Source organism: Micromonospora sp. LHW51205 (assembly GCF_003315815.1).
GTDB lineage: Bacteria > Actinomycetota > Actinomycetes > Mycobacteriales > Micromonosporaceae > Micromonospora > Micromonospora chalcea.
This window is the reverse complement of sequence record NZ_QMEZ01000002.1, coordinates 228991-285810: the sequence shown is the minus strand read 5'-3', so window position 1 is coordinate 285810 and position 56820 is coordinate 228991. Positions and strand designations below refer to the sequence as shown.

At 73.0% G+C, this 56820-nt stretch carries 55 protein-coding genes (2 of these 55 cut by a window edge); 37 read left to right on the top strand and 18 right to left on the bottom strand.

Features of this window, described 5'->3' with window-relative positions; genetic code table 11:
- The 7 genes from DQE82_RS09220 to DQE82_RS09190 form a co-directional block, all read left to right on the top strand.
- On the top strand, positions 1 to 164 hold the 3' end of the coding sequence (locus tag DQE82_RS09220; RefSeq protein WP_113972483.1) for a 2-phospho-L-lactate transferase CofD family protein. The gene continues 844 nt to the left of window position 1, outside the view; only the last 164 of its 1008 coding nucleotides appear in the window; its start codon lies beyond the left edge, outside the window; its stop codon occupies positions 162 to 164.
- Positions 165 to 218: 54 nt separating this feature from the next.
- Positions 219 to 1199: a DNA-binding protein WhiA gene (whiA, locus tag DQE82_RS09215; protein ID WP_030503240.1), complete on the top strand. Its 981-nt coding sequence runs from the start codon at positions 219 to 221 to the stop codon at positions 1197 to 1199.
- Between the two features lie 263 nt (positions 1200 to 1462).
- A complete protein-coding gene (gap, locus tag DQE82_RS09210) occupies positions 1463 to 2467 on the top strand; it encodes a type I glyceraldehyde-3-phosphate dehydrogenase (RefSeq protein WP_073831419.1) in 1005 nt (334 codons plus the stop codon).
- Complete coding sequence (pgk, locus tag DQE82_RS09205; RefSeq protein ID WP_113972482.1) at positions 2464 to 3663, top strand: phosphoglycerate kinase; 1200 nt, start codon at positions 2464 to 2466, stop codon at positions 3661 to 3663. Before gap ends, pgk begins: the two co-directional genes overlap by 4 nt.
- Entirely contained in the window at positions 3664 to 4455 is a 792-nt protein-coding gene (gene tpiA / locus DQE82_RS09200) for a triose-phosphate isomerase (RefSeq protein WP_043329625.1), read from the top strand.
- Positions 4456 to 4550: 95 nt separating this feature from the next.
- The gene (gene secG, locus DQE82_RS09195) at positions 4551 to 4811 is read left to right on the top strand and encodes a preprotein translocase subunit SecG (protein ID WP_043329626.1); all 261 of its coding nucleotides are present in this window, start codon (positions 4551 to 4553) and stop codon (positions 4809 to 4811) included.
- 130 nt (positions 4812 to 4941) lie between these two features.
- Positions 4942 to 5286, top strand: a complete 345-nt coding sequence (locus DQE82_RS09190; protein WP_018788218.1) for an RNA polymerase-binding protein RbpA — start codon at positions 4942 to 4944, stop codon at positions 5284 to 5286.
- A 65-nt stretch (positions 5287 to 5351) separates the two neighbouring features.
- On the opposite strand, the gene pgl is transcribed toward DQE82_RS09190, so the two are convergent.
- The 6 genes from pgl to tkt all read right to left on the bottom strand — a co-directional run bounded on the left by pgl (position 5352) and on the right by tkt (position 13786).
- On the bottom strand, positions 5352 to 6122 hold the full coding sequence (gene pgl / locus DQE82_RS09185; protein WP_113972481.1) for a 6-phosphogluconolactonase: 771 nt from the start codon (positions 6120 to 6122) through the stop codon (positions 5352 to 5354).
- Between the two features lie 69 nt (positions 6123 to 6191).
- Complete coding sequence (locus DQE82_RS09180) at positions 6192 to 7208, bottom strand: glucose-6-phosphate dehydrogenase assembly protein OpcA (RefSeq protein ID WP_043329629.1); 1017 nt, start codon at positions 7206 to 7208, stop codon at positions 6192 to 6194.
- Between the two features lie 31 nt (positions 7209 to 7239).
- On the bottom strand, positions 7240 to 8754 hold the full coding sequence (zwf, locus tag DQE82_RS09175) for a glucose-6-phosphate dehydrogenase (RefSeq protein ID WP_043329630.1): 1515 nt from the start codon (positions 8752 to 8754) through the stop codon (positions 7240 to 7242).
- Positions 8755 to 8804: 50 nt separating this feature from the next.
- Positions 8805 to 10373 (bottom strand): glucose-6-phosphate isomerase, encoded by a 1569-nt coding sequence (locus DQE82_RS09170; RefSeq protein WP_113972480.1) that lies wholly within the window; start codon positions 10371 to 10373, stop codon positions 8805 to 8807.
- Positions 10374 to 10452: 79 nt separating this feature from the next.
- Positions 10453 to 11631 (bottom strand): transaldolase, encoded by a 1179-nt coding sequence (tal, locus tag DQE82_RS09165; protein ID WP_043331133.1) that lies wholly within the window; start codon positions 11629 to 11631, stop codon positions 10453 to 10455.
- Positions 11632 to 11647: 16 nt separating this feature from the next.
- The gene (gene tkt / locus DQE82_RS09160) at positions 11648 to 13786 is read right to left on the bottom strand and encodes a transketolase (RefSeq protein WP_043329631.1); all 2139 of its coding nucleotides are present in this window, start codon (positions 13784 to 13786) and stop codon (positions 11648 to 11650) included.
- Between the two features lie 264 nt (positions 13787 to 14050).
- Here tkt and DQE82_RS09155 point away from each other — a divergent pair, with 264 nt between their 5' ends.
- The 3 genes from DQE82_RS09155 (at position 14051) to DQE82_RS09145 (ending at position 16489) form a co-directional block, all read left to right on the top strand.
- A complete protein-coding gene (locus DQE82_RS09155; RefSeq protein ID WP_043329632.1) occupies positions 14051 to 15010 on the top strand; it encodes a heme o synthase in 960 nt (319 codons plus the stop codon).
- A gap of 219 nt (positions 15011 to 15229) precedes the next feature.
- Positions 15230 to 15562, top strand: coding sequence for a hypothetical protein (locus DQE82_RS09150; protein WP_013287454.1), 333 nt, complete (start codon positions 15230 to 15232; stop codon positions 15560 to 15562).
- A 9-nt stretch (positions 15563 to 15571) separates the two neighbouring features.
- Positions 15572 to 16489, top strand: a complete 918-nt coding sequence (locus DQE82_RS09145; protein WP_069089090.1) for a RimK family alpha-L-glutamate ligase — start codon at positions 15572 to 15574, stop codon at positions 16487 to 16489.
- Positions 16490 to 17073: 584 nt separating this feature from the next.
- On the opposite strand, the gene DQE82_RS09140 is transcribed toward DQE82_RS09145, so the two are convergent.
- Both DQE82_RS09140 and DQE82_RS09135 read right to left on the bottom strand, forming a co-directional pair.
- Complete coding sequence (locus DQE82_RS09140) at positions 17074 to 18741, bottom strand: right-handed parallel beta-helix repeat-containing protein (RefSeq protein ID WP_069089091.1); 1668 nt, start codon at positions 18739 to 18741, stop codon at positions 17074 to 17076.
- Between the two features lie 72 nt (positions 18742 to 18813).
- Positions 18814 to 19776, bottom strand: coding sequence for a heme A synthase (locus tag DQE82_RS09135; RefSeq protein WP_176722841.1), 963 nt, complete (start codon positions 19774 to 19776; stop codon positions 18814 to 18816).
- 208 nt (positions 19777 to 19984) lie between these two features.
- On the opposite strand from DQE82_RS09135, the gene DQE82_RS09130 reads away from it, so the two are divergent.
- The 12 genes from DQE82_RS09130 to DQE82_RS09075 all read left to right on the top strand — a co-directional run bounded on the left by DQE82_RS09130 (position 19985) and on the right by DQE82_RS09075 (position 33685).
- Positions 19985 to 20650 carry a metalloregulator ArsR/SmtB family transcription factor gene (locus tag DQE82_RS09130; RefSeq protein ID WP_223201463.1) on the top strand — a complete coding sequence of 222 codons (666 nt, stop codon included), beginning with the start codon at positions 19985 to 19987 and terminating at the stop codon, positions 20648 to 20650.
- A complete protein-coding gene (gene sufB / locus DQE82_RS09125) occupies positions 20647 to 22077 on the top strand; it encodes a Fe-S cluster assembly protein SufB (protein ID WP_013287447.1) in 1431 nt (476 codons plus the stop codon). The genes DQE82_RS09130 and sufB overlap by 4 nt, the downstream gene beginning before the upstream one ends.
- 56 nt (positions 22078 to 22133) lie before the next feature.
- Complete coding sequence (gene sufD, locus DQE82_RS09120) at positions 22134 to 23276, top strand: Fe-S cluster assembly protein SufD (RefSeq protein ID WP_069089093.1); 1143 nt, start codon at positions 22134 to 22136, stop codon at positions 23274 to 23276.
- The gene (locus DQE82_RS09115) at positions 23276 to 23620 is read left to right on the top strand and encodes a non-heme iron oxygenase ferredoxin subunit (protein WP_064445305.1); all 345 of its coding nucleotides are present in this window, start codon (positions 23276 to 23278) and stop codon (positions 23618 to 23620) included. Before sufD ends, DQE82_RS09115 begins: the two co-directional genes overlap by 1 nt.
- On the top strand, positions 23620 to 24393 hold the full coding sequence (gene sufC, locus DQE82_RS09110; RefSeq protein WP_064445306.1) for a Fe-S cluster assembly ATPase SufC: 774 nt from the start codon (positions 23620 to 23622) through the stop codon (positions 24391 to 24393). Before DQE82_RS09115 ends, sufC begins: the two co-directional genes overlap by 1 nt.
- Positions 24394 to 24399: 6 nt before the next feature.
- Positions 24400 to 25704, top strand: coding sequence for a cysteine desulfurase (locus tag DQE82_RS09105; RefSeq protein ID WP_064445307.1), 1305 nt, complete (start codon positions 24400 to 24402; stop codon positions 25702 to 25704).
- Positions 25704 to 26177 (top strand): Fe-S cluster assembly sulfur transfer protein SufU, encoded by a 474-nt coding sequence (gene sufU, locus DQE82_RS09100; protein ID WP_064445308.1) that lies wholly within the window; start codon positions 25704 to 25706, stop codon positions 26175 to 26177. Before DQE82_RS09105 ends, sufU begins: the two co-directional genes overlap by 1 nt.
- Before the next feature lie 11 nt (positions 26178 to 26188).
- On the top strand, positions 26189 to 26611 hold the full coding sequence (locus DQE82_RS09095; RefSeq protein WP_064446423.1) for a metal-sulfur cluster assembly factor: 423 nt from the start codon (positions 26189 to 26191) through the stop codon (positions 26609 to 26611).
- A gap of 410 nt (positions 26612 to 27021) precedes the next feature.
- The gene (locus tag DQE82_RS09090) at positions 27022 to 27675 is read left to right on the top strand and encodes a LysE/ArgO family amino acid transporter (RefSeq protein ID WP_113972479.1); all 654 of its coding nucleotides are present in this window, start codon (positions 27022 to 27024) and stop codon (positions 27673 to 27675) included.
- 216 nt (positions 27676 to 27891) lie between these two features.
- Positions 27892 to 31584 carry a M12 family metallo-peptidase gene (locus DQE82_RS09085; RefSeq protein WP_233514622.1) on the top strand — a complete coding sequence of 1231 codons (3693 nt, stop codon included), beginning with the start codon at positions 27892 to 27894 and terminating at the stop codon, positions 31582 to 31584.
- Between the two features lie 85 nt (positions 31585 to 31669).
- Positions 31670 to 32308 carry an acVLRF1 family peptidyl-tRNA hydrolase gene (locus tag DQE82_RS09080; protein WP_166456856.1) on the top strand — a complete coding sequence of 213 codons (639 nt, stop codon included), beginning with the start codon at positions 31670 to 31672 and terminating at the stop codon, positions 32306 to 32308.
- A 165-nt stretch (positions 32309 to 32473) separates the two neighbouring features.
- Positions 32474 to 33685 carry a hypothetical protein gene (locus tag DQE82_RS09075; protein ID WP_104113564.1) on the top strand — a complete coding sequence of 404 codons (1212 nt, stop codon included), beginning with the start codon at positions 32474 to 32476 and terminating at the stop codon, positions 33683 to 33685.
- A gap of 69 nt (positions 33686 to 33754) precedes the next feature.
- Here the strand turns inward: DQE82_RS09075 and DQE82_RS09070 are convergent, their stop codons facing one another.
- On the bottom strand, positions 33755 to 34669 hold the full coding sequence (locus tag DQE82_RS09070; RefSeq protein ID WP_113972712.1) for a neutral zinc metallopeptidase: 915 nt from the start codon (positions 34667 to 34669) through the stop codon (positions 33755 to 33757).
- Between the two features lie 247 nt (positions 34670 to 34916).
- Here DQE82_RS09070 and DQE82_RS09065 point away from each other — a divergent pair, with 247 nt between their 5' ends.
- Positions 34917 to 36524: an ABC-F family ATP-binding cassette domain-containing protein gene (locus tag DQE82_RS09065; protein WP_064445312.1), complete on the top strand. Its 1608-nt coding sequence runs from the start codon at positions 34917 to 34919 to the stop codon at positions 36522 to 36524.
- A 46-nt stretch (positions 36525 to 36570) separates the two neighbouring features.
- Here the strand turns inward: DQE82_RS09065 and DQE82_RS09060 are convergent, their stop codons facing one another.
- Positions 36571 to 37173, bottom strand: a complete 603-nt coding sequence (locus DQE82_RS09060) for a cadmium resistance transporter (protein ID WP_233514621.1) — start codon at positions 37171 to 37173, stop codon at positions 36571 to 36573.
- 302 nt (positions 37174 to 37475) lie between these two features.
- On the opposite strand from DQE82_RS09060, the gene DQE82_RS09055 reads away from it, so the two are divergent.
- The 3 genes from DQE82_RS09055 (at position 37476) to DQE82_RS09045 (ending at position 40635) form a co-directional block, all read left to right on the top strand.
- Positions 37476 to 37703, top strand: a complete 228-nt coding sequence (locus tag DQE82_RS09055; RefSeq protein WP_007072022.1) for a helix-turn-helix domain-containing protein — start codon at positions 37476 to 37478, stop codon at positions 37701 to 37703.
- 46 nt (positions 37704 to 37749) lie between these two features.
- Positions 37750 to 38517 (top strand): enoyl-CoA hydratase/isomerase family protein, encoded by a 768-nt coding sequence (locus tag DQE82_RS09050; RefSeq protein WP_043329652.1) that lies wholly within the window; start codon positions 37750 to 37752, stop codon positions 38515 to 38517.
- A gap of 135 nt (positions 38518 to 38652) precedes the next feature.
- On the top strand, positions 38653 to 40635 hold the full coding sequence (locus DQE82_RS09045) for an ABC transporter ATP-binding protein (protein ID WP_064445314.1): 1983 nt from the start codon (positions 38653 to 38655) through the stop codon (positions 40633 to 40635).
- 126 nt (positions 40636 to 40761) lie between these two features.
- Here the strand turns inward: DQE82_RS09045 and mug are convergent, their stop codons facing one another.
- The 6 genes from mug to DQE82_RS09015 form a co-directional block, all read right to left on the bottom strand.
- The gene (mug, locus tag DQE82_RS09040) at positions 40762 to 41382 is read right to left on the bottom strand and encodes a G/U mismatch-specific DNA glycosylase (RefSeq protein WP_113972476.1); all 621 of its coding nucleotides are present in this window, start codon (positions 41380 to 41382) and stop codon (positions 40762 to 40764) included.
- 43 nt (positions 41383 to 41425) lie between these two features.
- A complete protein-coding gene (locus DQE82_RS09035; protein ID WP_113972475.1) occupies positions 41426 to 42187 on the bottom strand; it encodes an SDR family oxidoreductase in 762 nt (253 codons plus the stop codon).
- Positions 42188 to 42219: 32 nt separating this feature from the next.
- The gene (locus tag DQE82_RS09030) at positions 42220 to 42666 is read right to left on the bottom strand and encodes a hypothetical protein (RefSeq protein ID WP_064445317.1); all 447 of its coding nucleotides are present in this window, start codon (positions 42664 to 42666) and stop codon (positions 42220 to 42222) included.
- Positions 42663 to 43481, bottom strand: coding sequence for a DUF692 domain-containing protein (locus DQE82_RS09025; protein WP_113972711.1), 819 nt, complete (start codon positions 43479 to 43481; stop codon positions 42663 to 42665). The genes DQE82_RS09030 and DQE82_RS09025 overlap by 4 nt, the downstream gene beginning before the upstream one ends.
- Positions 43478 to 44380, bottom strand: a complete 903-nt coding sequence (locus DQE82_RS09020) for a TIGR04222 domain-containing membrane protein (RefSeq protein WP_043329655.1) — start codon at positions 44378 to 44380, stop codon at positions 43478 to 43480. The genes DQE82_RS09025 and DQE82_RS09020 overlap by 4 nt, the downstream gene beginning before the upstream one ends.
- A 102-nt stretch (positions 44381 to 44482) precedes the next feature.
- Positions 44483 to 45055 carry a TetR/AcrR family transcriptional regulator gene (locus DQE82_RS09015; RefSeq protein ID WP_030503274.1) on the bottom strand — a complete coding sequence of 191 codons (573 nt, stop codon included), beginning with the start codon at positions 45053 to 45055 and terminating at the stop codon, positions 44483 to 44485.
- A 104-nt stretch (positions 45056 to 45159) separates the two neighbouring features.
- Here DQE82_RS09015 and DQE82_RS09010 point away from each other — a divergent pair, with 104 nt between their 5' ends.
- From DQE82_RS09010 to DQE82_RS09000, 3 genes are all read left to right on the top strand, one after another.
- Positions 45160 to 46005 (top strand): carbon-nitrogen hydrolase family protein, encoded by an 846-nt coding sequence (locus DQE82_RS09010; RefSeq protein ID WP_113972474.1) that lies wholly within the window; start codon positions 45160 to 45162, stop codon positions 46003 to 46005.
- Positions 46006 to 46061: 56 nt separating this feature from the next.
- Positions 46062 to 46706: an HAD family hydrolase gene (locus DQE82_RS09005; protein ID WP_030503276.1), complete on the top strand. Its 645-nt coding sequence runs from the start codon at positions 46062 to 46064 to the stop codon at positions 46704 to 46706.
- A 196-nt stretch (positions 46707 to 46902) separates the two neighbouring features.
- Positions 46903 to 47829 (top strand): serine protein kinase RIO, encoded by a 927-nt coding sequence (locus DQE82_RS09000; protein WP_043329659.1) that lies wholly within the window; start codon positions 46903 to 46905, stop codon positions 47827 to 47829.
- A gap of 51 nt (positions 47830 to 47880) precedes the next feature.
- Here DQE82_RS09000 and DQE82_RS08995 read toward each other — a convergent pair whose 3' ends face one another.
- Positions 47881 to 48129, bottom strand: coding sequence for a DUF2630 family protein (locus tag DQE82_RS08995; RefSeq protein ID WP_030503278.1), 249 nt, complete (start codon positions 48127 to 48129; stop codon positions 47881 to 47883).
- Between the two features lie 311 nt (positions 48130 to 48440).
- Between DQE82_RS08995 and DQE82_RS08990 the strand changes: the two genes are divergently transcribed.
- The 8 genes from DQE82_RS08990 to DQE82_RS08955 all read left to right on the top strand — a co-directional run bounded on the left by DQE82_RS08990 (position 48441) and on the right by DQE82_RS08955 (position 56715).
- Complete coding sequence (locus DQE82_RS08990; protein ID WP_176722849.1) at positions 48441 to 49778, top strand: cytochrome P450; 1338 nt, start codon at positions 48441 to 48443, stop codon at positions 49776 to 49778.
- A complete protein-coding gene (locus tag DQE82_RS08985; RefSeq protein WP_113972473.1) occupies positions 49775 to 50650 on the top strand; it encodes a terpene synthase family protein in 876 nt (291 codons plus the stop codon). The genes DQE82_RS08990 and DQE82_RS08985 overlap by 4 nt, the downstream gene beginning before the upstream one ends.
- A complete protein-coding gene (locus DQE82_RS08980; RefSeq protein WP_113972472.1) occupies positions 50647 to 52194 on the top strand; it encodes a prenyltransferase/squalene oxidase repeat-containing protein in 1548 nt (515 codons plus the stop codon). The genes DQE82_RS08985 and DQE82_RS08980 overlap by 4 nt, the downstream gene beginning before the upstream one ends.
- Positions 52195 to 52274: 80 nt before the next feature.
- Entirely contained in the window at positions 52275 to 54755 is a 2481-nt protein-coding gene (locus DQE82_RS08975) for a nitrate- and nitrite sensing domain-containing protein (protein WP_113972471.1), read from the top strand.
- Positions 54756 to 54820: 65 nt separating this feature from the next.
- Positions 54821 to 55246: a roadblock/LC7 domain-containing protein gene (locus DQE82_RS08970; protein ID WP_030503283.1), complete on the top strand. Its 426-nt coding sequence runs from the start codon at positions 54821 to 54823 to the stop codon at positions 55244 to 55246.
- Positions 55243 to 55632 (top strand): DUF742 domain-containing protein, encoded by a 390-nt coding sequence (locus DQE82_RS08965; RefSeq protein WP_030503284.1) that lies wholly within the window; start codon positions 55243 to 55245, stop codon positions 55630 to 55632. The genes DQE82_RS08970 and DQE82_RS08965 overlap by 4 nt, the downstream gene beginning before the upstream one ends.
- Positions 55613 to 56221 (top strand): ATP/GTP-binding protein, encoded by a 609-nt coding sequence (locus DQE82_RS08960; RefSeq protein WP_043329666.1) that lies wholly within the window; start codon positions 55613 to 55615, stop codon positions 56219 to 56221. Before DQE82_RS08965 ends, DQE82_RS08960 begins: the two co-directional genes overlap by 20 nt.
- 11 nt (positions 56222 to 56232) lie before the next feature.
- Entirely contained in the window at positions 56233 to 56715 is a 483-nt protein-coding gene (locus tag DQE82_RS08955) for a GNAT family N-acetyltransferase (protein WP_104113577.1), read from the top strand.
- A gap of 9 nt (positions 56716 to 56724) precedes the next feature.
- Here the strand turns inward: DQE82_RS08955 and DQE82_RS08950 are convergent, their stop codons facing one another.
- On the bottom strand, positions 56725 to 56820 hold the 3' end of the coding sequence (locus tag DQE82_RS08950; protein WP_043329670.1) for a LysR family transcriptional regulator. Its footprint extends 753 nt past the window's final position; only the last 96 of its 849 coding nucleotides appear in the window; the start codon falls outside the window, past its right edge; it ends in the stop codon at positions 56725 to 56727.

The following is a 56820-nucleotide window of genomic DNA, read 5'->3' as shown; positions in this document are numbered from 1 at the left end:
CGGACTCCACGGCGGTGGGTGATCCCGCGGCGGTCGAACGTGCGGCAGAATCGCTTGGTGCCCGGCTGGTCCTCGCTCCCGTCGCCGTCCTCGACGGCACGCCCCGTCATGATCCAGCCGCACTGGGCGCCGCGCTGGTGCCTGTCCTGCGCGCCGATCGTTAGACACGTACGTAATCACCGGCGACACGCCGGAACCGGTCCGTGAGGGGGCGCACTATGGCGATGACGGCTGCGGTCAAGGACGAGCTGAGTCGGGTCGACGTGCCCAAGCCCTGCTGTCGGCGGGCGGAGATGGCCGCCCTGCTGCGTTTCGCCGGCGGCCTGCACATCGTGTCCGGCCGCGTCGTGGTCGAGGCGGAGCTGGACACCGGCGCGGTGGCCCGCCGGCTGCGGCGGGAGGTGGCCGAGGTCTACGGCTACCCGAGCGAGATCCATGTGCTCGCCTCCGGCGGCCTGCGCAAGGGCAGCCACTTCATCGTGCGGGTGGTCAAGGACGGCGAGGCGCTCGCCCGGCAGACCGGCCTGCTCGACGTGCGGGGCCGCCCGGTGCGCGGCCTGCCGCCGCACGTGGTGGCCGCGAACGTCTGCTGCGCCGTGTCGGCCTGGCGGGGCGCGTTCATGGCGCACGGCTCGCTGACCGAGCCGGGCCGCTCCAGCGCGCTGGAGATCACCTGCCCCGGCCCGGAGTCGGCGCTGGCGCTCGTCGGCGCGGCCCGCCGCATCGGCATCACCGCGAAGAACCGCGAGGTGCGCGGCGTGGACCGGGTGGTGGTCAAGGACGGCGACGCGATCGCCGCGCTGCTCACCCGCATAGGAGCGCACTCCAGCGTGCTGGCCTGGGAGGAGCGGCGGGTACGCCGGGAGGTGCGCGCCACCGCCAACCGGCTGGCCAACTTCGACGACGCCAATCTGCGCCGCTCGGCCCGGGCCGCGGTGGCCGCCGCCGCCCGGGTGACCCGCGCGCTGGAGATCCTCGCCGACGACGCGCCCAACCACCTGACCTCGGCCGGCCGGCTGCGGCTGGAGCACCGTCAGGCGTCCCTGGAGGAGCTGGGCGCGCTCGCCGAGCCGCCGCTGACCAAGGACGCCATCGCCGGCCGGATCCGCCGGCTGCTCGCGCTGGCCGACAAGCGCGCCCGCGACCTGGGCATCCCGGATACGGAAGCGGCAGTCACGCCCGACATGCTCGTGGTCTGATAGGACTCGGGCGGCGAGCACGCGAGCGGGATCACCACCCGCCGCAGCGCGACGCCGCACGCTCGGATATGGTCGCTGCGTACGGCAAGGGGGCCGCGCACAGGCATCCCTCGCCGTGCTCACCGCCTCGGGCGGTCAGGTCTCCGTGACCGCGGCGGGGTGGCCGAGATGACATGTCGACGGCCGGCTCCAACGGTCGGCGCACACACCTCCGCCGGCCCCGGTCTGGCGCCGGCGGACCAGAACGCGAGGAGATGGGACCTGTGACCATCCGGGTTGGCATCAACGGCTTCGGCCGGATCGGCCGCAACTTCTTCCGGGCAGTGCTGGCGTCCGGCGCTGACATCGAGGTCGTGGCGGTCAACGACCTGACCGACAACGCGACGCTCGCCCACCTTGTCAAGTACGACAGCATCCTGGGCCGCCTCCCGCACGAGGTGAAGGCCACCGCCGACGAGATCACCGTGGGCGGCAAGACCATCAAGGCGTACGCCGAGAAGGACCCGGCGAACCTGCCGTGGGGCGAGGTCGGCGCCGACGTCGTCATCGAGTCCACCGGCTTCTTCACCGACGGCACCAAGGCGAAGGCGCACCTCGACGGCGGGGCCAAGAAGGTCATCATCTCCGCGCCGGCGAAGAACGAGGACGTCACCGTGGTCATGGGCGTCAACCAGGACCAGTACGACCCGGCCAAGCACAACATCATCTCGAACGCCTCCTGCACCACGAACTGCCTCGCGCCGATGGCGAAGGTGCTGCAGGACACGTTCGGCATCCAGCAGGGCCTGATGACCACCATCCACGCGTACACGCAGGACCAGAACCTGCAGGACGCGCCGCACAAGGACCTGCGCCGGGCCCGCGCCGCCGCGCTGAACATCGTGCCGACCTCGACCGGCGCCGCGAAGGCGATCGGCCTGGTGCTGCCGGAGCTGAAGGGCAAGCTCGACGGTTACGCGCTGCGCGTGCCGATCCCGACCGGCTCGGCCACCGACCTGACCGTCACGGTCGGCCGGGAGACCACTGTGGACGAGGTCAACGCCGCGCTCAAGGCCGCCGCCGAGGGCCCGCTGCGGGGCATCCTCACCTACAACGAGGACCCGATCGTCTCCGCCGACATCGTGACCGACCCGGCGTCGTGCATCTTCGACGCGCCGCTGACCAAGGTGATCGGCAACCAGGTCAAGGTCGTCGGCTGGTACGACAACGAGTGGGGCTACTCGAACCGCCTGGTGGACCTGGTCAAGCTGGTCGGTCAGTCGCTGTGAGCATCCGCAACCTCGACGACCTGCTCGCCGAGGGGGTGTCGGGTCGGCGCGTGCTGGTGCGCGCCGACCTGAACGTCCCGCTCGACAAGCAGACCGGTGAGATCACGGACGACGGCCGGATCCGGGCCGTCCTGCCGACGCTGAGCGCGCTGGTGCAGGCCGGCGCGAAGGTGGTCGTCTGCTCGCACCTGGGCCGCCCGAAGGGCGCGCCGGACCCGCAGTTCAGCCTCCGTCCGGTCGCCGGGCGGCTCGGTGAGCTGCTCGGCGCCTCGGTGGCCTTCGCCGAGGACACCGTCGGTGACTCGGCGCGGTCCACCGTGGCCGAGCTGGCCGACGGCCAGGTGGCGCTGCTGGAGAACCTGCGGTTCAACAAGGGCGAGACCAGCAAGGACGACGCGGAGCGGGGCGCGTTCGCCGACCAGCTCGCCGCGCTCGGCGACGCCTACGTGGACGACGCGTTCGGCGCTGTGCACCGCAAGCACGCCAGCGTGCACGACGTGCCGGCCCGGCTGCCGCACTTCGCCGGCCGGCTGGTGCTGCGCGAGGTCGAGGTGCTTAGCCGCCTCACCGGCTCCCCGGAGCGGCCGTACGTGGTGGTGCTGGGCGGCTCGAAGGTCTCCGACAAGCTGGCCGTGATCGAGGCGCTGCTGCCGACCGTGGACCGGCTGCTCATCGGCGGCGGGATGTGCTTCACCTTCCTCAAGGCCCAGGGCCACGAGGTGGGCACGTCGCTGCTGGAGAAGGACATGGTCGAGACCTGCCGCAACCTGATGGAGCGCGCGCCCGGCAAGATCATGCTCCCGGTCGACGTGGTGGCCGCCGACGCGTTCGCGCCGGACGCCGCGCACGACACCGTGCCCGCCGACGGCATCCCCAGCCACCGGCTGGGCCTGGACATCGGCCCGGAGACGGTGGCCGGCTTCGCGGCCGCGCTGTCGCAGGCGAAGACCATCTTCTGGAACGGCCCGATGGGCGTGTTCGAGATGGCGGCGTTCGCCAACGGCACCCGGGGCGTGGCCGAGGCGATCACCAAGGCCGACGCGTTCAGCGTGGTCGGTGGCGGCGACTCGGCCGCGGCGGTGCGCGCGCTGGGCCTGGACGAGTCCTCGTTCGGGCACATCTCCACCGGCGGTGGCGCCTCCCTGGAATACCTGGAGGGCAAGACCCTCCCCGGCATCGCGGCTCTGGAGAACTGAATGGCGAGCACGACCCGCCGGCCGCTGATGGCCGGCAACTGGAAGATGAACCTGAACCACCTCGAGGCCAACCTGCTGGTGCAGAAGCTGGCCGCGAGCCTGAACGAGAAGCAGCTCACCGACGTCGAGTGCGTGGTGCTGCCGCCCTTCACCGACCTGCGTACCGTGCAGACCGCTGTGGACGGCGACAAGCTGCTGATCGGCTACGGCGCGCAGGACCTGTCGCCGCATCCGTCCGGCGCGTACACCGGTGACATCGCCGGGCCGATGCTGGCGAAGCTGGGCTGCGGCTACGTGGTGGTCGGCCACTCCGAGCGGCGGCAGTACCACCACGAGGACGACGCGCTGGTCAACGCGAAGGTGTCGGCGGCGCTGGCGAACGGGCTCACCCCGATCCTCTGCATCGGCGAGGGCCTGGAGGTCCGGGAACAGTCGGGGCAGGTGCGGCACTGCTGCGACCAGCTCGACGGCGCGCTGAAGGGGCTCACCGCCGAGCAGGTCACCAAGGTCGTCGTCGCGTACGAGCCGGTCTGGGCGATCGGCACCGGCAAGACGGCCACGCCGGAGGACGCCCAGGAGGTCTGCGGCGCGGTGCGCAAGCGCATCGCCGAGACCTACGACGAGGGCACCGCCGAGCAGGTCCGGATCCTGTACGGCGGGTCGGTCAAGGCGTCGAACGTCGCCGCGATCATGGCGCAGCCGGACGTGGACGGGGCCCTGGTCGGGGGCGCCAGCCTGGACGCGGAGGAGTTCGCGCAGATCTGCCGGTTCCCGGAGCACACCGCCCGCTGATCGCTCGCTATCCTTGACGCTGCCCGTCCACCGGCCGGTGCCGCAGTGCCCGACAGGTCCGGGCAGTGATCGCAACGAGAGGACTGACCCCCGCCATGCCGATCTGGTTCGCCTACACGATGATCACGTTGCTGGTCATCACCAGCGTGCTGCTCGTCCTGCTGATCCTCCTGCACCGCGGTAAGGGCGGCGGGTTGTCGAGCATGTTCGGCGGCGGCGTCAGCTCCAGCCTGGCCGGTTCGTCCGTGGCCGAGAAGAACCTCGACCGCTACACCGTTCTGGTGGGAATCGTCTGGTTCGCCTGCATCATCGGGCTCGGGCTCTGGCTGCGGTTGCAGATGGCCAACGGCACCTGAGTCGGCGCTGAGAAGCGTACAATCTGCGCGCGGTCCGTCACGGACCGCGCGCAGTTTTGTTTCTCCGCGCGTCGCCCGTCGCCCACCCCCTCCGGCGGCGGTCCCCTCCGACGACAGGGAGCGAGCAACCGTGCCCAGCAACAACGTCATCCGCGGCACCCGGATCGGGTCCGCCCCCGAGCGCTTCGACCAGCGCGTGGAGCCCGCGCCGCGCCGCCCGGTCGTCTACTGGTGCCGCCACGGTCACCGGGTCGAGTTCCTGATCGCCGCCGAGGCGGAGACGCCGGCCACCTGGGAGTGCCCCCGCTGCGGCGAGCCGGCCGGCCCCGACCCGGGCGACCCGCCGGGCCGCCAGCGCGCCGAGCCCTACAAGACCCACCTGGCGTACGTGCAGGAGCGGCGCACGCCGGAGGAGGGGGAGGCGCTGCTCGCCGAGGCCCTCGACGCGCTGCGCCGACGTCGTGGCCGCGCCTGAGCCGAGGCGTTAAGAAGGGGCCCCTTCTCTACCGGAGGCGTTAAGAAGGGGCCCTTCCTTACACCTCAGCGGAGGCTGCGCAGGCGCGGCGGCACGTTGGCCGCCGCGGCCCGGTCGAGCAGCCAGAGCGTACGGGAGACGCCCTGCACCCCGGCGGCCGGCAACTGCACCGGCCCGGCCCCGGCCAGCGCCATGCCCACCGCCCGGGCCTTGTCCGCCCCGGCGGCGATCAGCCACACCTCCTCGGCCGTGTTGATCGTCGGCAGGGTCAGCGTGGTACGCACCGGCGGCGGCTTCGGGCTGCCCCGTACCGCGCTGACCGGGCGGTTGTCGTGGTGCACCGGGTGCTCCGGGAACACCGACGCCACGTGCCCGTCCTCGCCGACGCCGAGCATCAGCACGTCGAAGTGGGGCACGATCGCGTTCCCGGGCCGGGCGGCGGCGGCCAGCTCCCGCGCGTACCCGGCGGCGGCCGCCTCCGGGTCGTCACCGGCCGGGCCGTCGGACGCCGGCATCGGGTGCACCCGGGCCGGGTCCAGCGGCACCGTGTCCAGCAGCGCCGCCCGCGCCTGCGTCTCGTTGCGCTCCGGGTCGCCGGCGGGCAGGAACCGCTCGTCGCCCCACCACACGTCGACCCGGGACCAGTCGACCGCGTCCCGGGCGGGCAGCTGCCCGACCGCCCGGTACACCGCAGCGGCGATCCGCCCGCCGGTCAGCACCACCGACGCCTGGCCGCGCTCGGCCTGCGCGTCGAGCAGCTTCACCACCAACCGGGCCGCCACCGCCTGCGCCAGCAGGTCGGGGTCGGCGTGTACGGCGACACTCGCCTCAGTCATCCGTCGAGCCCTCGTGTTCCGACCGCCCACCGGCGGTCACCTGTGCCTCCGACCACCCGGTCCGGGCGGTCACTCGTTCGCGGTCGCGCCCGCGTGCGCGGTCACGCCGGCCTCGGCCCGCTGGGCGGTCGCCGGATCCTTCCACACGTGCACCCGCTGGGCCGGCCGCTGGTCGAGTCCGGTGATCCCGGCCGCAGCGCCGAGCGCCTCCGCGTACACCTGGTCGGCGTCGAGGCGGCGCAGCTCCTCGGCCAGCTCGTCACCGAGCGGCCGGCGGACCAGCGGCAGCGTGCGGTCCTCCTGCCCGGTACGCCGGAACACCGCGATGCTGTCGTCGCGGGTCAGCGTCAGCTCGTCGCCGTTGGCGCAGCGCAGCTGCACCTGACGCATGCGCGGGAACTCGTCGGTCCGCTCCCAGGTCGGTTCGATGCCGAGCCGGGCCTTGAGCCACCCGCTCATCAGCGCGGCCGTCGGGTCCGACGGGGGCGCCACCACGCTGGCCTCGGTGACCCGGGCCTGGGTGGTGTCGAACGCGCCCGCCACCAGCGTGCGCCACGGGGTGATCCGGGTCCACGCCAGGTCGGTGTCGCCGGGGGCGTAGTCGTGGGCCCGCTGCCGCAGCGCGGCGATCGGGTCGGCCGCCTGCGCCGAGTCGGTGATCCGCCGGTCGGCCACCACACCGAGGAAGTCGGTGGCGATCTCCTCCGGCGGCTCGCCGTGCCACCACGTCACCACCGGTACGTCCGGCACCAGCAGCGGCATCACCACGGATTCGGCGTGCAGCGCGAGCCGCCCGTACATCCGGGTCACCACCGCCTCGCACGGCCCGAGCCGGCCGCCCACGACGATCTCCGCGTCCAGCCGGTTGCGGTCGCGCTCCACGTCGGAGCGGACCACCACGAGCAGGCGGCAGGGGTGCGCCGCCGCGGCGATGGTGGCGGCCGCCTCGGCCTCCCGGACCCGCTTCTCGTCCACCACCACGATCAGCGTGAGCGCCATGCCGCTGGCCACCCCGCCCGCGCTGCGCCGTTCCGCGGCCAGCGCCTTGACCACCTCGTTGCCGGTGGTGTCCCACAGCCCGATCAATGGAGCCTCCTGGTTCGCTCGCAGTGCTCGCTCACGCTCTCCGCCAAGCCCGGCCCTCGCGGGCCAGCATCTCGTCGGCGGCCCGGGGTCCCCACTCGCCGGCCCGGTACGGCTCCGGCGTCGTGCCCTCCCAGGCGTGTTCCAGCGGGTCGACGACCTGCCAGCTCTGCTCGACCTCGGCGGCGTCCGGGAACAGCGTCCGGTCGCCGATCAGTACGTCCAGCACGAGCCGCTCGTACGCCTCGGGGCTGGACTCGGTGAACGCCTCGCCGTACTGGAAGTCCATCGCGATGTCGCGGACCTCCATCGTGGTGCCCGGCACCTTGGAGCCGAACTTCAGCACCACGCCCTCGTCCGGCTGCACGCGGATGACGAGCTGGTTGGGACCGAGGGACTCCATGTCGGCGGCGTTGAACGGCAGGTGCGGCGCCTTCTTGAACATGATGGCCACCTCGGTGACCCGCCGGGGCAGCCGCTTGCCGGCCCGGATGTAGAACGGCACCCCGGCCCAGCGCCGGTTCTGGATGCCCAGCTTCACCGCCACGTACGTCTCGGTGGTGGAGCCCGCCGGGACGCCCTCCTCCTCCAGGTAGCCCTTGGCGCGCTCGCCGCCCACCCAGCCGGGCAGGTACTGGCCCCGCACGGTGTCCTCGGAGACGTCGTGCGGCACGGTGATCGCCTTGAGCACCTTGAGCTTCTCGGCGCGGATCTCGTCGGCGTCGAAGCTCGTCGGCTCCTCCATCGCGACCAGCGCGAGCAGTTGGAGCAGGTGGTTCTGGAGCACGTCACGGGCGGTGCCGACGGAGTCGTAGAAGGCGGCCCGGGTGCCGATGCCGACGTCCTCGGCCATGGTGATCTGCACCGAGTCGACGTACTTGGAGTTCCACAGCGGCTCGAACAGGTTGTTCGCGAACCGCAGCGCCAGGATGTTCTGGACCGTCTCCTTGCCCAGGTAGTGGTCGATCCGGAACACGTCCTGGCGGGTGAAGACGTCGTCGACCAGGTCGTTGAGCGCCTTGGCCGAGGGCAGGTCGTTGCCGAACGGCTTCTCCACCACCACGCGGCGCCAGCCGCCGGACCTGTCGTTGTCGGCCATGCCGGTGCGGGCGAGCTGCTTGAGCACCACCGGGAACGCCGCCGGGGGGATGGAGAAGTAGAAGGCGGCGTTGCCGGCGATGCCGTGCGAGTCGCGCAGCTCGTCGAGCGTGGCGGCGAGCTGGTCGAACGCGGCGTCGTCGTCGAACGAGCCGCCGACGAACTTGATGTTGCCGGCCAGCCGGGCCCACACCTCCTCCCGCCACGGGGTGCGGGCGTGCTTCTTGGCCGCCTCGTGCGCCACCGACTCGAAGTCGCCGTCGCCCCAGTCCCGGCGGGCGAAGCCCAGCACCACGAAACCGGGCGGCAGGAGCCCCCGGTTGGCCAGGTCGTAGACCGCCGGCAGTAGTTTCTTGCGGGCCAGATCGCCGGTCACCCCGAAGATCACCAGGGCACACGGCTCGGGGATCCGGGGCAACCGCCGGTCCTGGACGTCGCGCAGCGGGTTCACCGGGCCACCTCCTCCTGCGTCTCGGTCCGCTGATTCCAGGTCATTGATCGTCACGTGCGTGTCCGTCCGGCCGTATCCAGCAGCTGGGCGACGCCAGCCGCCCGCTTGGTCAGGTGCAGTCGCAGCACCGGTCGTTCCCGGCCGGCCAGGGCCCGCCGGTCACCGGCGGCCTGGGCCGCCTGGAGCTGCGCGAAGGTGTACGGACGACCGGGCACTTCCAGATCATCGGTGACCGCACCGGTGATCTGGAGGTGCCGGCCGCGGGTGTCCGTGTGCTCCGGCCGGCGCGGTCCCCAGGTGAAGGTGACCGGCCGCCGGGTGTGCCGTGCCAGCAGCGGGCGCAGCCCGGCCAGCGCCGCGTCGGCCCGCGGGTCGAGGTACGCGGTGACCGCGAGGTGTTCCCGTTCGCCCAGCTCGTCGAGCAGCCAGCACAGCGCGCCGGTCAGGTCGGCCGGCGCGCCGCTCGGGGCGTACACCTCGATCGCGTCCTCCACCGACGACGGCGGCCCGCTGTCCGCCTCGTCGTCGGCCGCCGCGGCGGCGGGCGCCGCGAACGGGTCGGTCCGCAGCGTCACCGCGGCGGTCGCGCCGGCGTAGGTCCAGGTGAGCAGGTGCGCGCCGAGCGGCCCGTTGACGGCGACGTCGGCGGCCACGCCCGGGCCGACGCCCGCGCCGAGGGCGCCGCCGAGACCGACTGTGAGCACGCCCGGCCCGGTGGCGCCGGGGGAGTCGGGGGACTCCACGGCCACCGGCAGGAGCCGTCCGCCGGTCGCGTCGGCGAGCAGCGCGCCCGCCCAGCGGCCCAGGCCGTCGAGTCCGGTGCCGTCGGGGACCAGCGCGACCGTGTGCCGGCCCTCGCCGGGCGCCGCGCCCAGGGCCGCGCCGAGCGCGAGGCCCGGATTGTCCCGGGCCCGGTCGAGCGCGGCGGTGAGCGCCTCCGCCTCGTCCAGCACCTCGGCGACCGGCGCGCCGGCCAGCGCCGCCGGGACCACGCCGAACGCGGTGAGCGCGGCCCACGGCCCGGCCACGCCGGGCTCGGCCGGGAGCACCACCGCGCCCAGCTCGTCGGCGCGCGCCGCGAGGTCCGTGCCGGGCTCGGTGACCACCACGACGTGCCGGGCGGCATCCGGGCCCTCGTCCGCCCACGCCTGCCGGTAGGCCCGCAGGTGGGCGTCGGTGGTCCGGTCCAGGCCGTGCCGGGCGGCGAGCACCAGGAGGGTACGCGCCGGGCGGTCGGCGAGCGCGGCCCGGACCGGCCCCGGATCGGCGGTGTCGAGCACCGTCACCGGCCGGCCCAGGCATTCGGCCAGCACCTCGGCGGCGAGCGTGTCGTCGGGGGCGCCGGCCAGCACCACGTGGTCCAGGTCGCTCAGCTCGGCGGCCAGCTCGGCGAGCTGGGGGAGCAGGTCCCGGCTGCGCCGGTGGGCGTGCAGCCAGCCCAGCCGGTCGAGGGCCGCCGGCTCGGCGGCGGGCCCCCAGAGGGCCGGGTCGGCGGCGGCGAGCCGGGCCGGGACGTCGTGGGCGACGAGCGTGGCGCGCGCCGACGCGCCCAGGGCGTCCGCGCCGCGCACGGCCAGACCGGCGGCCATGTCGGCCCGCCCGGCCAGCAGGTCACTCACGGTGCCGCCCCTCACCCAAACCACGGTACGGCGCGACGCGCCCCGGGGCCGGGCCCCGGGACGCGTCGGACGCCGTCTGTCACGCGTTGCCGCCGGCCTGCTGCGCCGCCTGCGCGTTCTTCCCGGCCGCCCGGTGCGGGCTGCCCGAGCCCTTGGCCGCCTCGGCGAGGGACTTCTTGACCCCCTCCAGCAGCTCCACCCAGCTCGCCTCGAACTTCTCCACGCCCTCGCGCTCCAGCGTGGCGATCACGTCGGACAGGTCAACGCCCACCGCCAGCAGGTCGGCGAAGACCTGGCGGGCGTCGTCGTACGCGACGGTGACGGTGTCCGGCTTCGTCTCGCCGTGCTCGGCGTAGGCGTGGATCACCGGCTCCGGCATGGTGTTGACGGTGCCGGGCGCGATCAGCTCCTCGACGTAGATGACGTCCCGGTAGTCCGGGTTCTTCGTCGAGGTGGAGGCCCACAGCGGGCGCTGCGGGTGGGCGCCCGCGTCGGCCAGCTTCTGCCAGCGCGCCGAGGAGAACACCTCGCCGTAACGCTCGTACGCCAGCCGGGCGTTGGCGACAGCGGCCTTGCCGCGCAGCGCCTTGGCCCGGTCCGAGCCGATCTTCTCCAGCCGCTTGTCCACCTCGGTGTCGACCCGGGAGACGAAGAACGAGGCGACCGAGCCGATCTTCGAAAGGTCGTGCCCGTTCGCCTGCGCCTGCTCCAGCCCGGCCAGGAAGGCCTCCATCACCTGCGAGTACCGGTCCAGGCCGAAGATCAGCGTGACGTTGACGCTGATCCCCTCGGCCAGCGTCGCGGTGATCGCGGGCAGGCCCTCCTCGGTGGCCGGGATCTTGATGAACAGGTTCGGCCGGTCGACCAGCCACCACAGCGCCTTGGCCTCGGCGACGGTCTTCGCCGCGTCGTGCGCCGAGCGCGGGTCCACCTCGATCGACACCCGGCCGTCCACGCCGCCGCTGGTCTCGTACGACGGGCGCATCACGTCGCAGGCCCACCGCACGTCGTACGTGGTGAGCATGCGGACCGCCTCCTCGACGTCCACACCACGTACGGCGAGGTCACGAAGCTGCCAGTCGTACTCGCCGGCGTCGCTCAGCGCCTTGGCGAAGATCGTCGGATTGGTGGTCACCCCGGCTACGTGGCTCTCCCGGCGCAGCTTGTCCAGCCCGCCGGAGCTCAGCCGTACCCGGGAAAGGTCGTCGAGCCAGATCGCCACCCCGGCGCCCTGGAGCTCCTTCAGCCTGTCCGTCATGCCGTCCACGCTCCCCTCAGTTGCCGGTCGTGAAACCGGTGATGTCGCCCACCCGGGTCAGCGCCGCGTGCGCGGCGGCCACGATCCGGTCGGGGGTGAACCCGAACTGCTCGAAGAGCACGGTGTGCGGCGCGCTGGCGCCGTAGTGCTCGATGCTCACGCACTCGCCGCTGTCGCCGACGATCGCGCGCCACGACATCGCGATGCCCGCCTCCACGCTCACCCGTGCCTTTACCCCGCGCGGCAGCACCGACTCCCGGTACGCCTCGTCCTGCGCGAAGAACCACTCCTGGCAGGGCATGGAGACGACCCGGGTGGGGGTGCCGTCGGCCTCCAGCCGCTCCCGTGCGGTGAGGCAGAGCTGCACCTCGGAGCCGGTGCCGACGAGGATCACCTGCGGCTTGCCGTTCGACGCCTCGGCCAGCACGTACCCGCCCTTGGCGACGCCCTCGGCGCCGGCCAGGTCGGTGCGGTCGAACGTCGGCAGCGCCTGGCGGCTGAGCGCCAGCGCGGTCGGCCGGTCGGTGTGCTCCAGCGCCTGCCGCCACGCCCAGACCGTCTCGTTGGCGTCGGCCGGGCGCACCACGTCCAGGCCGGGGATGGCCCGCAGCGCGGTCAGGTGCTCGATCGGCTGGTGCGTCGGGCCGTCCTCGCCGAGGCCGATCGAGTCGTGCGTCCAGACGTACGTCACCGGCAGCTTCATCAGCGCGGCCAGCCGCACCGCCGGGCGCATGTAGTCGCTGAACACCAGGAACGTGCCGCCGTACGGGCGGGTGCCGCCGTGCAGGGCGATGCCGTTGAGGATCGCGCCCATGGCGTGCTCGCGGATGCCGAAGTGCAGCGTGCGGCCGTACTCGTCACCGGGGAAGTCCTTCGTGGCGTGCGCAGCCGGGACGAACGACGGCTCGCCCTTCATCGTGGTGTTGTTGCTCTCGGCCAGGTCGGCCGAGCCGCCCCACAGCTCCGGCAGCACCGGCGCCAGGGCCTCCAGGATCTTGCCGGAGGCGGCCCGGGTGGCGACGCCCTTGGCGTCCGCCGGGAAGGTCGGCAGCGCGTCGGTCCAGCCGGTCGGCAGCGTACGGGTGGCCATCCGGTCCCACAGCGCCTTGCGCTCCGGGTTGGCCTGCGCCCAGGCGTCGAACCCGGTGGTCCACTCGGCCTGCTCCTGCGCGCCACGCTCCAGCACCTGACGGGCGTGCTTGAGCACCTCCTCGTCGACCTCGAAGGTGCGCTGCGGGTCGAAGCCGAGGATCTCCTTGGTGGCCTTCACCTCGTCCGCGCCGAGCGCCGAGCCGTGGATCTTGCCGGTGTTCTTCTTGTTCGGCGCGGGCCAGCCGATGATGGTGCGCAGCGCGATGAACGACGGCCGGCCGGTCTCCGCCTTGGCGGCCAGCAGCGCCTGGTACAGCGCCTCCACGTCCTCGTGGTAGTCGCCCTGGTCGGCGTCGCCGCTGCGCCAGTCGACGGTCTGCACGTGCCAGCCGTACGCCTCGTAGCGGGCCGCCACGTCCTCGCTCTTGGCGATGCGGGTGTCGTCCTCGATCGAGATCTCGTTGTCGTCGTAGATCACGCAGAGGTTGCCGAGCTGCTGGTGACCGGCGAGCGCGCTGGCCTCGTGGGTGATGCCCTCCTCGATGTCACCGTCGGAGGCGATGCACCAGATGTCGTGCCGGAACGGCGAGTCGGCGCGGTCCGGCTCGCTGTCGAACAGGCCGCGCTCGCGGCGGGCCGCCATCGCCATGCCGACCGCGTTGCCGAGGCCCTGGCCGAGCGGCCCGGTGGTGGTCTCCACGCCCGGGGTGTGGCCGTGCTCCGGGTGACCCGGGGTGAGCGAGCCCCACTGGCGCAGCGCCTTGAGGTCGTCCAGCGACAGCGGGTAGCCGGAGAGGAAGAGCTGGATGTAGAGCGTCAGGCTGGAGTGGCCGGCGGAGAGCACGAACCGGTCGCGCCCGGCCCAGTTCGGGTCGGCGGGGTTGTGCCGCATGACCCGGTTGAAGAGCAGGTACGCCACCGGGGCGAGGCTCATCGCCGTCCCCGGGTGGCCGTTGCCGGATTTCTCCACGGCGTCCATGGCCAGCACGCGGACCGTGTCGACGGCCCTGCGGTCGAGGTCGGACCAGTTGAGAGCGGGAAGCTCGGGTCGGTTGGCAGCCACGATGGTTGTGCTCCTCGGCAGATGGGCGGAACCCTCACTGATGACCCTATCGAGCGGTGCTAAACGTCCGCCCGGGGATCTCAGCATGCTGTTCTGTACGGATCGCGGACGTCCGGTCGTTCAACCCCAGGTGTGACGGCTCGCACCGTTGCCGGGTCTGCGGGGCAGCCAAAACGACGCCGCGTAGTGTGTGGGGCGGTGTGTGGACCTCGACGGGTCCGGGCCGAACGACCTCCCCCCGCCGATGCCGGAAGGTGGCAATCCGTGAGCATGATCACCGAGCGCCCCGTCAGCAACCCTGCCGGGCAGCCGCCGGTGGGCGCGGTGGCGGAGGCGCCGGCGAGCGGCCGGCGGGACGTACGCGCCGTGGTGGCGGCGTACGTGGCGCTGACCAAGCCGCGGATCGTCGAGCTGCTGCTGGTCACCACCGTTCCGGCGATGATGCTCGCGGACGGCGGCATGCCGTCGCTGTGGCTGGTCGCCGTCGTGCTCGTCGGCGGCTCGCTCGCGGCCGGCGCGGCGAGCGTCCTGAACTGCTACATCGACCGGGACATCGACCAGCTCATGCGGCGCACCAAGCGCCGCCCACTGCCCGCGCACACGGTTTCTCCGCGCAGCGCGCTGATCTTCGGTCTGGTGCTGGCGGCCGTCTCGGTGGCGCTGATGGCGGCGACCACCAACTGGCTGGCGACGGTGCTGACGCTCGCCGCGATCGCCTACTACGACCTGGTCTACACGCTGTGGCTGAAGCGGACCACCGCCGCCAACACGTTCTGGGGCGGCATCTGCGGGGCCGCGCCGGTGCTGATCGGCTGGGCCGCTGTCACCGGCTCGCTGGCGCCGGCCGCGTGGGGCCTGTTCGCCGTGGTCTTCTTCTGGCAGATGCCGCACTTCTACGCGCTGGCCATCAAGTACAAGGCCGACTACGCGCGCGCCGGCGTGCCGATGCTGCCGGTGGTGGCCTCGGTCCGGCGGGTCAACGCCGAGATCATCGGGTTCTCCTGGCTGACCGTGCTCTCCTCGCTGGCGGTCTGGCCGCTCGGGATGAGCCCGATCTACGGTGTCACCGCGCTCGTGGTCGGCGGGATCTTCCTCGTCGAGGCGCACAAGCTGTGCCGTCGCGCGACGCGCGGCGAGGCGGTCAAGCCGATGCGGCTGTTCCACTGGTCCACCACGTACCTCACGATCCTCTTCGCGGCCGTCGCGCTCGACGCGCTGCTCTGACGCGCCCGTCCGGCGGTTCATCAGAAATTTTTTTCGGGCTTCCCCGGAGGGGTCCAACCCGGACAGATTGTGACGATCTCGCCCGTCCGCTGCGCCCAGATATAAGCGACATATGCAGGCGAATTACCTGTGGTTCTTCTTAAACCGGCGGGTAATTGGCATCACATTCAGTTCATGGTTCTCGCACATCCGGGTGGAACTCTGCTTAGGCTTCGCGTCATGGCAGATGGTTCCGATACGACGCTGACGGCTGACAAGACCGCGGAGCAGGCCCCCAACGGCCTGGTCGCGGGCATCAAGTCGTTCGCCGCCGGACACGGCGGCGCGAAGGCGGTCATCGAGTACGTCGGCAAGCGCGGCGCACGGATCGTCCTCGTGGGTTCCGACGGGGTATGGGCAGACCAGTTCGCCGACGGCACCGACGTCGCGCGGCAGGCCTGCGCGAAGGCCGGGGTCGACGTCGAGAACGCCTGGGAGCGTGAACTGATGGACCAGATGCGTCCGAGCAACGACCTGTGGCGGTCGATGGCCCGGCGCACGATGGCCCGTTGACATAACCGAATGACCAACCACCACCAGTCGACCCGGGGGAGACCCCGGGTCGCTTTCGTCACCTGCGCCGAGCTGCCCGACCTCGACCCGGACGACCGGCTCGCGCTCGGCCCGCTCGCCGCCCGCGGGGTCACCACCGAGATCGCGGTCTGGGACGACCCGGCCGTCGACTGGTCCGGGTACGACCTGGTCGTGATCCGCTCCCCGTGGGACTACGCGCGGCGGCGCGACGAGTTCGTGGCCTGGGCGCGTACCGTGCCGGCCCTGGTCAACCCGGCCGACGTGGTCGCCTGGAACACCGACAAGCGCTACCTGTCCGAGCTTTCCGCCGCCGGAGCGCCCACCGTGCCGACGCAGTGGGTCGAGCCCGGGCGGGAGTGGACCCCACCGGCGGGCGGCGAGTACGTGATCAAGCCGGCGGTCAGCGCCGGCAGCCAGGACACCGGCCGCTACGACCTGACCGACAGGGAGCACCGGGAACTGGCGGTGGCCCACGTACGGCGGCTCTCCGACGCCGGGCGGGTCACCATGGTCCAGCCGTACCTGGAGGCGGTGGACACCGCCGGGGAGACCGCGCTGCTGTTCCTGGCCGGGCCCGACGGCCTGGCGTTCAGCCACGCGATCCGCAAGGGTCCGATGCTGACCGGGCCGGACCTGGGCGAGGCCGCGCTCTACAAGGAGGAGCGCATCGACGCGCGCACCGCCACCGCGGAGCAGCGCGCGGTGGCCGAGAAGGTGCTGGCAGCCGTGCCGGGCGGCCCGGACCGCCTGCTCTACGCCCGGGTCGACCTGATCCCCGGCCCGGACGGCACGCCGGTGCTGGTCGAGCTGGAGCTGACCGAGCCGAGCCTGTTCGTCGGGTACGCCGACGGCGCCCCGGACCGGCTCGCCGACGCGGTGCTCACCCACTTGACCCCCCGCGCCTGACCCGTCCCGCCTGGCGGTGGCCGTGGCCGTGGCCGTGGCGAGCGTGCCGGCCCTGGCGGCGTCCGGGCTTTGGCAGCGGGCCCGGGACCGCGACCCTCCCGGCTGCGGACGCACCTCGCCGACCCACCCAACGCGGTGCACGCAACGCCAGGCTGTCTCAGGGCTCGAGGCACCCACGGTGTTCCACTCGCTGTCTGCCGGGGCCCTGGGTGGAACACCATGGGTGTCTCAGGGCTGTCCAGGTACCCATGGTGTTCCACTCGCGATCCGTCCGTGCCGTGAGTGGAACGCCATGGGTGGCACGAGGGGGCGCGTTTCCACTCGGGCTGGCGGCGCGTTGGCCGGCCGTCGCCGCCATCGTGGCGTCGGCGGCTTTCGCCGGGGCCCACCGGGCCGCGTCTTCGATACCATCAGCGCGCGCTGCTCGGCCTGCACGTCGCCAAGCTGCTGCACCGCGACGGCGATCTCTGGGTGCTGATCGTCGCGTACGCGGTCAGCACCGGCAGCTTGGTCATGCTGGCTGTCACCACCGACGCCGGCCCGGCTGAACCGGAGCCGCCGGTGCCGCCCGCGCCGCCGGGAGGTCAGTCGCGGTCGCTGTGGTTGCGTGCCCAGCGGCCGCCGATCGGCGGCGTGTCCAGCCGCAGCGCGGCCTCGGTGCCGGCCAGGTCGTTGTCCTCGAACGCGCAGGAGACGCAACTGCCCGCCTCGGTGACCCAGATGCCGTACGCCTGGGTGTCGGCGTCCCGGTGCCAGATCCGGTTGCCGCGCACGGTGGCCGAGTCGAACGGCGCGGCGATGGTGATGCCGCCGCAGGCCGGCGGGCCGTCCGGCAGCTCGTACCTCGTGCCCGGCCCCGGGGTGGCCTCGTTCCAGCCGGTGGTGCCGTCCGGGCGTACCTCGGCCAGGGAGAGCCGGGTGGCGCTGTTGTCGGACACCACCGCGTCCCGTGAGCCGACCCGGACCACCTTGCCCCGGTGCCCGCCGTCGGGCCAGTCCGCGTTGCCGTCGGTGAGCTCGCGCGGGCCGTAGCGCACCGCCTCGCCGGAGCCGGAGCAGGCCGGGGCGGAGCGGCGGCCGTTGTCCCGGATCCGGTTGCCCACGATCGAGGTGTCCAGCATCGGCCGGTCGATCCGGATGCCGTCCAGCGCGTTCTCCCGGATGTCGTTGTCCTGGATCACCACGTCGGCCGCCGCGCCCCGGTAGCCGTGGCCCAGATCGTGCTCGTGGTAGCCGAAACCGCCGTTGCGGCTGATCCGGTTGCCCTGCACCGTGTACGGGCCGGGGGTGTTGCCCATGCTGATCCCGTCGCCGACGTTGGCGTCGATCACGCAGCCGGTGAGCAGGCCGCCGCGCCCGGCCACCCCGGCGGTGCCGTTGCCGGACACGTCGAAGCCGGCCTCCAGGTTGTTGGTCATGGTGCAGCCGGAGACGATCAGCCCGTCGGCGCCCCAGTCGGAGATGCCGAACCGGTTGGCCTGGCTGTGGCAGCCGATGATCCGGAAACCGCGCGGTGGGGTCCAGTAGTCCTTCTGCAACTCCAGGAAGATCCCGTTGGTGCCGTTGCCGATGGTGGTGCAGTTGGCGATGGTGAGGCGTTCCACGTCGCCCCAGCCGCCGATACCGACGCCGATCCCGGCGCCGCCCATCTGGTCGCCGTTGTCCAGCCGGCCGCACCCCACCACGACCACGCCGTCGATCAGGCTGTCCTGGAGGAAGTCACAGCCCAGGCCGGTCGCCCCGGTGTGGTGGATGTAGAGGTTGCGGAACACGCCGCGCACCACGTACTGCAGGCCCAGCCCCTTGGCCAGGTAGTCGTAGGAGGTCTGGGCGACCCCGGAGCCGTCGATCTCGAAGTCGGCGAACGTGCAGTCGGCGATGTGCCGGTCCCGGTCGGCGCCGTGCTGCACGGTGGTCCAGTACGCCAGCGGGACCGGTGCGCTGCGGTCGCCCTCGTTGCTGAGCAGGAACCGGGTCGCGGCCGGTCCGGCGCCGATCAGCGAGACACCGCTGCGCCAGACGGTGCCGGCGTCGCGGATCGAGTACAGGCCGGGCGGACAGTAGATCACCCGGGCCCGGCCGTCGGCGTCGTACCCGGCGCCGAGCCGGTCCACCAGGGCCGCCAGCGCCGGCTGGTCGTTCGTCACCCCGTCGCCGGTGAGGCCGTGCTCGTGGGCGTCGCACCACAGCGGCGCGCCGGCGACCGGCGTCAGCCGTTGCGGCGTGGTGGTGGCGAGGCTCTTGCGCGGCACCGGGAACTCCCCTCGGGCGTACGGTCCGTGGCCCGGACCGCTTTCCCGTTCCCGTCGCGCGATAACGCCCGCTCAGGCGCCGGCGCCCACCGGCTCGGCGACCGGCTCGGCCGGGGCCGGCGGGGCGGCCGGCAGCCGCTCCCGGGTCGCGAACAGGACGCCGAGCGTGGCCAGCAGCACCAGGCAGGAGCCGAGCATGTGCGCGCCGACGAGCACGCCGGGTAGATGGGTGAAGTACTGGACGAAGCCGATCACGCCCTGGCCCAGCTCGACCGCGATCAGCACCGCGGCGGCCCGCGCCGCGCGCTCCGCGCCGACCGCCCGGAACGCGAAGTACAGCGCCACCGAGAGACCGATCAGCAGGAAGACGCCGTCGGCGTGCACCTGCGAGATCTGCGTCGGGTCCAGGCCGTTGCGGGCCGCGCCGTGGTCGCCGGCGTGCGGGCCGCTGCCGGTCACCCAGGTGCCGACCACCAGCACCGACGCGCTCACCGCCGTGGTGATCCAGGCGAGGGTACGCAGCGGCGCCGGCACGGTCGGGCTGTCCGGCCCGTCCGGCTCCTTGATCCGCCGCCAGAGCGCGTACGCGGCGGCGATGACCGCCATCGAGGCGAGGAAGTGCAGCCCGACCACCCACGGGTTGAGGTCGGTCAGCACGGTGATGCCGCCGATGACCGCCTGGGCCGGGATGCCGAACAGCACGCCGACGGCCAGCGGGAGCAGCCCGCGCCGGCGGGGACGGTGGGCCAGCACGGCCAGCACGACGGCGAGTGCGATGATCCCCACCGCGAAGGTGAGCAGCCGGTTGCCGAACTCGATCACCCCGTGCACGCCCATCTCGGCGGTCGTGGTGTAGGAGTCGTCGGTGCACCGGGGCCAGGTGGGGCAGCCGAGCCCGGACGCGGTGAGCCGGACGGCCCCGCCGGTGACCACGATCGCGACGTTCGCGATGATCGAGGCGAGCGCGAGGCGGCGCAGCAGCGTGGACGAGACCGGGAACCGGACGGAACGCTTCACGGAGCGAATCCTACGCACCGTAGTTGATCCCGATCGGGTGACTCCGCCACCTCGGTGGTCGGAATCACCGGACCCGGGTTTGCGAGCCCCGGACGATTTACGTAACGTTGCCGTTGTGAAAAACGCGGCGGCGCTGTCCCGGGCGTCGGTGACCGGTGCGGTCACCGGCGGTTCGCGGTCGCGTCGTGGCACCCGGCACGTCGAGCGGGAGTCCGCTCCGGCCGACCTGTCGACCCGTGACCGGGTCACCCAGCTCCTGCTGGAGCGGGGCGCCACCACCGCAGCGCAGCTCGGCTCGGCGCTCGGCCTCAGCCCGGCCGCGATCCGCCGGCACCTCGACGCCATGCTCGCCGACGGCGACGTGGTCGCCCGCGACCAGGTCGTGCGCGGCAGCCGGGGGCGGGGCCGGCCGGCCAAGGTCTTCGCGCTCACCGAGGCGGCCCGGGGCCGCTGCGGCACCCACCACTACGACAACATGGCCACCGCCGCGCTGCGGTGGATCGCCCGCACCGGCGGCGCCGAGGCGGTCGCGGCGTTCGCGGCCGAGCAGGTCTCCGCGCTGGAGACCCGCTGCCGGGCGGCCATGGAGGACGCGGGAGACGCGCCGCTCGCGCGGGCCGAGGCGCTCGCCGGGGCGCTCACCGCCGAGGGTTACGCTGCCAACGCGTCCACGATCGCCTCCGGCGGCCAGCTCTGCCAGCACCACTGCCCGGTGGCGCACGTGGCCGCCGAGTTTCCTCAGCTGTGCGAGGCCGAGACCGAGGTCATCTCCCGTCTGGTCGGCACCCACGTACAGCGCCTGGCCACCATCGCGCACGGCGACGGCGTGTGCACCACGCACATTCCCGCCCAGTCCGGTTCCACCGTCACCACTGTGAGGACAGATAGATGACCGAGCAGATCGTTCAGCCCCTGACCCAGGAGGAGCAGCTCGCGGCCCTCGGTCGTTACGAGTACGGCTGGGCCGACCCCGACGTCGCCGGGGCGTCCGCCCAGCGCGGCCTCAGCGAGGCGGTGGTGCGGGACATCTCGGCCAAGAAGAACGAGCCGGCCTGGATGCTCGACCTGCGGCTCAAGGGCCTGCGGCTGTTCGGCCGCAAGCCGATGCCGAACTGGGGCGCCGACCTCACCGGGATCGACTTCGACAACATCAAGTACTTCGTGCGGTCCACCGAGAAGCAGGCCACCTCCTGGGAGGACCTGCCCGAGGACATCAAGAACACCTACGACAAGCTCGGCATCCCGGAGGCGGAGAAGCAGCGCCTGGTCGCCGGTGTCGCGGCGCAGTACGAGTCCGAGGTGGTCTACCACCAGATCCGTGAGGACCTGGAGGAGCAGGGCGTCGTCTTCCTGGACACCGACACCGCGCTCAAGGAGCACGAGGACCTGTTCAAGGAGTACTTCGGCACGGTCATCCCGGTCGGCGACAACAAGTTCGCCGCGCTGAACACCTCCGTCTGGTCCGGTGGCTCGTTCATCTACGTGCCGAAGGGCGTGCACGTGGACATCCCGCTGCAGGCCTACTTCCGGATCAACACGGAGAACATGGGCCAGTTCGAGCGGACGCTGATCATCGTCGACGAGGGCGCGTACGTGCACTACGTCGAGGGTTGCACCGCGCCCATCTACTCCTCCGACTCGCTGCACAGCGCGGTCGTGGAGATCATCGTCAAGAAGAACGCCCGGTGCCGGTACACGACCATCCAGAACTGGTCGAACAACGTCTACAACCTGGTCACCAAGCGTGCCGTGTGCCACGAGGGCGCGACCATGGAGTGGGTCGACGGCAACATCGGCTCCAAGGTCACCATGAAGTACCCGGCGGTCTACATGACCGGCGAGCACGCCAAGGGCGAGGTGCTCTCGGTGGCCATGGCCGGCGAGGGCCAGCACCAGGACGCCGGCGCCAAGATGGTGCACGCCGCGCCGCACACCTCCTCGACCATCGTGTCGAAGTCGATCGCCCGGGGCGGCGGCCGCACCTCGTACCGCGGTCTGGTGCAGGTGCTGGAGGGCTCGACCAGCAGCAAGAGCACGGTCAAGTGCGACGCGCTCCTGGTCGACACGATCTCCCGCTCCGACACCTACCCGTACGTCGACATCCGCGAGGACGACGTGTCGATGGGGCACGAGGCGACCGTCTCCAAGGTCAGCGAGGACCAGCTCTTCTACCTGATGAGCCGGGGCCTGAGCGAGGACGAGGCGATGGCGATGATCGTGCGCGGCTTCATCGAGCCGATCGCCAAGGAGCTTCCGATGGAGTACGCGCTGGAGCTCAACCGCCTGATCGAGCTGCAGATGGAGGGCGCGGTCGGCTGACGCCGGCCCCCGTCCTCCGCCTCACCTGACACCTCGTCGCAGAACACAAGGAAGAGATGACTACCCAGGCTTCCGCGCCGCCCACGACCAAGTCGCAGGCGCTCCGCTCGTACGACGTCGCCGACTTCCCGGCCCTGACCGGCCTGGAGGAGGAGTGGCGCTTCACCCCGCTCAAGCGCCTGCGCGGCCTGACCGGGTCGGCGCAGGGCGCGACCGGCGCGGTCCGGCACGAGTACGGTGACCTGCCCGAGGGCGTCACCGTCGACCGGATCGGCCGGGACGACCCCCGGGTGGGCAGCGTGCTCACCCCGTTCGACCGGGTCAGCGCGCTCGCGTACGGCGGGGCCGACCGCGCGCTGCTGGTGCGGGTCGCCCGCGACGCGGTGGTGGAGGCGCCGGTGCGCCTGCGGGTGGTCGGCGAGAACGCCGAGGCGCTCGCCTTCGGCCACACGTTCGTCGAGGTGGACCGGTTCGCCGAGGCCACCGTGGTGATCGAGCACGTCGGCTCGGCCACGCTGGCCGACAACGTCGAGGTGTCGGTGGGCGACGGGGCGAAGCTGACCCTGGTCACCGTCGCCGACTGGGCCGACGACGCGGTGCAGGCGCAGCACCTGAAGGTGCGGCTGGGCCGCGACGCCCGGATCCTGCACGTGCAGGTCAGCCTCGGCGGCGACCTGGTCCGGCAGTACACGTCGGTGGAGTACACCCAGCGCGGCGGCGAGGCCGAGCTGTACGGCGTCTACTTCGCCGACTCCGGCCAGCACCTGGAGCACCGGCAGCTGGTCGACCACACCGTGCCGGACTGCCGCAGCAACGTCGGCTACCGGGGCGCGCTGCAGGGCGACGACGCGCACACGGTCTGGGTCGGCGACGTGCTGATCCGCGCCGAGGCCACCGGCACCGACACGTACGAGATCAACCGGAACCTGCTGCTCACCGACGGCGCGCGGGCCGACTCCGTACCCAACCTGGAGATCGAGACCGGCGAGATCGCCGGCGCCGGGCACGCCAGCGCGACCGGCCGGTTCGACGACGAGCAGCTGTTCTACCTGATGGCCCGGGGCATCCCGGAGGCCGAGGCGCGGCGCCTGGTGGTGCGCGGCTTCTTCGCCGAGCTGATCAACAAGATCCCGGTCGAGGACCTGCGCGAGCGCCTCGGTGACGCCATCGAGGCCCGGCTGGCGAAGGCCGGCGCCTGATGCTCAAGATCTGCTCCACCGAGGACGTGCCGAAGGGCACCGCGATCAGCGCCGACGTGGACGGCGTGCAGGTCGCGATCGTGCACGGCGAGGACGACGTGTTCTACGCGGTGCACGACGAGTGCTCGCACGCCGCCGTGGCGCTGTCCGAGGGCGAGGTCGAGGGCTGCACGCTGGAATGCTGGCTGCACGGATCCCGTTTCGACCTGCGTACCGGTGAGCCCACCGGGCTGCCCGCGACCGAACCCGTACCCGTCTATTCCGTCGAAGTCCGCGACGGCGACATCTACCTTTCCGTGGACGGCGACGGCCGTCCGCTGCCGAGCAATGGAGTGACCCGCTGATGAGCACCCTGGAGATCCGCGACCTGAAGGTGTCGGTCAAGCTGCCCGAGGGTGAGCTCAAGCCGATCCTGCACGGGGTCGACCTGACCGTGCGCTCCGGCGAGACGCACGCCATCATGGGCCCGAACGGCTCCGGCAAGTCGACGCTGGCGTACTCGATCGCCGGTCACCCGAAGTACGAGATCACCGGCGGCGAGGTGACCCTCGACGGCGAGGACGTGCTGTCCATGTCCGTCGACGAGCGGGCCCGCGCCGGTCTCTTCCTGGCCATGCAGTACCCGGTCGAGGTCCCCGGCGTGTCGGTGGCCAACTTCCTGCGTACCGCCAAGACCGCCATCGACGGTGAGGCGCCGAAGCTGCGCACCTGGGGCGGCGAGCTGCGCGGCGCCATGGAGCGCCTCCAGATGGACCCGGCGTTCGCCCAGCGCAACGTCAACGAGGGCTTCTCCGGCGGCGAGAAGAAGCGGCACGAGATCGTGCAGCTGGAGCTGCTCAAGCCGAAGATGGCGATCCTCGACGAGACCGACTCCGGCCTGGACGTGGACGCGCTGCGCGTGGTCAGCGAGGGCGTGAACCGGGTACGCGACACCGGTGACACCGGCCTGCTGCTGATCACCCACTACACGCGCATCCTGCGTTACATCAAGCCCGACTTCGTGCACGTCTTCGTGGCCGGCCGGATCGTTGAGCAGGGCGGCCGGGAGCTGGCCGACAAGCTCGAGGAAGAGGGCTACGAGCGCTACGTCGCCGGAGCCGGCGCGGCACGGGCCTGACCTGCCATGACCTCGATGGCCATCCCGGCGGGCATGCCGCAGTACGACGACGTGCCGCGCTTCGACGTGGCGAAGGTGCGGGCCGACTTCCCGATCCTCGACCGGGAGGTCAACGGCCACCCGCTGGTCTACCTGGACAGCGCCAACACCTCGCACAAGCCGCGGCAGGTGCTCGACGTGCTCGCCGAGCACTACGCGCTGCACAACGCCAACGTGTCGCGCTCGGTGCACACGCTGGGCACCGAGGCCACCGAGGCGTACGAGGGCGCGCGGGCGAAGATCGCCGCGTTCATCAACGCGCCGAGCGTGGACGAGGTGGTGTTCACCAAGAACTCCACCGAGGCGATCAACATCGTGGCGTACGCCTTCTCCAACGCCTCGCTGCGCGCGGACGGCGACCCCCGGTTCCGGCTGGGCCCCGGCGACGAGATCGTGATCTCCGAGATGGAGCACCACTCGAACATCGTCCCGTGGCAGCTGCTGGCGGAGCGCACCGGCGCGACGCTGCGCTGGTTCCCGGTCACCGACCAGGGCCGGCTCGACGAGTCCGGCCTGGACGACCTGGTCACCGAGCGGACGAAGATCGTCTCGCTGGTGCACATGTCGAACATCCTCGGCACCGTCAACGCCACCTCGCGGATCACCGCGCGGGTCCGCGAGGTCGGCGCGCTGCTGCTGCTCGACTGCTCGCAGTCGGTGCCGCACCTGCCGATGGACGTGGTCGACCACGACGCCGACTTCATCGTCTTCACCGGGCACAAGATGTGCGGCCCGACCGGCATCGGCGTGCTCTGGGGCCGGGGCGAGCTGCTCGCCGCGATGCCCCCGGTGATGGGCGGCGGCTCGATGATCGAGACGGTGACCATGGGCGGCTCGACGTTCGCCGCGCCGCCGGCCCGGTTCGAGGCGGGCACCCCGCCGATCGCCGAGGCGGTGGCGCTCGGCGCCGCGGTGGACTACCTCACCGCGATCGGCATGCCGGCCATCCAGTGGCACGAGAAGGAGCTGACGGCGTACGCGCTGGACGCCCTCGCCACCGTGCCCGGCCTGCGGATCTTCGGCCCGACGGTGCCGGTGGGCCGGGGCGGGACGATCTCGTTCGCGCTCGGTGACGTGCACCCGCACGACGTCGGGCAGGTGCTCGACTCGCTCGGCGTGCAGGTGCGGGTGGGCCACCACTGCGCCCGGCCGGTGTGCACCCGGTTCGGGGTGCCGGCCACGACGCGGGCGTCGTTCTACCTCTACACCACCACCGCGGAGATCGACGCCCTGGTGGCGGGTCTGGAGCGGGTGCGGAAGGTGTTCCAGTGATGCAGCTCGAATCCCTCTACCAGGAGATCATCCTGGACCACTACAAGCACCCGCACGGCCGCGGCCTGCGGGACGCGGCGGACCCGGCCGCCCGGGTCGGCGAGGCGCACCACGTCAACCCGACCTGCGGCGACGAGATCACCGTACGGGTGGCGACCGACGGCACGGTGTTCACCGACATCTCGTACGACGGGATGGGCTGCTCGATCAGCCAGGCGTCGGCGAGCATCCTGCACGAGCTGCTGCGCGGCAGGGCCGCGAGCGACGCCGCGGTGGTGCACGAGGCGTTCGTGCAGTTGATGTCCGGGCGGGGCCAGGTCACGCCGGACGAGGACGTGCTCGGAGACGGGGTGGCGTTCGCGGGTGTCGCGCGCTACCCGGCCCGGGTGAAGTGCGCGCTGTTGTCGTGGATGGCGTTCAAGGACGCCGCGGCACGCGCCGGGGTGGGCGTGAGCCCGGAGGTGAAGGCATGAGCGACGAGAACATGACCCCCGAGGCTGGCGCGGTGGCGACGGACGGCGCGGCCGTCAACGGTGCTGTTGCCGGCGGCGCGGCCGCGGGCGCGGCGGCGCCGGCCGGCGGCAAGGCCGCTATCGGCGACATCGAAGAGGCGATGAAGGACGTCGTCGACCCGGAGCTGGGCATCAACGTGGTCGACCTGGGCCTGGTGTACGGCGTCCACGTCGACGACGACAACGTGGCCACCCTGGACATGACGCTGACCTCGGCGGCCTGCCCGCTGACCGACGTGATCGAGGACCAGGCCCGGCAGGCGCTGACCACCGGTCCCGGTGGCGGCCTGGTGAACGACATCCGGATCAACTGGGTGTGGCTGCCGCCGTGGGGCCCCGACAAGATCACCGACGAGGGGCGCGACCAGCTGCGCTCGCTCGGCTTCAACGTCTGACAGTTCTCCCGGTCACCGCCGCGGGCGCGGCACCCTTGAGGGGTGCCGCGCCCGCGGTGTTCTCTCGGCATGATCGACACCGTTACGCCGAAGTGGTGTGGTCGGAGTGGCTTTGATGCCGCCACATCGGCGAAGTGGTGTCGATCAAGGTGACCCGGCGGCACTGCCACCGGCGTTGGTGCCCGGAACGGCGAGATCTTGGTACGAGATCGCCCCCCACGGGGGCAGATTCGTACCAAGATCTTCAGTCCAACCGAGGCGCGGGAAAACCGGTTCCGGGGTGGGGGAACCAGGGGGCAGGATGAGCGGGTGATCGAGGCGTACCCGAAGCAGGCTCCTGTCCGTGCGGCCACTGCCGCGCGTCGACAGCGCACCCTGCCGCCGGCCGCCTCGGCCCACCACCCCTCGTCGTGACCGGGGCGTTCCTGGCCGGCCTGGTCGCCGGCTACGGCGTCGCCATCCCGGTCGGCGCGATCGCGATCCTCATTCTCGGGCTCAGCGCGCGTACCTCGTTCCGGGTCGGTTCGGCGGCGGCGCTCGGCGTGGCCACCGCCGACGGGATGTACGCGGCCGTCGCGGCGCTCGGCGGGGCCGCGGTGGCCAGCGGGCTCGCGCCGTTCGCGGGTCCGCTGCGGCTGATCGCCGCGGGGGTGCTGCTGGCCCTCGCCTGCCTCACCGCCTGGCGCGCGATGCGCCCACCCGCCCCGGCGCAGGAGCCGAACTCACCCGCCCCGGCGCAGGAGCCGAGTCCGCGGGGTGGCCTGGACACGCCGGTGCGGGCGTTCGCCGCGGTTCTCGCGCTGACCCTGCTCAACCCGGCCACCGTCGTCTACTTCGTGGCGCTCGTCCTCGGCCGGGGCGACGTGCTCGGCTCGAGCCCGGTCGGCGCGGCCGCCTTCACCGCAGGCGTGTTCCTCGCCTCGGCCAGCTGGCAGTTGCTGATCGCCGGCGGCGGCTCGCTGATCGGCCGGGCCCTCACCGGTCCCCGTGGGCGGCGGGTCACCGCGCTGCTGTCCAGCGCCATCATCGCCGCCCTCGCGGTCGCCACGGTGCTCGGCGTCTGACCGAAGGGGACGGCCGCGGCCCGACGGCATCGATCGGATTCCGGGAGCCGGGACGACCTGGAGCATCGTCCGGACGCAACCGCATCATCTTCGCGGCTGATGTTCGGAGTCGCGAGTGGTCCTAGGGTCACGGAACAATCCGTGGACCGTTCACGTACATCCGGTCATCCCCGCCGGTCGTGCGTCGATCCACACCAGACCCAGCAGGGAGAAGACTTGAGGATCACCCTGTGGCGTCCGCCGCGCGACCGGCAACCCGCCCGGCGCGGACGGACCGCTGCCCTCCTCGTCGCCGCGCTGGCCGCGGCGACGCTTCCCGTTCTCGCGGCGCCCGCGCCCGCCTCCGCCGCGCCCGGCGTCCACGGGCCGTGGCAGAAGGTGGACGGCAAGCCGGCGGCCACCAAGGCGGGCCGCCAGGCCGCGATCAAGGCCAAGCGGCTGACCGCGTACAAGCTGGACCGCGGCACCATGAAGGGCCTGCTGGACAAGGCGCCGGCCGAGAAGCGCGTCGCGGTGGCCCGGGTGGCGAAGCAGGTGGTGTCGCTGCCCGCTCCGGACGGCACGTTCCAGCGCTTCGAGCTGGTCGACTCGCCGGTCATGGAGGCCGGTCTGGCCGCGAGGCACCCGGAGATCACCACGTACGCCGGCAAGGGCCTGGACGACCCGGCCGCGACCATCCGCGCGGACCTCACCCCGCTCGGGTTCCACGCCTCGGTCCGGTCGGCCAAGGGCAACTGGTACATCGACCCGTACTACCAGCGTGACCAGAGCCTGTACGCGAGCTACTTCGCCCGCGACCTGGAGCACCCGGAGGGCGAGTTCGTCGAGCGTGCGGACGTCACGCAGGAGGCGCACGCGCTGGCCGAGGAGATCGCCGAGGCGGACGTCCCGGCCGGGCCGCTGGTGAAGCTGCGCACGTACCGGGTGGCGCTGGTGACCGACCCGTCGTACGCCACCTACTTCGGCGCGGAGAACGTCACCGCCGCGAAGGTGACGCTGATGAACCGGGTCACCCAGATCTACGAGGACGAGACGGCGATCCGGCTCGTGCTGATCAACGACACCGACAAGACCAACCTGAACACGCCGGCCCTGGCCACCGAGCCGAACGGCCCGTGCGGCGCGGCGGCATGCTTCACGCCGGCGCAGCTCACCTCCTGCGGCAGTGGCACGCTCAGCCGTAACCGGATCGTGCTCGGCCAGCTGGTCGGCGCGAGCAACTACGACGTGGGCCACGTCGGCCTGGGCGTCAACGGCGGCGGCGTGGCCAGCCTCGGCGTGATCGGCGGCAACGGCAAGGCGCAGGGCTGCACCGGCCTGCCGACACCGGTCGGCGACTTCTACGCGGTCGACTACGTCTCGCACGAGATGGGTCACCAGTTCGCCGGCAACCACACCTTCAACGGCACCCAGTACAACTGCTCGGGCGGCAACCGCAGCGCGGCCAACTCGTACGAGCCGGGCAGCGGTTCGTCGATCATGGCGTACGCGGGCATCTGCCAGCAGGACAACCTCCAGCCGCACAGCGACCCGTACTGGTCGCACCGCAGCTACACCGAGATCACCAACTACGTCACGTCGAACCGCCCGGCCATCAACGAGGTGCAGAACGTCTCGCTGTACGGGTTCGACGCCGACGGTGACTCGTTCACCATCAGCTACGCGGGCAGCGACTCGGCGCCGATCACGCGGGGCGTCAACTACACCACCGCGGGCATCAAGGCGGCCATCGAGGGCATCGCCGGCTGGCCGGCCGGCGCGACGGTCACCGTGGCCGCGTTCGGTGGCAGCGGCACGCTCAACGACAACGGCTTCCAGGTGACCTTCGGCGGCACGCTGGCCACCACCAACGTGGCGTCGCTGGAGCTGACGAACGCCTCCGGCGCGTCCGGTTTCGTCGGTGAGACGGCGAAGGGCGGCGCCATCGACAACGGCGGCTGGCTGGTCGAGGAGACCACCAACCACGCCCCGGTGGTCACCGTCCCGGAGACCGTCACCATCCCGGTGCGTACGCCGTTCGCGCTGACCGGCAGCGCCACCGACGCCGACGGCGACACCGTCACGTACCTGTGGGAGCAGAACGACAGGGGCGCCACGACCGGCACCGCGCTGACGAACAACACGAAGGTCAACGGTCCGCTGTTCCGGGTGTTCGGCGAGGCGGCGATCGTGTCGCCGACGGACACGCTGAAGTACTACTCGCCGGGGCTGAACGCGGTCACCACCGACTCGACCCGGGTGTTCCCGGACATGCGGCAGATCCTGGCCGGCAACACCAACGCGGCCACCGGCGCCTGCCCGGCTGCCCCGGCGCCGCCGGCCACCGGTGGCGCGTCGAACGTGCCGGCCGAGCTTGTCGACTGCTACTCCGAGTTCCTGCCCACCCGCGACTGGGTCGGCATCGCGGGTGACCGGACCCTGCACTTCAAGCTCACCGCCCGGGACGGGCGGCTGGGCGGCGGCGGCATCGGCAGCGGCGACGTCGCCGTGGTGCTGGCGCCGGACGCGGGTCCGTTCCTGGTGACCTCGCAGGGCGCCGCCGCCGTCCTGGACGGCGGCTCGACCCAGACCGTGACGTGGGACGTGGCCGGCACCGACGTGGCGCCGGTGAACGCCGCGCAGGTGAAGATCTCGCTGTCCGCCGACGGCGGGCTGACCTTCCCGTACGTGCTGGCGGAGCAGACCGCCAACACCGGCTCGGCGACGGTGACGCTGCCGAACGTGGCGACCGGGAAGGCCCGGATCAAGATCGAGGCGGTCGGGAACGTCTTCTTCGACGTCAACGACGCCGACTTCACGATCCGGTCCGCCCCGGCCGTCACCAGCACCGCCCCGGACGGCGTGAGCGTCCAGTACAGCGACGCGCTCTCGCCTGCCGTCACGGTCACCGCCACCGACGGCGACACCACGGGCGCGGACCTGACCGCCGCCGCCACCGGGCTGCCCGCCGGCCTGTCCCTGGCCGTCACGAGCACCTCCGCGGCCGACGCCCGGCCGGGCTCGCGTACCTGGACGGTCGCCGGCACCACCACGGCGGCCCCGGGTGCCTATCCGGTCACGGTGACCGTCTCCGACGGCTCCGGGCTGACCGGCAGCACCTCGTTCACGATCACGGTCACCGCCGAGGACGCGGCGGTCAGCTGGGCCGGTGACACGCTGGTGAACACCGCGACCGGCGGCGCCTCCGGCAAGGCCCTGCTGCGGGCCGTGGTCCGGGACAGCTCGGTGCTGCCCGGCGCGACGGACACCACAGCCGGTGACATCCGGACCGCCACCGTCACCTTCACGAAGGACGGCGTGACGCTCTGCGCCGCAGTGCCGGCCCTGCTGGGCACGGCCACCACGAGCGCGTCCGCGGCGTGCGAGGCCACGCTGCCGAAGGGCACGCACACCGTCACCGCGACAGTGGGCGGCAGCTACACGGGCAGCACCACCGCGCAGGTGACAGTCGCCGTCTCCGACGGCGGGTTCCTCACCGGTGGCGGTCACCTGACCGCCACCCGCTCGGCGGGCACCTACCCGGCCGACGTGAACTCCACCGTCGAGGTGGAGCTGAACGCGAAGCCGGGCAAGGCGAACAAGCCGGCCACCGGCAAGGCCGAGATCGAGTTCCGCTCCGGCGGGAAGGCGTACACGATCAAGGCCGGCACCGTCGACGCGCTCGGCGTCACCTCGGCGGGCAAGGTCGCCCAGGTGCGCTACCAGGCCGCCCTGTACGACAACAAGGGCAAGCTGGTGGCCTCCGGCCTGACCCTGGCCGTGACGGTGACCGACCGGGGCGCCCCCGGCAGGAACGACACCGTCGGGGTCACGCTGTGGAAGGGCGGTGCGCTGCTCTTCTCGTCCGACTGGACGGGCGGCGGCACCGCCGAGGTCACGCTGAAGGGCGGCAACCTCACCGTCCACTGATCCACCCGGTAGACGCGGGAGGGCACCGGTCACGGTGTCCTCCCGCGCTGCGTTGCGGGGCCCGCCGATGCCGTACCGTCGGGCCATGAGCAGCCGACCCGCCGCCGGCGGCGGCCGGTGGGTCGAGGTCGACCCCGGCCGCGTCGCCCGCTGGGTCGAGGGTTTCACCGACCGGCACGGCCCGCCCACGACCACAGTCCAGGAGTACGGGCTCCTCCTCACCGCCCCGGACGACGCCACCGCCGAGCTGCACACCCCGCCCGGCGCGAGCGCGTCGGCGGACGTACCCGGATTCGTCGCCTCCGCCACCGCGGCCCGCCGGATCGGTCTGCTGCTTGCCCGCAAGGGCGCTGTCGCGGTCGGCGTCGCCGACGGCGCCGACCTGGTGGTCTCCAAGGTGGACACCCGGTACGTGCAGGGGCGTACCGCGGCGGGCGGCTGGTCCCAGCAGCGGTTCGCCCGGCGGCGCGACAACCAGGCGAAGGCGGCCCTGGGCGACGCGGCCGAGCTGGCCGTACGCCTGCTGTTGCCGGAGGCCGGAACGCTGTCGACGCTGGTGTGCGGCGGCGACCGGCGCGCGGTGGACACGGTGCTGACCGACCGACGGCTGGCCCCGCTGGCGGCGCTGCGCGCGCCGCGCCTGCTCGACGTGCCGGAGCCCCGGCACGCGGTGCTGGTGGCCGCCGTCGCGGCCGCCCGGGCGGTCCACATCCTGGTCCGCTGAACAGGAAAGATCACCTCAAGACGGCGCAATCCCGCTCCTCGATGATGCATCGAATCGACTCGATGCCTATCGTCGGTGTCACGAAGCGGCGGGTCTCCGGGCGACCCGCAGGGGCAGCTTCGCCTCCGCCATCACGCGCCGACATCGTTGGGAGACAACAACTTCATGAGCGGATATCAGGACGGCCGGCTGCGAGCCCGGTGGCGCCGTGCGACGAGACTCCTCGTCGCGGCGGCGGCAATGAGCGCCGGAAGCCTCGTGCTCACCGCCACACTCACCGCCGGTACGGCGAACGCGGGCCCGGCGCAGCGCGCCGCGCTCGCCGCGCCCACCGTCAGCAGCGTCACCGCGGGCGGCGCGCACACGTGCGCGATCAGCACCGACGGGGGACTGTGGTGCTGGGGCTCGAACTACGGCGGTCAGCTCGGCGACGGGACCACCACGAACCGCAGCGCCCCGACGCGGGTCGGCACCGCCACCTGGACGAACGTCGACGCCGGCACCGGCCACACCTGCGCGGTCCGCACGGACGGGACGCTGTGGTGCTGGGGCTCGAACTTCCGGGGCCAGCTCGGCGACGGGAGCACCACCAGCCGCAGCGCCCCGGTGCAGGTCGGCACCGCGACCACCTGGGCCCGGGTCGACGCCGGCCCCCAGCACACCTGCGCGATACGCACCGACGGCACGCTCTGGTGCTGGGGCTTCAACCGGACCACCCAGCTGGGCGTCGGCGCCTCGCCGTACGTCGCGAACACCCCGCTGCAGGTCGGCACGGCCACCGACTGGGTGAGCGTCTCGACCGGCTACGGGCACACCTGCGGTATCCGGACCGGCGGCACGCTCTGGTGCTGGGGGGCCAGCTCGGACGGCCAGCTCGGGCTCGGCAACCTGACGCCGCAGACCGCGCCCGCGCAGGTCGGCACCGCGACCGGGTGGACCGGCGTCGCGGCCGGGTACGCGCACACCTGCGGGGTCCGCGCCGGCGGGCTGTGGTGCTGGGGTGAGAACGGATACGGCCAGCTCGGCGTGAGCGGCTCGTACCGGACCGCGCCGGTGCAGATCGGCACCGCCACCACGTGGAACCGGATCGCCGCGAGCAGCGACACGTCCTGCGCGTCGCGTACCGACGGCAGCCTCTGGTGCTGGGGCAAGAACTCGGCCGGCCAGGTGGGCGACGGCAGCACCACCCACCGGTCCGCGCCCGCGCAGGTCGGCACCGCCACCAGCTGGACCGGCGGGCTCGCGGTCACCGACCACGGCTGCGCGATCCGTACCGACGCCGGCCTGTGGTGCTGGGGCGACAACAGCGGGGGCCAGCTCGGTGACGGGACGACCGTCAACCGGTCCACTCCGGCTCAGGTGACACTGCCGGCCTGACCGGCCCCGGAAACGACATCGGCCCGCACCGCCGTCCGTGGCGGTGCGGGCCGATGCGCCGAGCGGGGATCAGGTCCCGGCGCCGAAGGTGTCGCAGGACTTCGGGTCACCGGTGGTGAAGCCCTTGGTGAACCACTGCTTGCGCTGCTCCGAGCTGCCGTGGGTGAACTCGTCCGGGTTCACCGGCCGACCGGAACGCTCCTGGATCGCGTCGTCGCCGATCTTCTCGGCGGCGTCGATGGCCTGGGAGATGTCCTCCTCGGTGATGCTCTTGAAGATCTTCTGCCCGCGCTCGTCGGCGGTGCCGGTGGCGTTCTTCGCCCACGCGCCGGCGTAGCAGTCGGCCTGCAGCTCCAGCTTCACCGACAGCGCGTTCGCGCTCTGCGGGTCACGCTCCTGCTGGCGGCGCATCTGCGCCTCGGTGCCGAGCAGGTCCTGCACGTGGTGGCCGTACTCGTGGGCCAGCACGTACGGCTGGGCGAACTCGCCCTTGGCGCCGAGCTGGTCGGCCAGCAGCCGGTAGAACGTGAGGTCGATGTAGACCTGGTCGTCGGCCGGGCAGTAGAACGGGCCCACGCCGGAGTCGGCGGCGCCGCAGGCGGTGCTGACGTTCTGGCTGAAGAACACGGTCTTCGACGGCTTGTACTGCTCGCCGAACGCCTCCGGCATCGCGGTACGCCAGTACGCCTGGATCGAGTTGACGTAGAGGGTGTTGCGGCAGTCGAGCTGCTCCAGCGCGTCCTGCGCCGAGCACTTCTGCTCCAGCGAGGTGTTGTCACCCTGCTCGGAGCCGCCGCCGTTGGTGGCGGCGTTGAGGCCGAAGCCGCCGCCCACCAGGGCGACGAGCACGGCGATGATGATGCCCACGATCCCGCCCCGGCCGCCGCCGATCGGGATCGGAATGCCCATCCCGCCGCCTCCGCCGGACCCTCGCCGGTCGTCCACCTGGCTGGTGTCGACCCGCGCGTTCTCGTTCAGCTCCATGTTGACCCCGATCACCGATGTGTCCGTTTGTGATGGTTGCGGTACCGGACCGGGTCCGGACGGCGGGTTTCGTACCCGATGATCTTGCACGGTAATCCGGGGGAGAGGGCCCGCGGGGACCGGTACACTTGCCCCCGTGCTGCGCTGCGAAGGCTGAACCGCCCCGCGCCGACGGGAAATCACCACCCGCCGGCGCTTTCGCGTGCCCTGAGTCAGCCCTTCCGGACCCGAGAGCGAGTACTCCGAGATGATCACTGCCACCGGCCTGGAACTGCGCGCCGGTTCCCGGATCCTGCTGTCCGACACCACCCTGCGGGTGCAGCCGGGGGACCGGATCGGCCTGGTCGGGCGCAACGGCGCCGGCAAGACCACCACGCTCAAGGTGCTCGCCGGCGAGGGGCAGCCGTACGGCGGCCAGATCGACCGGCGCAGCGCCATCGGCTACCTGCCGCAGGACCCGCGCACCGGTGACCTGGACGTCACCGGCCGGGACCGGGTGCTCTCCGCCCGTGGGCTGGACGTGCTCATGGCGCAGATGAAGGAGCTGGAGAACAAGCTCGCCGAAGGTGCCGACGACGAGCGGCTGGTCCGCCGCTACGGCGCGCTGGAGGACCAGTTCGCCTCCCTCGGCGGCTACGCGGCCGAAGCCGAGGCCGCCCGCATCTGCGCCAACCTCGGCCTGCCCGACCGCGCCCTGGCGCAGACCATCGGCACGCTCTCCGGCGGTCAGCGACGCCGCATCGAGCTGGCCCGGATCCTGTTCCGCGACGCCGGCGAGAACGGCGGCGGCATCCTGCTGCTCGACGAGCCCACGAACCACCTCGACGCCGACTCGATCACCTGGCTGCGCGGCTTCCTCGCCAACCACAAGGGCGGCCTGATCGTGATCTCCCACGACGCCTCGCTGCTGGAGGCGGTGGTCAACAAGGTCTGGTTCCTGGACGCCACCCGGTCCGTGGTCGACACGTACAACCTGGGCTGGAAGGCGTACCTGGAGGCGCGGGAGACCGACGAGCGGCGCCGCCGCCGGGAGCGCGCAAACGCCGAGAAGAAGGCCGGCGCGCTGATGGCGCAGGCGGACAAGATGCGGGCCAAGGCCACCAAGACCGTCGCCGCCCAGAACATGGCCCGGCGCGCCGAGCGCCTGCTCTCCGGCCTGGACGAGGTCCGCGTCGCGGACAAGGTCGCGAAGGTACGGTTCCCGAGCCCCGCCCCGTGCGGCAAGACGCCGCTGACCGCCACCGGCCTGTCCAAGTCGTACGGGTCGCTGGAGATCTTCACCGACGTCAACGTGGCGGTGGACCGGGGTTCCCGGGTGGCCATCCTCGGCCTCAACGGCGCCGGCAAGACCACGCTGCTGCGGATGCTCGGCGGGCTGCTGGAGCCGGACACCGGCGAGGTACGCCCCGGGCACGGGCTGCGGCTGGGCTACTACGCCCAGGAGCACGAGACGCTCGACGTGGACCGGACGATCCTGGAGCACATGCGCAGCGCCGCGTCCGACCAGACCGACACCGACCTGCGCAAGATCCTCGGCGCGTTCCTCTTCTCCGGCGAGGACGTGGACAAGCCGGCCGGCGTGCTCTCCGGCGGCGAGAAGACCCGGCTGGCGCTGGCCACGCTGGTCTGCTCCGGCGCCAACGTGCTGCTGCTGGACGAGCCGACGAACAACCTCGACCCGGTCAGCCGTGAGCAGGTGCTGGACGCGATCGCCCGTTACCCGGGCGCGATCGTGCTGGTCACGCACGACCCGGGCGCGGTCAGCGCGCTCAAGCCGGACCGCGCCATCCTGCTGCCCGACGGCGACGAGGACGCCTGGTCCGACGACCTGCTGGAGCTGGTCGAGCTGGCCTGACCCGCCCTCTTTTCCCCGTGGGCCGGGTCGGGGCGGGTCGGGTCGGTCAGGTCAGGAGATCGGCCAGGTGGGGGAGGACGCCGGAGGTGAGCAGGATGGTCGCGCCGATGACTATGAAGATCACCGGCACCAGCCAGTGGCCGGCGCGGCCGACCAGGGCCACCACCCGGGGGTGCCCGCCGAGCGCGGCGGCGACCGCGCACCACACGGCCACCAGTAGCGCGAACACCAGCAGCCAGACCACGCCGGTGGCCGGGTCGAGGGAGCGGAACACCGGCACGTAGACGGCGATGTTGTCGGCTCCGTTCGCCACGGTCACCCCGGCGACGCCGAGCAGGCTGCCGACCACCGCCGGCGGCTCGTCGTCGTCGCCACGGGACATCAGCGCGCGTACGCCGAGCGCGACCGGCAGCAGGCCGAGCAGGCCGGGCCACGGGTCCGGCACCACGAGCAGCCCGGCGGCGGCCACCACCGCGACCGCGACGAGCGCGCCGATGCCCGCGTACTGCCCGGCGACGATCTGCCAGGGCCGGGGGCGTCCGGTGTGCCGGAGGGCCACGAACAGCACCGTGAGCACGACGATGTCGTCGAGATTGGTGGCGGCGAAGACACCGGCGGCACCCGCCGCGGCCGTGATCACGTCAATCACCCCGGGCACGATACGGCCCGCCGCACCGGCCGTCGCATGATCCACACCAGTTCGCCGAAGTGGAGGTGTCCGGAGCACGGTGACGCAGCCACTTCGGGGAGGTGGTGTCGATCATGGGGGAGGATGCGCTCGTCCGGCGGGGCGGTACGGATCAGCCGGTCGGAAGGATCACTCTATCGGGAAGCTGACATTGCGTAGCGTGTCGGTTGGCGAATAGTTGATATCTGGCGCATGATCGTCCGAGGCGGTCTAATAGGTGGGACCGTATCCGAACCGCACAGTCTGGGACGTGAGGGATCAGCATGGCAGCCACCGGCACAGCCACCAGCACTGAGAAGGGTCGCCGGATCGTCGGGGCCGAGCGTCAGACGCTCGCCAAAGACCTGGTAAAGCGGTACACCGGGGGTGAGAGCATCCGTGCTCTGGCGGCCTCTACCGGCCGTTCCTACGGGTTCATCCACCGTGTGCTCACCGAATCCGGCGTGCAGCTGCGGCAGCGCGGCGGCGCCCGGCGCCGGAAGAAGGCGTGACCCGCCGCCCAGCGTCGTCCATCAGCGCAGTGTTCCGGGGCGTCCGGTGACCGCCGAGACGACCGGAGTGCGCTTCGACTGCGACGGGCCGGTTGCGACGGTGACGTTGTGCCGGCCCGACGTGCTCAACGCCCAGACCCCGGCGATGTGGCGGGCGATGAGCGACTTCTCCCGCGACCTGCCCGGCGACGTCCGCGTCGTCGTCGTACGCGGCGAGGGGCGCGCCTTCTCCGCGGGCCTGGACCTGGCGGTCGCCGGTGCCACCGGGCCGGGCTCCTTCGCCGAGCTGGCCGCGCTCCCGGAGGCGGAGTGCGCCGACCGGATCGCCGAGTACCAGGGCGGCTTCACCTGGCTGCACCGGCCGGACGTGGTGTCGATCGCCGCGGTGCAGGGCCACGCCATCGGCGCCGGCTTCCAGCTCGCGCTCGCCTGCGACATGCGTGTGCTCGCCGCCGACGCCAGGCTCTCGATGGCCGAGGTGACACTCGGCCTGGTGCCCGATCTGGCCGGCACGCGCCGCCTGGTCGAGCTGGTCGGCTATTCGCGCGCCCTGGAGATCTGCGCCACCGGCCGCCGGATGGACGCCACCGAGGCGGACCGGATCGGCCTGGCCACGCTCGTGGTGCCGAACGACGAGCTGGACGCCGCGGTGCGTGACCTGTCGGCCGGGCTCCTCGCCAACAACCGGGACGCGATCGTCGAGATCAAGGCGCTCCTGGCGGGCGCGGCCGACCGTACGCACGCCGAGCAGCAGCGCGCCGAGCGGGAGGCGCAGACCCGGCGTATCCGGGATCTGGCCGGCCGGGGCGAGTAACCGGCCCGGAGCGCGATTTCGTAAGGACCGTTTGGGAAGATCTGGGTTACTCGCAAGGTTGTCACAGGCGTCTGGAGAATGGACTCCGACGATTCATGCTGCCTGACGACCTGGAGGTGACGAGTGTCCCACCCGATGGCCGGCGGCGGCATGGGCGGCTGGAGCATGCTCCGGTCGCTGCGCAACCGGGACGAGGTCTCCGCCCACGAGCTCAAGCGCGGCACGGCCCGGCGGATCGTCGCGTTCGCCCGGCCCTACCGGCGTGACATCGTCGTCTTCCTGATCACCGTGATCATCGCCGCGGTGATCGGTGTGGCCACGCCGCTGCTCGCCGGCGACGTCATCGACGCGATCGCCGGCGGCGGTCCGGACGCCCGCACGACTGTGGTCCGGCTCGCCCTGATCATCGCCGCGCTCGCCGTGGCCGATGCCCTGTTCTCCCTGGTCCAGCGGTGGTATTCGGCCCGCATCGGCGAGGGCATCATCCTCGACCTGCGCACCCGGGTCTACGACCACGTCCAGCGGATGCCGCTGCAGTTCTTCACCCGCACGCAGACCGGCGCGCTGGTGAGCCGGCTCAACAACGACGTGCTCGGCGCGCAGCGGGCGTTCACCTCGACGCTGTCCGGGGTGGTCAGCAACGTCATCCAGCTCGTGCTCACCGCCGGCGCGATGCTCGTGCTGTCCTGGCAGATCACCGTGCTGGCGCTGGTGCTGCTGCCGATCTTCATCATCCCGGCCCGCCGGGTGGGCCGGCGCCTGGCCGAGATCACCCGCGAGTCGTACAACCTCGACGCGAAGATGAACGCGACCATGACCGAGCGGTTCGGCGTGGCCGGAGCGCTGCTGGTCAAGCTGTTCGGCGCGCCGGAGGTCGAGGCCGACCGGTTCGCCCGCCGGGCCGAGCGGGTGCGCGACATCGGCATCCAGTCCGCGATGTACTCGCGGACGTTCTTCGTGGCGATGCTGCTCGTCGCGTCGCTGGCCCAGGCGCTCACCTACGGGGTGGGCGGCTGGCTGGCGGTCACCGGTGCGGTCAGCGCCGGCACCGTCGTCAAGCTGGCGCTGTTGCTGACCCGCCTCTACGGCCCGCTCACCGCGCTCTCCAACGTCCGGGTCGACGTGATGAGCGCGCTCGTCTCGTTCGACCGCGTCTTCGAGGTGCTCGACCTGCGTCCGGGCATCGCGGAGAAGCCCGACGCGGTGCCGGTGCCGCGCGGCAGCGGCCGGGTCGAGTTCCGCGACGTGCGCTTCCGCTACCCGAGCGCCGCCGAGGTGTCGCTCGCGTCGCTGGAAGAGGTCTCGACCCTCGACCGTACGGTGAACGAGCCGGTGCTCAAGGGCGTCTCGTTCGCCGTCGAGCCCGGGCAGATGGTGGCCCTGGTCGGCCCCTCCGGCGCCGGCAAGTCGACGCTGTCCATGCTGATCTCCCGGATCTACGACGTCAGCGAGGGCCAGGTGCTGGTCGGCGGCGTCGACGTGCGGGACGCCACGCTCGCCTCGCTGCGCGACGAGATCGGCGTGGTCACCCAGGACTCGCACCTGTTCCACGAGACCATCCGCGAGAACCTGCGGTACGCCAAGCCCGACGCCACCGACGACGAGATCTGGGCCGCCCTGGCCGGCGCGCAGGTGGCCGACCTGGTCCGGGCGCTGCCGGACGGGCTCGACACGACGGTCGGCGAGCGCGGCTACCGTTTCTCCGGCGGCGAGAAGCAGCGCATCGCCATCGCCCGGTTGCTGCTCAAGGCCCCGTCGATAGTGATCCTGGACGAGGCCACCGCCCACCTGGACTCGGAGAGCGAGGCAGCGGTGCAGCGGGCGCTGTCGGTGGCGCTGACCGGCCGTACCGCGCTGGTGATCGCGCACCGGCTCTCGACGGTGCGCGACGCGGACCAGATCCTCGTGCTCGACGAGGGGCGGATCGTGGAGCGCGGCCGGCACGACGAACTGGTGGCCGTCGGCGGCCTGTACGCCGAGCTGTACCGCACCCAGTTCGCGGTCACCGACTCGCCCGCGCCTCATGCCGAGGCGGAGCAGCCGGAGCCGGTGGTGACCACTGTGCCGATGGGCACCTACGTCGCCCACGAGGCCATGCCCCCGGCGGCGGCCAACTAGCGGCGCGCGAGGCCTCAATCCCGGTGCCGACGGGCGTGGATCGGCACCGACCGGGTGGACGGGCACCCAGCGGCCGGGCCGTGGCGACCCGGACGGCCGCAGCCCTAGCTCGCGGCGACCGGGGCCCTAACCCGCGGCGACCGCGGCACGCAGCTCGGCGAACGCGGCGCCGAGCGTCTCCGGGGTGAAGTGGGCGTTCAGGCCGCTCGGGTTGGGCAGCACCCACAGCCGGGCCGGCCCGAGCGGCTCGGGCTGCGGCCCGAAGCCGGCCTTCGGCCGGGTGAACCCGATCCGGTACGCGGTCACGCCGACCACCGCCACCCAGCCCGGCCGGTACCGCTCGACCTTCGCGGTGAGCGTCGCCGCGCCGTCGACCAGTTCGGTGGCGGTCAGCTCGTCGGCGCGGGCACTGGCGCGGGCCACCATGTTGGTGATCCCGAGGCCGAGTGCGGGCAGCGCGTCCTGCTCGCTGGGGTGCAGCAGACGCGGGGTGAACCCGCCCCGGTGCAGGGCGGGCCAGAACCGGTTGCCCGGACGGGCGAAGTGCCAGCCGGTCGCCGCCGACCACAGACCGGGGTTGATGCCGACGAAGAGCACGTCCAGGCCGGGCGCGATGACGTCCGGCAGCAGCCGGTCGGCCGCCGCCGCGAGCTGCTCGCGGCTGGGGCGTGGGTGCCGCCGGGCGGGCGTGCCCGGCCCCGGGGCCGCCTCGGGCCGCCCACCGCCCGGGCGCCGTCGGTCGCTCACCGGCCCACCGCCCCGGGCGCCCGGCCCACCACGGCGGCCACTGTCACAGCCCGCGCAGCGCGCCGCCGTCGACCGGGACGGTCACCCCGGTGACGTACCCGGCGGCGGGGGAGAGCAGGAACGCCGCCACCCGGCCGAACTCCGCCGGGTCGCCGATGCGCCCGAGCGGGATCGCCGCCTCCGCCTGGGCGCGGGCGCGCTCGGGGTCGCCGGAGCCGGCCAGCAGCTCCCGGTTGCGGTCGGTCATGATCCGCCCGGGTAGCAGGCTGACCACGCGGACGCCGCGCGGGCCGAACTCGTCGGCCATGTCCTTGGCCACGCCGGCCAGGCCCGGTCGCAGCCCGTTGGAGATGCCGAGGCCGGCCAGCGGTCCGCGTACCGAGGTGGACAGCACCAGCCCGATCGCGCCGCCGTCGGTGAGCGCGCCGGCCACCGTGCGGGCGAGCCGGACGCTGCCCAGGAAGACCGTCTCGAACGACTCGCGCCACTGCTCGTCGGTGACGGTGGCGGCGGTGCCGGGCGGCGGGCCGCCGACCGAGATCAGCGCGCCGTCGAGGCGGCCGAAGTGTTCGCGGGCGGCGGCGACGAGCCGCTCCGGGGTGGCGGGGTCGGCGAGGTCGGCGGTCAGCCCGATCGCCCGCTGCGGGTCGCCGAGCGCCTCGATCGCGGCGGCCACCCGTTCCGGGGTACGCGCGGAGATGACCACCCGGGCGCCGTCGGCGACGAGTTGTTCGGCGGTGGCGAAGCCGAGGCCGCCGGAGGAGCCGGTCAGCACGTACACCCGGTCGGCGAGTCCGAGATCCATACGCCCGATCCTGCCGTACCCGGGGGCGCGTGTCAGCGCGGGGCAGGCCGCAGCAGGCGTACCCGGCCGGCGAACTGGGCCGCGACGGCGCCGCCGGCCCGGGCGACGGCCGGCATCCGGCGGGGCCGGGGCGGGCGGTGGCCGTCGTAGCGGCTCGCGGCCTCGCGCGCGGCCAGCTCCTCCGCGCCCAGCGGCGGCAGCGTGCCCCGGTCGCGCAGCTCGCGGGCCAGGTCCCAGCCGTCGCGCAGGGAGCCGTTCGAGGGGCGTCCGTCCGCCCACGTGGTGAACGTCGCCGGCCAGTGCGCGCCGAGGCCGGCGGCGAGCAGCGGCCAGTGCCGGGCCACGTCCGCGGCCCGCTTGCGCAGCAGCGCCCGGCGGGCCGCCTCGACCGGGGCCGGTGCGAAGCCGGGCGGCAGCGGTCCACCGGCGACGAGCGCGGCGACCAGCTCGGCCTGCCGGGCCGCCAGGTCGCCGCTCACGTGAACGCCGGGTGGCCGGAGGCGGCGGCGAGCGCGTCGAGCTCCGCGCGCAGCTCGGCGGCGGGCGGGTAGTGCCCGTCGCGTTCCAGCAGCAACGCGGGCGGCCGGCGCCGCTGACACAACTCGCGGACCAGGTCCAGCACGGCGGCGGGCACCGGGTCGGTGTGCGTGTCGTGGTAGAAGCCGCCGTGTTCGGCGCCGCCCGCGACGTGCGCGTAGGCGATGCGTTCCAGCGGCAGCCGGTCCAGCAGCGCGGTCGGCTCGCCGCCCCGGTTGCGGGCGTTGGCGTGCACGTTCGCGACGTCGAGCAGCAGCAGCGCGCCGGTGGCGTCGAGGATCTCGGTGAGGAAGTCCGCCTCGTCCAGCTCGTCGTCGGGCCAGTCGAAGAGCGCGGCGATCGGCTCCAGGGCCAGCGGCACCGGCAGCTCCGCCTGCGTCCGCCGCACGTTCGCCACCACCGCGGCGACCGCCTCGCGGCTGCGCGGCAGCGGCAGCAGGTGACCGGCCTCCAGACCGCCGGCCCGCACGAACGCGATGTGCTCACTCACCAGCGGCGCGTCCAGGGCCGCGGCCACCGCGGCCAGGTGCGCCACCCGGGCCGGATCGACCGGTTCCGCGCCGCCGAGGGACAGCCGCACCCCGTGGGGTACGACATCGACGCCGCGTCCGCGCAGCTCGGCGAGCCCGTCCGGGAGCGGCCCGGCCGGTGCGACCGCCTCCGCGACCACCTCGACGAAACGCAGCCCCGGCAGCCCGGCCACGAAACCGGCGATCTCGGGACGCCAGCCGATGCCGACGCCGGACGGGCCGCTCATCCGCCGCACCCGCCTCCGCCGCAGCCACCGCCTCCGCCGCAGGAGCTGCCACCGCCGCACGTGGAGGCGCCGCCTCCACAGGAGGTGCCGGAGCTCGCGCCGCCGACGTTGCCCATCGCCTGCCGCTGGATCTCGGCCTGCTCGGCGAAGCCCGGATCCATGGTCCAGAGCGTGGCGGTGCCGAACAGCGCCACGCCCAGCGCCACATCCGTCGCGCCGTACGTGGCGTACGCGGGGGAGGCGGCCGGTCGCAGCCAGGCGTGCCGGCGGCGCATGTCGTTCAGCGCGGCGGTGGCCGCCCGGGTACGCCAGGGCACGCGGTTGAGCAGCAGGAACGCGAGGCCGAGCGGGAACAGGCTGAGCAGCAGCCAGCCGGTGGGCCGGTCGTTGAGCAGGCCGGAGATCGCACGCACGACGCCAATTGCCAGCAGGAAGCCGATCAGCAGCGCGCCGCGCCGCAGCGTCCGGCGCCGCTCCTGGTCCAGGGCCAGGCCCCGGCGTACCAGGCCGTCGCGCAGCTCGTCGAGCGCGCGCCGCACCCACTCGTCGGCGGCCAGGTCCCGGGTCCGCAGGCCGCGGCTCGCCGCGTGGTGGACCGCCTGGTCCAGCGGGGTGGCCCCGGCCGGCAGCGGACCGCCGGTGGTGAGCCGCCGGTCGGGTCGTACGCCGACCGCGCCCGCGTGGCGCAGCGCGCCGAGCGTGGCCCAGACGGCGAGCTGGTCGCCGCCGTTGAGGTAGGCGACCTGCTGCGGACCCAGCGCGCCGTGATCGGTCACCGGCGTGCCGGCCAGCATCCGACGCCGGTACACGATCGCGCCGATGACCAGGACGACGGCGAGCAGGAGGTACCAGCGCAGGAATACGGGGCCGGGGATGCCCCAGGTGTCGGAGGGGGTCATCGTCTGCTCCTGTCGCGAGGAGGGGTCGCGGCTCATTGTGGAGCAGGCGCGCCAGAGTCGATTTCCTGGAGCGGCGCAGTTACCGGACCGAGACCGGCGGGCTCAGTGCCGGCGCACTGCCTCCTCGACCAGGTCGAGCACCCGGGCCAGGTCGCCGGCCGGGCGGCCCATCGCCAGGTGCAGCACCAAGCCGTCGTAGGCCAGCTCCAGGAACTGGGCCAGCACGTCGATCGGGACGTCGTCGCGCAGCACGCCGGCCTCGCGCTGGCGTACCAGGCGCTCCCGGGTCGCCGCGGCGATGGCTTCGGAACGCTCCGCCCAGCGCTTGGCGAAGGCCGGGTCGGTACGCAGCCGGCGCGAGACCTCCAGCTGGCTGCCGAGCCAGCCGGTCGTGTCGGGCGAGACCGCCCGGGCCAGCAGGTCGCGCATGACCTGCACCAGGCCGTTGCGGGCGACCGTCTCCACCATGGCGGCGGCGTCGTCCTCGGCGACGGCGAGGAACAGGGAGTCCTTGTCCCGGAAGTGGTGGAAGATCGCGCCCCGGGACAGGCCGGTGGCCTCCTCCAGCCGCCGCACTGTGGCGCCCTCGTAGCCGTGCCGGGCGAAACACGCCCGCGCCGCCGCGAGGATCTCCTGCCGGCGCGCGTCGAGCTGGTCCTGACTTACTCTGGGCACGAACGGATCGTCGCAGGTGGAACCGCGTGATGCAAACCGTACGTACGGCTTGAGATGCGAATTCGGAAGATCATCCGGCCGCGTCCGATGGTTAGGATCGGCGTGTGACCGCCCTTCCCGCGCGCCCGCTCACCGTCGCCGCCGTCCAGGCCCAGCCCGTCCCCGGTGACGTCGCCGGCAACGCCCGCGCCGCCGCCCGCCTCGTCGCCCGGGCCGAGGGCGCCCGGGTCGTGGTGCTGCCCGAGCTGTTCCTGCCGGCGTACCACCCGCCGACGCTGGGCGCCGACCCGGAGGGCACCGACGTGGCCGCCGACGCCGACGGCCGGGTCGCCGACCCCCGGCTGGACCCGCTGCGGACCGCCGCCGCCGACGCGGGCGCGGCAGTGGTGATCGGCGCCGCCGTCCGCCACCCCGACCGGCGGCGCACCATCTCCTCGCTCGTGGTGGACCCGGCCGGCACGGTCACCGCCGCGTACGACAAGCAGCAGCTCTGGAGCGGCGAGCGCGAGCTGTTCGACGCCGGCCGCCGGGGCGCCACGCTCGAAGTCGACACGTGGCGGCTGGGCCTGGGCGTCTGCTACGACGGCTGCTTCCCGGAGCACGCGCGGGCGGCGGCCGGGGACGGCGCGCACGGGTACCTCTGCCCGAGCGGCTACCTGGCCGGCTCGGCACACCGCCGCGACCTCTACTACGCCGCCCGGGCGCTGGACAACACGATGTACGTCGTGTTCGCCAACGCGGTCGGCGGCGCGGACCCCTGGCGGTTCAACGGCGGCGCGGCGGTGTACGACCCGGAGGGCCGGCCGCTGGCGCGGGGCGCCGACACCGGCGAGGACGTGCTGGTGGCGACGCTGGACCCGGACGCGCTGGCGGCCACCCGCGCGGCGCACACCATGCTGCTCGACCGGCCGGCGGACGCCGGCGCGGCCCGTACGGCGCTCGTCGCCTGACCGTGGCTGGGCCCGGGGCCCTGTCGGTGCTCCGAGCGTTCCCGTAGGGTGCCCAAGTGCCGTTGCTCCTGCTCGATCTGGACAACACCCTGCTGGACCGCGACGGGCCGTTCCGTGTCTGGGGAGAACGTTTCCTGGCGGGCATCGGCGCGCCGCCCGCCGACCTCGACTGGCTGGTGTCGGTGGACGCCGACGGGCTGACCAACCGGTGGGACGTCGCGGACGCGATCCGCGACCGGTACGCGCTGCGCATCCCCTCGATCGACCTGGTGGACGAGCTGCACGACGGCGTGGTGGCGCACATGCGGCTCGATCCGCTGGTGGCCTGCGCGCTGCGGATCGCCGCCGACGCCGGCTGGGTGCCGGTGGTGGTCACCAACGGCGCGTCCCGTCAACAGGACGCCAAGATCCGCAAGACCGGCCTGGACCGCTACGTCGCCGACTGGGTGATCTCGGAGGAGGCCGGCGTCAGCAAGCCGAACCCGAGGATCTTCGCGCTCGCCGCCCAGCGGGCCCGGATGCCGTTGCGCGGCGCGTGGGTGGTCGGCGACAGCCCGGAGGCGGACATCGGCGGCGCGACCGCGGTGGGCCTGCCCAGTGTCTGGCTGCACCGGGGGCGCCGCTGGTCGGACCCCCGGTTCGCGCCGACCCGGATCGAGGACGGGCTGATCGCGGCCGTCGCCGCAGTGCTGGCCGGCTGACCGGCGGCGCGGGCCGGCAGGCAGCGCGGCGGCACCGCACGGAAATCCGTTGACCCGCGCCGGGGCGCGTACGAGCATGGTGCCGCGCGAGTGCGCAGCCGGGGTGCCCGGTCGAGGAGAGGAGGTCGGTCATGGCCGTTTTCGCAGGGTCGTACCACCTGCCTCCACCAGCCTCGATCGAAGGACAGATCCACCCGTGCGCGATCATGACTTCCCGGCGCCGCAGCGCCGTGGCCGCGGCAAGAGCCGCTTCGACGACGACGAAACCGACTTCCTGAAGCGGGGGCGGCCCACGCCGACCCTCGCCGACCCGGACGCCGAGCCCGACGCGGAGGACAGCTGGTCCTCCTGGGACCGGGCCGTCCACGGCCCCGAGCCGTACCCGGACTGGCTGGTCACCGAACTGGCCGCCCGGGACACCGAGCTGGGGGTGCTCAAGACCGGCAAGGAGGCGGACGTCCACCTGGTCCGCCGCGCCGTGCCGGACACCGACCGCTCGTGCCTGCTGGCGGTCAAGCGGTACCGCGACGCCCAGCACCGGCTCTTCCACCGCGACGCCGGTTACCTGGAGGGCCGCCGGGTACGCCGGTCGCGGGAGATGCGGGCGATGACCGGCCGGACCGCGTTCGGCCGGCAGATGATCGCCGGGCAGTGGGCGGCGGCCGAGTTCGCCGCGCTGTCCCAGCTCTGGGAGATCGGCGCCGCCTCCGGGCGGATCGCGGTGCCCTATCCGGTGCAGCTGCTCGGCACCGAGCTGATGCTCGAGTTCGTCGGCGACGCCGAGGCGGGGGAGGCCGCGCCACGGCTGGCGCAGGTCCGGCCCGACGCCGCCGAGCTGCGTGACCTGTGGGATCAGCTGGTCGAGGCGCTCACCGTGCTGGCCCGGGCCGGGTACGCCCACGGCGACCTGTCTCCGTACAACCTGCTGGTGCACGCGGGCCGGCTGGTGATGATCGACCTGCCGCAGGTGGTCGACGTGGTGGCCAACCCGCAGGGCGGCGAGTTCCTGGGCCGGGACGTGCGGGTGGTGGCCGCCTGGTTCGCCGCCCGCGGGATGCCGGCCACCGTCACCGATCCGGAGGCGCTCACCGAGGCGCTGCTGCGGGAGGCGGGGATCCGCTGACGGGCGGGCGTCCCGGGTGGTCGAGCCGCCCGGGACGCCCACCCGTGCGGGTCATTGCAGGTAGCGCTCGACCTCCGGCACCGGGCGCTCGCCCTGGGCGTCCGGGTCGCCGTGCGCCTGGCGCGCGGCCCGGCGACGGCGCAGCAGGTCCCAGCACTGGTCCAGGGACTCCTCCAGGGCCCGCAGCCGCTCCCGGGCCTCGTCGTCGGTGCCGGACTCGTGCTGCTGCGCGTCGGCCCGCAGCCGGTGCTCCTCGTCGACGAGTTCCGAGATCCGGCTCAGGATGGTCTTGTCGTCCATGCCCGAAGCTTGGCACAGCGGACGGGTCCGCGCCCGCGTTCTGCCGGCGTCCGCGATAGGTGAGCGCTGCTCGCGCTCCGCAACCACCACTGTGTACGGGAGTGACGCACATCCCACGGGCTCCATTCTCGACAAAGAGATTGTTGTTACGTGAAGTATCCTCCGACCTGCCTTTTGATCTGCGGCTCAGGATGGCATGCTCGCGAGCAACGTCACGGGTCGATACGAAGCCGCGACCCTGAGTCAACCGAGGGAGCGTTCAGGTGCCCGAACCAACGGACACACCGGGACCCACCGGCCGACCCCGAACCGTGCCGCTGCGGCAGATCCTGCCGGCGGTGCTCCGCGACCCCGCCCGGGCGCTCATCGACATCGGCAACCGTACCGAAGGTGAACTGGTCCGGCTGAACCTCGGCTCGTTCCGCCCCTACCTCGTCACCCACCCCAAGCACGTGCAGCACGTCCTGCGCGACCGGGCGGACAACTACGAACGAGCAGGCGACGGGCTGTTCTGGCGTCCGGTCAAGCGGCTGTTCGGCGAGGGCATCCTCGGCGAGGGGCAGATCTGGTCGGCCAGCCGGCGCATGCTCCAGCCGATGTTCACCGCCAAACGGGTCGAGGCGCTGGTCGACGGCATGGCCGACGCGATCCGCGACGCGGTCGACGAGCTGGACGAGCCGGCCCGCGCCGGCCGTCCGGTCGACATCGGCGTGGAGCAGGCGCGCATCGTCAGCCGGGCGATCATGAAGGTGCTCTTCGCCGACCGCATCTCGGTGCCGGACGCGATGCGCGTGATCGAGGCGCAGGACCGGATCGCCACCGCCGTCATCCCCCGCATCATCGTGCCGTTCGCGCCGCTGTCGCTGCCGATGCCGGGCGACCGCACGTTCGCCCGTGCCGTACGCATCGTGGACGACGTGCTGGTGCCGATCGTCCGCGAGACCCGCGAGTCCGCCGACCAGGGCGACGACGTCATCTCGACGCTCTGGCAGGCCCGCACCGACGACGGGCGGCAGCTCGACGAGCGGCAGGTCCGCAACGACACAGTGGCCATGTTCGCCGCCACCACCGAGACCACGATCAACGTGCTGACCTGGGCCTGGCCGCACCTGGACCAGCACCCCGAGGTGGCCGAGCGGCTCTACGCCGAGATCGACGAGGTGGTCGGGGGCGAGCCGGTACGCCGCGAGCACCTGAGCCGGCTCACGTACACCCGGATGGTGCTGGACGAACTGCTGCGGCTCTACCCGATCGGGTGGATCATCCCGCGCCGCGCGGTCGCCGGGGACGTCATCGACGGCGTGCCGATCGAGCCCGGCGCGACGATGGCGGTCAGCCCGCTGATCACCCAGCGGATGCGGCAGTTCTGGGACCGCCCGGACGAGTTCGACCCGGAACGGTTCCGGCCCGAGCGGGTCCGGGCCCGGCACCGGTACGCCCACTTCCCGTTCGGCGGCGGGCCGCACCAGTGCCTCGGCATGTACCTGTTCTACCTGGAGGCGCAGCTCATCCTCGCCACCATGCTCAGCCGCTACCGGTTCCGGCTGCACCGCCCCGGCGTACCCGGGTTGCGGCTGGCCGCGGCGCTGCGGCCGCGCGAGCGGGTGGAGCTGACACTCGTCGCGGCCGGGCGGGCGGAGCGGGCATGACCGACGGGCCGACACCGGATTCACTCGCCGTCGCCGCGGAGCAGGGCCGGGTCTGCGCGCTCGCCGCGCAGGGCCAGCGCGGCCTGCGCAAGGCCGCCGCCGCGCACCCCGAGCTGTTCCCCGCGGACCCGTTCGACGCGACGCTGTTCAGCAGCATCGCCCAGGCGATGGCGTTCAGCGCCCCCTGGCACAGCGCCGCCGAGCTGGCCGTGACCAACCGCGCCGTGCTCTGGGGCTTCGCCGTGGACTGGCTGGTCGACCACCAGGCCACCAGCCGGGCCGAGGTCGACCGGATCACCGGTGTCTGCCTGGACGTGCTCGACGGCGCCGGCACCGACGACCCACTGGGCCGGTTCCTGGCCGAGCTGCGCGACGACGTGGCCGCCGCGCCCGGCTACCCGGCGCTGCGCGGCCACTGGCGTGCGGCGATGGAACGCACGCTCGACGCGATGGCCCGCGAGTGGGACTGGCGGCGCACCGGCCGCCCCACGCTCGCCGACTACCTCGCAAACGCCGACAACCTCGCCGCCACAGTGGTCAACGTGGCGCACTGGATCCACACCGGATCGGTGTCCACCGCCGAGGCGATGGACCACGCGGTCGCCGTCAGCGACGAGGTGCAGCGGGCCCTGCGGCTGGTGAACGACCTCGGCACCCACCGCCGCGACGCCGAGTCCGGCGACCTCAACGCGCTGCTGCTGGTGGACGACCCGGCCGAGGTCGAGCGGCGGTTCGCCGAGCAGGTCGACCACTGCCGCGTCCGGCTGGCGAAGCTGGCCGGTGAGGCGCCCCGGGAAGCCGACTTCCTGTCCCGGCAGCTCGGCTTCACCACCGGCTTCTACCGCAACACCGACTTCTGGGGCGTGCGGTGACGCTCACCGCCGGATCGGTGCCCGCCACCCGGTCCGGGACCGCGCACGACCTGGTCGCCGCGCTCACCGGCGAGCCGGCCGGGCAGACGTCGCCGTCGGTCTACGAGACCGCTCGGCTGGTCGCGCTCGCGCCCTGGCTGGACGGCCACGACCGGCGCCTGGCCTGGCTGCTGGCCCGGCAGCGGCCGGACGGCGGCTGGGGCGGTCCCGGCGGGTACGCGCTGGTGCCGACGCTGAGCGCGGTCGAGGCGCTGCTGACCGTGCTGCGCCGCGACGGCCCGGCCGCCGTGCCGGCCGCCGCGGCCCACCGGGGCCTGACGTTCCTGTCCGGCGCGCTGCGCGGCGACGCCCCGCCCGACCTGCCGGCCACCGACCTGATCGTGCCCGCGCTGCTCACCGCCGTGGACCGGCACCTCACCGGACCGGCCGGGCCGCCACCCGGGCTGGCCGAGTGGGCCGGCCGGCCCCGCCTGCCGCTGCCGGCCGGTCTCGACCCGGCCCGCCTGACCCGGGTACGCGCGCTGCTGGCCGCCGGGCGGCCCGTGCCGGAGAAGCTGGCGCACGCGCTGGAGGTCGCCGGTGAGCTGGCGTACCGGGCGGCCGGCGTGCGTCCCTCGGCCAGCGGCGCGGTGGGCGCCTCCCCGGCCGCCACTGCCGCCTGGCTGGGCCGTCCGGAGCCCGGAGCGGCGCTGGACTATCTGCGCGCGGTGGCCCGGCCCGGCCCGGTGCCCTGCGCCAGCCCGATCACCGTCTTCGAGCGCGCCTGGGTGCTCGGCATCCTGGTCCGGGCCGGTGTGCCGGTCGGCGCGCCCGAGCCGGTGCTCACCGAGCTGCGCGCCGCCGTCGGCCCGTCCGGCGCGGCCACCGCGCCCGGCCTGCCCGCCGACGCGGACACCACAGCTGTCGCGCTCTACGCGCTGGCCCGGCTGGGCCGCGCCCCCGGCGTCGGGCCGCTGGCCGGGTTCGACACCGGGCGGCACTTCTGCACCTGGCCGGGGGAGGACGGCGCGTCGCTGACCACTAACGCGCACGTGCTCGACGCGCTCGGCGAGCAGCCGAGCGGACCCGGCGTCACCGGCGCCCGCCGCCGGGTCACCGAGTGGCTGGTGGAGCGGCAGCAGCCGGACGGGCGCTGGGAGGACCGCTGGCACGCCTCGGCCTGCTACGCCACATACGCGGTGCTGCTGGCGCTGGCCGACCACGCGCCCGACGGCACGGCGCGTGCCGCCGTCGAGCGGGGCGTCGCCTGGCTGCTGGACACGCAGCGCCCGGACGGCTCCTGGGGACTGTGGCACGGCACCGCCGAGGAGACCGCGTACGCGGTGCTCGCCCTGGCCGGCGCGGGCCGTTCCGGGGACGCGCGGATCGCCGCGGCGCTCGCCCGCGGACGCCGTCGACTGTCCGAGCTGGACGGATGCGACGACGAACCGGCACTATGGCACGACAAGGATCTCTACCGCCCGACGCAGATCGTGCGCGCGGCGGTGCTGGCGGCCTCCGGCCGCGCCGTCGAGGCCGGACCCACCATGATCAGGATCGCTTGAATGGAGTTCACGACGGCTGCTAGCGTGCGCCGGAGTCGATCGGATTTCGGACCGACCGTAGACCGGGCCAGGACGGTGTGATGGGTTCCCGCAGTACGAATCTCCGTACGAAGATCATCGCGCTGCTGGCGTCGCTGACCGCGCTCTGGGCGTTCGCCGCGTGGGTGACCGTGCGGGACGGGTTCAACCTGCTCGGCGTGCAGACGCTCAACGCGCGCGTCTTCGAGCCGAGCGACCCGCTGCTGCAGGAGCTGCAGGCCGAGCGGCGGCTGTCGCTGCGCTATCTGGGCGAGTCCGATCCGGGCCGGCTGCGGGAGCTGGACGCCCAGCGCGCCCGTACCGACGAGACCGCCACCGCGCTGTGGCGCTCGGTGCAGGACTGGCGTACCGAGATCCCGGCCAGCGAGGAGCTGATGCAGCGGCTCGGCGAGCTGAAGACCGAGCTGGACCAGATCGGCCAGGTACGCGCCGACGTCAGCCGCAAGACCATCGACCGCACCGCCACGCTCACCGCGTACGACGAGGCGGTCGACGCGATCTTCGCCGTCTTCGACGCGCTCGGCGGCCTCGACGACGACGAGATCGCCAAGGACACCGCCGCGCTCATCGACCTCAACCGGTCCCGGGAGCTGCTGTCCCAACAGGACGCGCTGATCACCGGTGCGATCGCGGCCAACCGGATCACCGTGGCCGAGCAGACCGCGTTCGCCCGCCTGGTCGGCGCGCAGTGGTTCCTCGCCGACCGCACCGCCCGGGAGCTCGCCCCGACCGACCGCGCACGCTTCGAGCGGATGGTCGAGGGCGACGCGTTCCAGCAGTTGCAGACCCTTCAGGACCGGGTCCTCGCGGCCAAGGGCGCCGACGTGCGCCCGCCGGTGACCGCAGCGGCGTGGCAGGCCGCCGCCGAGCAGGCGATGGCCGACCTGCGCGGGGTGATCCTGGCCGGCGGCGAGGACATCGTGTCCCGGGCCATGCCGGTAGCGATCGGCGTCATCGTGCGGCTGGTGCTCGCCGCCGGTCTCGGCCTGCTCGCCGTCATCGCCTCCGTGGTCGTCTCGATCACCACGGCCCGGTCGCTGGTGCGGCAGCTCGAACGGCTGCGCGAGGCGGCCTTCAACCTGGCGCACGAGCGGCTGCCGAGCGTGGTGGAGCGGCTGGGCCGCGGCGATGAGGTGGACGTCGCCCGCGAGGCGCCGCCGTTGCAGTTCGGCGACGACGAGATCGGCCAGGTGGGCAAGGCGTTCAACGTCGTGCAGGAGACCGCCGTCCGCACCGCCGTCGAGCAGGCCGAGCTGCGCCGCAGCGTACGCGACGTCTTCCTCAGCCTGGCCCGGCGCACCCAGGCGCTCGTGCACCGGCAGCTCACGCTGCTGGACGCGATGGAACGCCGGGAACACGACGCCGAGGAGCTGGAGGACCTGTTCCGGGTCGACCACCTGGCCACCCGGATGCGGCGCAACGCGGAGAACCTGATCGTGCTCTCCGGCTCCACGCCCGGCCGGGCCTGGCGACGCAACGTGCCGATGGTCGACGTGGTCCGCGGCGCGGTAGCCGAGGTCGAGGACTACACCCGGGTCACGGTGCGCCCGCTCGGCGAGGTGTCGCTGACCGGCCGCGCCGTCGGTGACGTCATCCACCTGCTGGCCGAGCTGATCGAGAACGGGCTCTCCTTCTCGCCGCCGCAGACCACTGTCGAGGTTCGCGGTCAGCTCGTGGCGAACGGCTTCGCCATCGAGATCGAGGACCGGGGCCTCGGCATGAGCCCCGACGAGCTGGCCGCCGCCAACGCGCGCATCGTCGACCGGTCCGAGCTGAACCTGGCCGACGCCGCCCGGCTGGGCCTGTTCGTGGTCAGCCGGCTCACCGAGCGGCACGGCGTCAAGGTGCAGCTCAAGGAATCCGCGTACGGCGGGACCACCGCCGTGGTGCTGATCCCGCGTGAACTGATCACCGCTGACGGCGCCGACGCGGCCGAGGCCCTTCCCGCACCCGGGACGGCCCTGCCCGTGGCGCCCGCGCCGGACCCGGTGCGGAGCACTCCGGTCGGCGACGGGCCGGCGATCCCGTCCGGCCCGGACGGCGCCGCCGAACCGGACCAGCCGGCCGAGCCCGCCCCGCAGGTGCCGGAGCCGGTGACGCGGGCGCCCCGGCTGACCCCGTCCGGGCTGCCGGCGCGTACCCGCAAGCGGCAGCCCGCGGTGGCCGGGCCCACCACGGAGCTGGCGGTGGTGGAGCGGCGGCCCGCCGCCACGACCGACGCGGCGGAGGCGTCGCCGGCGACGGAGCCGGAGACCGAGGCGGAGACGACGCCGGTCACCGACGCAGGACTGCCGGTCCGGGTACGCCAGGCCAGCCTCGCGCCGGAACTGCGGCACGACCAGACCGAGGCGGACGACGACGCCGCCGACGATGACACGGCGCGTGCACCGGAGCAGGTGCGCCGGATGATGAGCTCCTACCAGAGCGGCACCCGACGCGGCCGTACCGATGCCGCGCGCCTGCTCGGCGGGGCTCAGGGGGCCGGCGGTGCGCCGGCCGACGCGGACGAGCAGGTTACCTGACCGGGACGTCGACGCGACGGAAACCGGAAGCTGACGGCACACAGCCGGAAAGAAGAGGACGACGAGTGGCGCAGAAGACGGCTTCGAGCGCGGATCTGACGTGGCTGCTGGATGACCTGGTCGGCCGGGTCAAGCAGGCGGAGCACGCCGTGGCGCTCTCCACCGACGGACTGCTGATGGCCTCGTCCCGCGGATTGAGCCGGGACGACGGCGAGCACCTGGCCGCCATGGCGGCGGGCATCCAGAGCCTGGCCCGTGGCGCGGGCAAGCGGTTCGGCGGCGGGCAGGTGCAGCAGACCATCATCGAGATGCAGTCCTCCTTCCTGTTCGTCACAGCGGCCGGGCGTAACGCCTGCCTGGCGGTGCTGGCCTCGGAGGACGCGGATGTCGGCCTGATCGCGTACGAGATGGCCATGCTCGTCACCCGGGTCGGCCGGTTCGTCGCGTCACCGACCCGGGAACAGCCCCTCGGCGAGAACGCGGCACGATGACCGGCCGGGGGGAGTCCGCGGAGCAGGAGTGGGTGGACGACCACGCCGGCCCGGTGGTGCGCCCGTACGCGGTCACCGGCGGCCGGGCCCGCCCGGTGACCGGCACGTTCGACCTGATCTCGCTGGTCACCGCGACCCGCACGGATGTCGGGTCGGAGTCCGGGCTGGGCCCGGAGCACGTGGCGATAGTCGGCCTCTGCCAGCGGATTCTCTCCGTGGCCGAGATCGCCGCCCATCTCGACCTGCCGGTGGGCACGGTCCGGGTCCTCCTCGGAGACCTGGCCGCCCGCAGTCTGGTGCAGGTACGCGAGCCGCGCGCGACCACCGCCGGCCTTCCCGACGAGCACGTTTTCGAGGCGGTTATCAATGGACTACGGGCGCTCTGAGCGGCCGGCGGGCGCCGGGCCGCTGCCCACCGCGATCAAGATCCTGATCGCGGGCGGGTTCGGCGTCGGCAAGACCACCATGGTGGGCGCGGTCAGCGAGACCAAGCCGCTGCGCACCGAGGAGGTGCTGACCGAAACCGGGATCGGCATCGACGACCTGTCCGGCGTGGAGGAGAAGTCGACCACCACCGTGGCGATGGACTTCGGCCGGATCACCATCAGCGACGACCTGGTGCTCTACCTGTTCGGCACGCCCGGGCAGGACCGGTTCTGGTTCGTCTGGGACGAGCTGGCGCTCGGCGCGCTCGGGGCGGTGGTGCTCGCCGACACGCGCCGCCTGGCGGACTGCTTCCCGTCGATCGACTACTTCGAGGGGCGCGGCACGCCGTTCGTGGTGGCGGTGAACTGCTTCGAGGGGGCCAAGAAGTTCCGGCTCGACGAGGTGCAGGCGGCGCTCGACCTGGACCCGGGCGTACCGGTGGTGCTGTGCGACGCGCGCAAGCGTGAGTCGGCCAAGGAGGTGCTGATCACGCTGCTGGAACACGCCATGAAGCTGCGCGAGGCGCGCCGCCGCGCCGCCGGCGACTGAGGCTGCGTCGCATGACCGAGCTGAGTGTCCGGGCGATGTCACCGGAGGAGTTCGACAGCTGGCAGGACGAGCTTGCCGCCGGGTACGCGCGCGAGCACGTCACGGCCGGCAACTGGACGCCCGAGGAGGCGCTCGACCGGGCCCGGGAGGCCACCGCCGGCTTCCTGCCGCAGGGCATGGCCACGCCCGGCATGCTGTTCCTGGTCGGCGAGCTTGCCGACGGCTCACCGGTCGGCTGGCTGTGGATCGGCCTGACCCACCCGCGCGGTCTCGCCGACTGCGCGTTCCTCTACGACATCGAGGTGGCCGCCGGGCACCGGGGCCGGGGGCTCGGGCGGGCGCTGCTCGCGGCGGGGGAGCGGGTGGCCCGGGAGCACGGCGCCCAGGCGCTGGAGCTGAACGTCTTCGGCACCAACGAGACGGCGCGCAAGCTGTACGAGACGTCGGGATACCGGGTGGTCACCCAGCAGATGCGCAAGGACCTGCCCGCCTAGGCACGGGCGTCAGAGGCGGGTGGCGGTCCGGATCAGGCCGGCCAGCGCCCGGGACCGGCTGTGCGGTGGCCACGCGATGACCGTGGTCACCGCCGGCGCGTCCGG

Bases quoted from the DNA above. Each gene is read 5' to 3' on its own strand.
- whiA (WP_030503240.1), top strand. From the start codon at position 219: ATGGCGATGACGGCTGCGGTCAAGGACGAGCTGAGTCGGGTCGACGTG.
- tpiA (WP_043329625.1), top strand. From the start codon at position 3,664: ATGGCGAGCACGACCCGCCGGCCGCTGATGGCCGGCAACTGGAAGATG.
- secG (WP_043329626.1), top strand. From the start codon at position 4,551: ATGCCGATCTGGTTCGCCTACACGATGATCACGTTGCTGGTCATCACC.
- pgl (WP_113972481.1), bottom strand. From the start codon at position 6,122: ATGACTGAGGCGAGTGTCGCCGTACACGCCGACCCCGACCTGCTGGCG.
- tal (WP_043331133.1), bottom strand. From the start codon at position 11,631: ATGACGGACAGGCTGAAGGAGCTCCAGGGCGCCGGGGTGGCGATCTGG.
- DQE82_RS09150 (WP_013287454.1), top strand. From the start codon at position 15,230: ATGGCAGATGGTTCCGATACGACGCTGACGGCTGACAAGACCGCGGAG.
- DQE82_RS09145 (WP_069089090.1), top strand. From the start codon at position 15,572: ATGACCAACCACCACCAGTCGACCCGGGGGAGACCCCGGGTCGCTTTC.
- sufB (WP_013287447.1), top strand. From the start codon at position 20,647: ATGACCGAGCAGATCGTTCAGCCCCTGACCCAGGAGGAGCAGCTCGCG.
- sufD (WP_069089093.1), top strand. From the start codon at position 22,134: ATGACTACCCAGGCTTCCGCGCCGCCCACGACCAAGTCGCAGGCGCTC.
- DQE82_RS09115 (WP_064445305.1), top strand. From the start codon at position 23,276: ATGCTCAAGATCTGCTCCACCGAGGACGTGCCGAAGGGCACCGCGATC.
- sufC (WP_064445306.1), top strand. From the start codon at position 23,620: ATGAGCACCCTGGAGATCCGCGACCTGAAGGTGTCGGTCAAGCTGCCC.
- DQE82_RS09105 (WP_064445307.1), top strand. From the start codon at position 24,400: ATGACCTCGATGGCCATCCCGGCGGGCATGCCGCAGTACGACGACGTG.
- sufU (WP_064445308.1), top strand. From the start codon at position 25,704: ATGCAGCTCGAATCCCTCTACCAGGAGATCATCCTGGACCACTACAAG.
- DQE82_RS09095 (WP_064446423.1), top strand. From the start codon at position 26,189: ATGACCCCCGAGGCTGGCGCGGTGGCGACGGACGGCGCGGCCGTCAAC.
- DQE82_RS09080 (WP_166456856.1), top strand. From the start codon at position 31,670: ATGAGCAGCCGACCCGCCGCCGGCGGCGGCCGGTGGGTCGAGGTCGAC.
- DQE82_RS09075 (WP_104113564.1), top strand. From the start codon at position 32,474: ATGAGCGGATATCAGGACGGCCGGCTGCGAGCCCGGTGGCGCCGTGCG.
- DQE82_RS09070 (WP_113972712.1), bottom strand. From the start codon at position 34,669: ATGGAGCTGAACGAGAACGCGCGGGTCGACACCAGCCAGGTGGACGAC.
- DQE82_RS09065 (WP_064445312.1), top strand. From the start codon at position 34,917: ATGATCACTGCCACCGGCCTGGAACTGCGCGCCGGTTCCCGGATCCTG.
- DQE82_RS09055 (WP_007072022.1), top strand. From the start codon at position 37,476: ATGGCAGCCACCGGCACAGCCACCAGCACTGAGAAGGGTCGCCGGATC.
- DQE82_RS09045 (WP_064445314.1), top strand. From the start codon at position 38,653: ATGGCCGGCGGCGGCATGGGCGGCTGGAGCATGCTCCGGTCGCTGCGC.
- DQE82_RS09035 (WP_113972475.1), bottom strand. From the start codon at position 42,187: ATGGATCTCGGACTCGCCGACCGGGTGTACGTGCTGACCGGCTCCTCC.
- DQE82_RS09025 (WP_113972711.1), bottom strand. From the start codon at position 43,481: ATGAGCGGCCCGTCCGGCGTCGGCATCGGCTGGCGTCCCGAGATCGCC.
- DQE82_RS09020 (WP_043329655.1), bottom strand. From the start codon at position 44,380: ATGACCCCCTCCGACACCTGGGGCATCCCCGGCCCCGTATTCCTGCGC.
- DQE82_RS08995 (WP_030503278.1), bottom strand. From the start codon at position 48,129: ATGGACGACAAGACCATCCTGAGCCGGATCTCGGAACTCGTCGACGAG.
- DQE82_RS08985 (WP_113972473.1), top strand. From the start codon at position 49,775: ATGACCGACGGGCCGACACCGGATTCACTCGCCGTCGCCGCGGAGCAG.
- DQE82_RS08975 (WP_113972471.1), top strand. From the start codon at position 52,275: ATGGGTTCCCGCAGTACGAATCTCCGTACGAAGATCATCGCGCTGCTG.
- DQE82_RS08965 (WP_030503284.1), top strand. From the start codon at position 55,243: ATGACCGGCCGGGGGGAGTCCGCGGAGCAGGAGTGGGTGGACGACCAC.
- DQE82_RS08960 (WP_043329666.1), top strand. From the start codon at position 55,613: ATGGACTACGGGCGCTCTGAGCGGCCGGCGGGCGCCGGGCCGCTGCCC.
- DQE82_RS08955 (WP_104113577.1), top strand. From the start codon at position 56,233: ATGACCGAGCTGAGTGTCCGGGCGATGTCACCGGAGGAGTTCGACAGC.